This is a genomic window from Actinoplanes siamensis, assembly GCF_016862395.1.
GTDB classification, from domain to species: Bacteria; Actinomycetota; Actinomycetes; order Mycobacteriales; family Micromonosporaceae; genus Actinoplanes; species Actinoplanes siamensis.
The window spans coordinates 1-56797 of the sequence record NZ_BOMW01000009.1; the positions used below are offsets into that span (position 1 = coordinate 1).

Consider the following 56797-nt stretch of genomic DNA (forward strand, 5'->3'; position numbering starts at 1 on the left):
CGGTCTGCCCGGGAACCGGCTGGCCGGCTTGCGGGTCCGCCCACCGCGGAGCGGACGACACGGGTCCCGCGGACCCGGGCGCCGTCCGGCCTCCGCCGGGCTGGGCGGCTGTCCACTGTGCCAGCGATTCCGGCCGGCCGCTGGGTGAAACCGGACGGACGTCGGGCGTCTGCCCCTGACCGGGAACAGACTGGTCATCGCCCCGATGCGCGGGCGCGGAGACCGGCCGGGCCCCGGCGGCATGCGGTTGCCCGCCGTCCCACTGCGCGGCAGGGGAGACCGGGCCGGCGGCCGCTGCGGGCTGGGCGGCCGGAGCGATCGGCGCCGCGGGCGTGACCGGCTGGACCGGCTGCGGCGGAATGTACCCGGCGGGAGGGAGCGGTTGGCCGGGCCGCGGCGGGGCGTAGCCGGCAGGAACCACCGGTTGGCCGGGCTGCGGCGGGGCGTAGCCGGTCGGAGAGACCGGTTGGCCGGCTGGGGCAGTGGGCTGGACCGGCTGCGGGGGGACCGGGCCGGCGGGCGGAACGACCGGCGGCGGCGCGACCAGGCCCGGAGGCGGCGGAACCGGCTGGGCCGCCTTCGGGGGGACCGGGGCCGCCGGCTGGACCGGCGGCTGGACGGGGCCGGGCGTGGGCGCCGGCGGCCGGTTGACAGGCGCCGGAGCGCCCGGCCGGCCGGTGGCGTGCGGCGGCATCGGGGGCGCCTCGTCCGGGACGATCGCCCACGGCCCGTCGCCCTCGGGGAGGAAGACGTGCGCGGTACGCGGGCTGCGCCCGTTGCGCTGCTGCGGAACATTGGACCCGGGAGCCGGCGCCGGGATCGTGGGCCGGCCGGCAGCGTCCTGACCCGGCACACCGTCGTGGCGCGGGTCGGTCCCGCCCGGCGCGCCCTGCCAAGGGTTCCCGGCAGGCGCGGGCGTGCCGGGCTGCCAGGGGCCGTCGGTCGCCGGAAGCGTGCCGGCCTGCCAGGGGCCGCCTGCCGGTTCGGGCATGCCGTTCGGCACGGGGCCGGTGCTGGCCGAAGCCGCGCCCGAGTGATCCGGAACGGACATCGGCTCGGGTTGCGGGACGCCGTGGAACGGCTCGGCCGCCGCTGGGGCGCCCGCCGCGGGCGGACCGGACGGCGCCTGCGGTGCGACCACGCCGGGGGCCGGGGCGGACGGCGCCTGCCCGGGCTCGTTGCGCGCAGCTGTGGGCGTACCCGAATCGGGAGGAACGTCTCCCGCGGCTGCCGCGGGCGAAGGGACCGTCTGGGCCGGCACGGACGCCGCAGGCGTCGCCGGGACCTGGGGTGCGCCCGGGCCGATCACCCGCGCCGGGGGCGTCGGCTGCGGAGCGGCCACCACCCGCGGCGTGACCGGCGGCTCGCTCTTGATGACGCGCGGCGCGGGCGGCGGCGTGGCCCGGCTGACGACCTTCGGGGGTACGGGCGGGTCCGCGCGCCGCAGCACGCGGGGTTTGCCGTCGGCGCCCGCGGGCGGCTCGGGCGTCGGCCACGCGGCGGGCGGGGCCGGCTCCTCCGGCGTCTCGTAGTACTCCCCGTCCAGCACGAGCGGCTCGCCGCGGCCGGCGTCGACGCCATCGTCCGCCCAGTCCTCGCGCTCCTGCCGGACGAGGGAACGTCCGTCCCGGCCGGCGGCGCGGTCTTGCTGGGAACGGTCGTCCCAGCCGAGAGAACGGTGTTCCGGGGCGCGATCGCTCCGGCCGAGGGCCCGGTCGTCCGGGGAACGGTGTTCCGGGTCCCGGTCGTCCGTGGTCCGGGGATCGCGGCGGGCGGCCGGGCGGTCGCTCGCCGGCCAGCCTTCGTCCACCCGTTCGTGCGCCCGGTCCGCGTCCGTGCGCTCGTCGTCCCAGCCGTGCCCGCCGGTCGGCGCCAGTCCGTCGCCGCGGACCCGGCCGGCCCCGCGGACCGGCTCGTCGCCGTCGAACTCGTCGCGCGGCCGGCGGTCGTCGCGCCCGCGGCCGTCACCCCGGATCGCGTCGTCGTCGTGGCGGCGGCCGCCGTACCGCTCGTCGGCGCCGGCGGCCGGGACCTGCGCCCGCCCGGAAGCGGCCGGACGCTCGGGGCGCCGTGCCGGGCCGGGCCGCGGATCGTCGTCCTCGCGCCGCGGGCGGCGGCCACCCGGCGGCCGGATCGGGCCGAAATCCTCGTCCTCCCACGGCCGGGAGACCGTGCCACGCCCACGCTCGTCGGCGATGTTTCGCGGCATCGAGCCGGTCCCGCGGCGCTCGTCGAGCCGCTGCTCGGGGCGCTCGTCCGGCCGGGGGCGGCGGTCTCCGGGCCGTGGCACCGGGCCCGTGCCGCGCCGCTCGCCGACCGTGTCCCGGCTGTCGCGTCCCGGGCGGCCGCGCTCGTCGGCATCCCACCGGTCCGCCGGGCCGGACTCCGCGGCCCGCCGGCGTGACTCCACGGCGTCCCGCCGCTCGTCCTCGCGCCGGGCGCCGCGCCGGTCATCGTCCCAGCGTTCGTCGCGGCGCTCCGCCGGCCGCCGCCCGCGCGGGTCGGCCCAGGGCTCGTCCCGGTCACCGGCGCGGTCCTCGTCGTCGCGGCGGCGCGCGCCGTACCGGCCGGCCGGCCGGGCGTCGGCGGACTGCCGGCGGCGCTCCGGATTCTGCAGCGCCGCCGGGTCCACGATGGGGAAGTCCGGCTTGTCGAAGTCCACCCCGAGCTCGGGGCGGTTGAAGTCGATGTCGTCGAAGTAGTCCCCGGACAGGTTGTCGACGGACGTGTCGATCGGCACGAAGTCCGGATCGTCCAGCCAGCTCGGACGCTGGTCGTCGAACGGTGCGGCCGGTTTCTCCGCGTTACGGCGGGCACGCCGTGCGACCATTTCGTCACTCTCCGCAGAGCGGCGCGTGGGAATGACCGGATCGGGCACCGTTCGTTTCTCGAAATGGCGCTCCTGGGCCACGGCGTACTTCGGCATGAAGGAGTATTCGTTGTACTCCTCGTCCCAGTACTCGTCGTCCTCGAAGCTCATGACGCGGCTCCGTCACGGCTGGGGAACTTCCCGCCGCCCCGTCGCCGCATCTGTGCCACCGTCCTCACCTGGACCACCTCCGCGCCCCCGGTGCTCGCCCCTCGCGCCCCGGACCAACCAGCCGCCACGTGGTGGATGTGGAAGGTTAATCACGGATTTGCGTGCTGCGCCACCGCCCTGCGGGTCCCCCGGACCGGACACGCGAAGGCGCCGCGGCCGGTGACCGACCCGGCGCCGCAGCCCGCCGGGTGTGCTCGGTCGAACAGGGATACGTCCGCGACGTGCTCCCGGTTCAATGTTGTGAGCAGTGATGATGCCGGGTTTCCGGCGGCCGTCCAAGAGGCGCGCCGCAACGCGTTCCGATCAACTGCGGTGATTGGTTTCCGGATACCGGGCTACGATCGATTTAAGCGTTACTTAAGCTCCTTTTCAGGAAAGCTGCGAACGTGCGGGCGACCCTGAACAGGTGACGGAACGTGGTGAGCGACACGCCTGCGTTCCGCGGATCATGGGGGCCGGGCCTGGCACGGTTGTGGTGCGGCCGGGTCCACGAAGGACTCGGCGCCGGGAGAAGCGCCGCGCGAGTGCGGTGCTCCGGGAGCAGTGGTGCTCCAGGGCCCGCCCCGGGGTGCGGTGCTCCGGGGGTGCGGTGCTCCGGAGTGCGGTGCCCAGCGGCCGGGTCCGGTCCGGTGTGGACCGGAGCGCGTGCGGGGTCGGGAAGCTTCCCGGCCGAGCGGCTGCCGCCCCCCAGTTGTCGGCTGCCGCTTTCCGGTGCCCATGGGCGACGCGCCCGGGAGAGCCCCCGACTCCTCGGGCGCTTGGCGGATCAGGGCCCACCAGGCCGGGGCGAGAGGCGGCGGCGGGAGAGATCCCGCCGCCGTTCTTGTCGCCGCGTTGAGGGCGGTCGGGCGATCGGCCGGATGTCGCAGCACGGTGTGCGGGCGCCAGGAAAGGGTGCGATGCGGCGGCGCGGTGGCGGTGCCGGACGGCGTGGTGGTGATGCGGCGGCGCGGTGTGAAGGAGGCGGCCGATCGGGTCAGGCCGGAACGACCGCCCGCGCGACCTCCTCCGGCGTGGCGCGCACCGGCACCCGCAGCGGCACCACCGAGCGGCGGCCCGGCGAGTCGATCAGGAGCAGATACCAGCCCGACGCCGCGGACCAGCCCACCCCGGCCTGGTCGTGCACCCAGCTGACCACCGACACCCGGCTCAGGTCGAACGGGATCCAGCCCTCGTCGCCCTCGGCCCGCCAGTCCGCCACCGGCACTCCGGCGGCCTCCAGAGCCCCGGCCACCGCCCGCAGATAATCCATGCGTCCAGGCGACCACGCGGACCGCGCTGCTGGAAAGACCCGCTCGGCGGCGAGGGCCGCTCCCGCACGCCCACCTTCCTCGGCGCGCGGCACGGCGGCCAGTTCGCCCGGATCCACGCGAGCCCGGACGTGTTCGCGCACATCGGGCCGTTCGAGACGTTCGGGCGGACCGTGCAGGGGGCGATGGCCCGGCCGGCTGTTTCTCCGGGGCGCCCCGCGCCGCCGGGACGCTGCGGGCGCCGGCCGGGAGCGCCCCGGGTTGCGGCGCCGTGGCAGCCTCCGTCTACCGGGCTCGATCCGGGACGGGCCCGCTGACGGGGGTGTGAGGCCGGAGTGAACATCGACCGAACCGGATCTCCCGATCGCCTGTTCGACGTCTGCCGTTTCCCCGCGCTCGGCCTGCTGCTCACCCGCCGCCGCGACCATCTGCCGGTGTCGAGTTCCCGGGCCTCGCGCTGGGCCGGCGTGCTGGGCCCGGCGGCGGCCACGCTGGCCGGGATCACCGTGGCCGGCGGGCTGGATCTGGGCTGGATCGCCGGGATGCGGGACAGCGGCGAGCTGGTCCAGTTCAGCTCGATGCCGACAGCGGTCGGGATGACCCTCACGTACCTGGGGCGGCTGCTCGACCCGGGCTTCGACGCGGTCCCGGCGGTCCGCGCGGCCGCCTACGCCGTGCTCGCCGTGGCGCTGGTGGCGATCTGGCTGCGGGCGCTGCGGGAGCGGGCCGACCCGGCCCGTGCCGCGCTGTCCGGGGCGGCGGCCGCAGTGGTCGCCACGGTCGCCCTGGCCCCGGTGTTCCTGCCCTGGTACACGCTGTGGCCGCTGACGTTGCTGGCGGCGACCGGCTTCCGGACCAGGTTGGTCATGGTGGTCACGGTCATCGCGTCGTTCTCGGTGCTGCCGGACGGCTCCGGCCTGGTCGGCTCGCTGAAGTTCCCGGGCGCCCCGCTGGTCACCCTCTACCTGCTCCACCGGGGTGTGCGGTACCTGCGGCGGCGGTCCCGGGAGCGCGCGTTTCAGGCGATGGCGGCGGGGGAGGGCAGCAGCGAGGCCGAGCCCAGCACCCGGGAGACGGCCACCTCGATGACCACGCGGGCCGGGTTGGGTCGCGGCGTGCGGTAACGCCCGGCGTACCACCGCTCGGCCTCGGCCACCGACTCGGGGTCGTCGCGGATCACCGCGAGCCCCTCGACGGTGCTCCAGCGTGGTCCGTCGACCTGGCAGACGGCCACCCGCTGCTGGCCGCGGCGCACGTGGCGGACCTTGGCCGAGCCGCCGGAGGCGATGATCCGGGCGATCCCGGCGACCGGGTCGAGAGTGGCGCCGACCGCGACCACGTGCGGGGAGCCATCCGCGCGCAGGGTGGTCAGGGTGCACAGGTGCCGCTCGGTCCAGAATTCTCGCAGCGGTGCGGAGTCCAGGGGGATGGTGCCGCTCAAGCTCGTTCTCCCGTTCTCGTGCTTCTCATCCGGTCTCGGCCGCCAGTTCGCCGCGGCGGACCGCCGCCACCAGCGCCTCGTGGTCGCTCTCCACCTGGTCGGCGTAGAGCCGGGCGAACCGGGCCAGCGACTCGTCCAGCTTGCCGCTGCCGCCGCAGTACCCGGCGATCATCGACGCGCCACTGGTCCGGGCGTGTGACTTGGCCAGCAGATAGCCGCAGATCCCGGCGTAGTCGGCGAGCGCGCCGGCGTTGATGTCCTCGACGACTATCGCGCCCTTCATGTCGCGGAACTGCCGCACGTAGTACTGCTTGTCGCCGACGGTGGCCCAGCCGAGCAGCGGGTCGCTGACCGTCTGCAGCGCCTGCTGGTACTCCACCACACGCTGGCCCTGGTGGCGGTGCCAGGCCAGGGCGCCGTGCTGGTACTTCGCGACGACCGACCGGCGGGCCTGTTTCAGCTGCAGGAACACCACGTCGTCGGGATCCGAGCCCTCGCACAGGGCGACGTACGCCCGCAGGCCCACCGAACCCACGCCGACCACCTTGTGCGCCACGTCGACGATCCGGTACCCGCCGAGGATCCGCGCCCAGTGCGGCTTGAGCGTGTTGAGGTAGCCGTCCAGGGCCTCCTCGAGCAGCTCGCGGTCGCCGTCCGGGGGCCGGGTGATCACCGGCGGCTGCTCGACCAGCCGGCGGGAGCCGTCGCGGCGCTCGGTGAACCGGGGCAGCGCGCGGTCGCTGGTGCGCCGCCGGGCCCGGCGGGCGGCCCGCTCGATCTCGTCGCGGAAGCTGGCCCGGCTCGCGGCGCCGCGCATCGCATCCACGTCGAGCTGGTCGAACGAGCGGGCCAGCAGCGGCCGATCGGCCAGCTGGGCGATCTGCTCGCGGTACTCCTCGACGCAGTGCCGCACCGCGTCGGCGCAGGCGCTCTCCCGGAAGCCGTTGACCCGGCCGGCCACGTGCACGCTGACCACCAGGCGGCGCAGGTCCCACTCCCAGGGGCCGGGGTGCGCCTCGTCGAAGTCGTTGAGGTCGAAGACCAGTTCCCGTTCCGGGGAGGCGTAGAAGCCGAAGTTGCCCAGGTGGGCGTCGCCGCAGATGACCGGGGTGATGCCGGTGTGCGGCAGGGCGGCGAAGTCGTCGGCCATCAGGCCGGCGGTGCCGCGCAGGAACGCGTACGGGTTGGTGATCATGCGACCGATGCGCAGCGGCACCAGCCAGGGGAGGCGGCCCTCGTGCGAGGCGACCACCTGGCGCACCGGATCGGGCCGGCCGGTCGCCGGTCGCCAGTGCGCCATGTCCGACCGGGGGGACCGCTCGCGCAGCGACCGGCCGATCTCGTATCGTTCGGCGCGCGGCCGTGCGGGCCGGCGCAGGGAGGTGAAACCCTGGTCGCCGGCCGAGCCGATCGCGACGTGATTGCCGATCATGGGTGTCGCGTCCATCGCTGCCGAGAGTACGGGGCTTGAGGCAACCCTCGCCGTGGGGCTCGCGGCGCGGGCATTGTTATCGATAACATTCCCACACCGGGAGACGCGCGGCCTGCCGCTACGCTCCATCAGATCCGGACCTGGCGAGGTGCGCAAGTGGAGACCAAGGGACCCCGTTCCCCGGCGATGACTGATGTGGCGCGACTGGCCGGGGTCTCCCACCAGACCGTCTCGCGCGTCCTCAACGATCACCCGAACGTCAAGGAGCAGACCCGGCTGCGGGTCCGGGCCGCCATCGCCGAGCTCGGCTACCGCCCGAACCGGGCGGCCCGCGCCCTGGTCACCGGCCGGTCGCAGCTGATCGGCGTGGTCGCCCGCAACAGCATGCTGTACGGACCGGCCTCGATGCTCGCCGAGTTCGAGCAGGCCGCCGCGGACACCGGGTTCGCGGTGAGCGTGGGCAGCGTCCGTGAGCTGGACCGCGACTCGATCTCCGCGGTGGTCGACCGGCACCTGGACCAGCGGGTGGCCGGCCTGGTGGTGATCGCGCAGGTGGCGTCGGCCACCGAGGCGCTCGCCGAGATCCCGGCCGAGGTGCCCGTGGTCTTCATCGACGGCGACCCGGCGGCCGGCCGGTCGCTGGTCACCGTCGACCAGGTGGCCGGCGCCCGGGCGGCCGTGCGGCACCTGCTCGACCAGGGGCACGAGACGGTCTGGCACGTCTCCGGCCCGACCGAGTGGTTCGACTCGGCCGGCCGGATCAGCGGCTGGCGGCAGACCCTGCTGGAGGCCGGCCGAGAGGTCCCGCCACTGCTCAGCGCGGACTGGTCGGCCGCCGAGGGATACCGCGCCGGGCAGATGCTGGCGCGGATGCCCGAGGTCACCGCGGTCTTCGCGGCCAACGACCACCTGGCCCTGGGCGTGCTGCGGGCGCTGCACGAGCGCGGCCGCCGGGTGCCGCACGACGTCAGTGTGATCGGGTTCGACGACGTGCCCGAGGCGGCGTTCTTCATCCCGCCGCTGACCACCGTGCGGCAGTCCTTCGGCGACGTGGCGCGGGCTGCCCTGACGCTGCTGCTGGGCCAGATGAAGGAGGAGTCCGGGGCGGCGGACACGGTGATCGTCCCGGCACAATTGGTCAAGCGTGAGAGCGTGGCGCCGCCCGCCTGAACGGCTCGCGCGGGACGGTCAAGCGGCCGTTACCGCGTTGTTGCCAAGAGGCGTTGACACGAGAATTGTTAGCGATAACACTGTGATTCTCCCGCCGTGGTGTGGCCGCTGCCACTGCCCCGGCTCCCCCCGTGGAGGTTCCCATGCCCGTCGAGCCCGCCGTGCTGGCTGTCATCGGCGCCGGCCTCGCGACCCTGAGCGGTCCGCGGCGCCCGTCCGGCGGCGCCGGTGGCGCGCCGGCGCCGGGCCGGTCGCCTCGCCCACGCCGCACCGGCCCGACGGCACCCGGATTGCAACCAAGATGTACGTCTGGCTTTTTGCCGAGCGTTCGCTAGCTGACGATTACATTCAGTGATGTCTGACGGTACCGGCAGCCGCACCACCATCAACCTAAGGAACACGATGAAGCCGCAGATCTGGTTTCTGACCGGCAGCCAGCACCTGTACGGGGCGGAGACACTCCAGCAGGTCGCCGACCAGTCCGCTGAGATCCAGCGCACCCTGGCGGCCGGCCTGGGCGCCGAGCTCGTCACACGCCCGGTGCTCACCGACTCCGGCGCGATCAAGCAGGTGATGCTGGACGCGAACAGCGATCCCGACGTGATCGGTGTGATCGCGTGGATGCACACGTTCTCGCCGGCGAAGATGTGGATCTCCGGCCTGGACGCGCTGCGCAAACCGCTGCTGCACCTGCACACCCAGCACAACATCTCGCTGCCCTGGGAGTCCATCGACATGGACTTCATGAACCTCAACCAGGCCGCGCACGGCGACCGGGAGTTCGGGTTCATCCAGGCCCGGCTGGGCGTGCCGCGCAAGACGGTGGCCGGGCACGTGTCCGACCCGTCGGTGGCGGCCCGGATCGACGGCTGGGCCAAGGCCGCGGCCGGCCTGCAGCGCCTGCGCACCCTGCGGCTGGCCCGCTTCGGCGACAACATGCGCGACGTGGCCGTCACCGAGGGCGACAAGGTCGAGGCCGAGCTGCGGTTCGGCGTCTCGGTCAACACGTACGGGGTGAACGACCTGGTCGCCGTCGTCGACGCGGTCGGCGAGAAGGCGATCGACGACCTGATCGACGAGTACATCGAGCTCTACGACCTGGTCCCGGAGCTGGCCAAGGGCGGCGAGCGGCACGACTCGCTGCGCTACGGCGCGCGGATCGAAGCCGGTCTGCGGCAGTTCCTCACCGAGGGCGGCTTCGGCGCCTTCACCACGAACTTCGAGGACCTCGGCGGCCTGCGCCAGCTGCCCGGCCTGGCCGTGCAGCGGCTGATGGCCGACGGTTACGGCTTCGGCGGCGAGGGCGACTGGAAGACCTCCGCGCTGCTGGCCACGGTCAAGGCGATGGGCGCCGGCACCGGCCGCGGCACCTCCTTCATGGAGGACTACACCTACCACTTCGGTCCGGGCGAGCCGAAGATCCTCGGCGCGCACATGCTGGAGGTCTGCCCCACCATCGCCTCCGCGCGCCCGCGCGTGGAGATCCACCCGCTGGGCATCGGCGGCCGCGAGGACCCGGTCCGCCTGGTCTTCGACGCCGCGCCGGGCCCCGGCGTGGTGGTCGGCCTGGCCGACCTCGGCGACCGGTTCCGCCTGGTGGCGAACGTGATCGACGTGGTCGCGCCGGACGAGCCGCTGCCGAACTTGCCAGTCGCCCGCGCGGTGTGGAAGCCTGCGCCGTCGCTGTCGACATCTGCCGAGTGCTGGCTCACCGCGGGCGGACCGCACCACACCGTCCTCACCCAGGCCGTCGGCGCCGAGGTCCTGCGGGACTTCGCGACGATGGCCCAGACCGAGCTGCTGCTCATCGATGACCGCACCACGACCGACGACTTCGCCGATCGAGTGCGGTGGAACCAGGCGTACCACCGCCTGGCCCGCCCCCTGTAACACCGCTCTCTCAAAGAGGAGAACCACCGTGAAATACACCCGGCTCATGGCGGCCCTGGGCGCCGCCACGCTGGTCACGACCATGGCCGCCTGTGGCTCTTCGGAGAAGACCACGGAGAAGGAGGCTGGCAGCGGGAACAACTCCGGGGCGCTGATCGGCATCACCATGCCGACCAAGTCCTCGGAGCGCTGGATCCACGACGGCGACAACCTCAAGACGCAGCTCGAGGGCCTGGGCTACAAGGTCGACCTGCAGTACGCGGAGAACGACATCCCGACGCAGACCCAGCAGCTGGACAGCCAGATCACCAAGGGCGCCAAGCTGCTGATCATCGCGTCGATCGACGGCACCGCGCTCTCCACCCAGCTGGACAACGCCAAGGCCGCGAACATCCCGGTCATCGCGTACGACCGGCTGATCCGGGACAACGCGAACGTGGACTACTACACCACCTTCGACAACTTCAAGGTCGGTGTGCAGCAGGCCACCTCGCTGCTGACCGGGCTGGGCGTGCTCAAGGCGGACGGCAGCAAGGGCGACGCGAAGGGCCCGTTCAACGTCGAGCTGTTCGCCGGCTCGCCGGACGACAACAACGCGACCTTCTTCTTCAACGGCGCGAAGAGCATCCTCGACCCGTACATCAAGGACGGCACGCTGGTCGTGAAGTCCGGCCAGACCGACTTCAAGACGGTCGCCACCCTGCGCTGGGACCCGGAGACCGCCCAGAAGCGCATGGAGAACATCCTGACCTCCACCTACAAGGGCTCGGTCAAGGTCAACGGCGTGCTCTCCCCGTACGACGGCATCTCGATCGGCATCCTGTCGGCCCTGAAGTCCGGCGGTTACGGCACCGACGGCAAGTACCCGATCGTCACCGGCCAGGACGCCGAGCTCGCGTCGGTCAAGTCGATCATCAAGGGTGAGCAGTACTCCACCATCTACAAGGACACCCGTCAGCTGGCCAAGGTCACCGGCGAGATGGCCGACGCCATCCTGAAGGGCCAGACCCCGCAGACGAACAACACCACCGACTACGACAACGGCAAGAAGGTCGTCCCGGCCCAGCTGCTGCAGTCGGTCGTCGTCGACAAGGACAACTACCAGAAGGAAATCGTCGACAGCGGCTACTACACGGTCGACCAGCTGAAGTGATCTGGGTTCCGCGCCCCGCCCGCCGCCGGCGGGCGGGGCGCGGACTTCCTCGGCCCTTAGGAGGGTCTTCATGACCGACACGATCCTGCGGATGAGCGGTATCACCAAGACGTTCCCGGGCGTCAAGGCGTTGCAGGACGTCGACATCGAGGTTCGCAGGGGCGAGATCCACGCCATCTGCGGGGAGAACGGGGCCGGCAAGTCGACCCTGATGAAGGTGCTGTCCGGGGTCTACCCGCACGGCACCTACGAGGGCGAGATCCAGTTCGAGGGCGAACCCTGCCACTTCTCCGGCATCCGCGACAGCGAGCACCGGGGCATCGTCATCATCCACCAGGAACTGGCGCTCGCCTCGAACCTCTCCATCGCGGAGAACATCTTCCTCGGCAACGAGCGCAGCAAGCGCGGCTGGATCAACTGGAACGAGACGAACGCGGCGGCCGACGAGCTGCTGCGCCGTGTCGGCCTGGAGGAGAAGGCTGTCACGCCGGTGGTCGAGCTCGGCGTCGGCAAGCAACAGCTGGTGGAGATCGCCAAGGCGCTCTCCAAGGACGTGAAGCTGCTCATCCTCGACGAGCCGACCGCCGCGCTCAACGACGACGACTCGGCGCACCTGCTCAACCTGCTCCGAGGCCTGCGGGACCAGGGCATCACCTGCGTCATCATCTCGCACAAGCTCAACGAGGTGATGGGAATCTCCGATCGCGTCACCATTCTGCGGGACGGCAGGACGATCTGGACCGACGAGATCGAGAACCTCACCGAAGACAAGATCATCTCCGGCATGGTGGGCCGGGACCTCGAGCACCGGTACCCCGAGCACGAGCCGAAGGTCGGCGAGGAGGTGCTGCGGATCGAGGACTGGACGGTCCACAGTCCCACCCAGCCCGACCGGGCGCTGGTCCGCAAGGCCAACCTGACGCTGCGCCGCGGCGAGATCGTCGGGCTGGCCGGGCTGATGGGCGCGGGCCGCACCGAGCTGGCGATGAGCGTCTTCGGCCGCTCGTACGGGGTGAACATCTCCGGCCGCCTGATCAAGGACGGCAAGGAGATCCAGACCCGGACCGTACGCGAGGCGATCGACCACGGCATCGCCTACGCGACGGAGGACCGCAAGCGGTACGGCCTGAACCTGATCGAGGACATCAAGCGCAACATCTCGGCGGCCGCGCTGACCAAGCTGGCCAAGGGCGGCTGGGTCGACGGCAACGAGGAGTTCAAGGTCGCCAACGAGTACCGCGCCAGCATGAACATCAAGGCTCCGGACGTCGGGGCGGTGGTGGGCAAGCTCTCCGGCGGCAACCAGCAGAAGGTCGTACTGTCCAAGTGGATCTTCGCTGACCCGGACGTGCTGATCCTCGACGAGCCGACCCGGGGCATCGACGTCGGCGCCAAGTACGAGATCTACACGATCATCAACCGGCTCGCCGACGAGGGCAAGGCCATCCTCGTCATCTCGTCCGAGCTGCCCGAGCTGCTCGGGATCTGCGACCGCATCTACACCCTCTCGGCCGGCCGGATCACCGGCGAGGTGTCGCGCGCCGAGGCCACCCAGGAGAGCCTGATGACTCTCATGACGAAGGAAGAACAGGAGGTGGCGCCGTGACCGTCGCACCCACCAATGCCGAACTGTCCATGGACGAGGGACCGGCCGGTGCCCGGAACAAGGTGACGCGAAAGGTCAACTTCGACCTGAAGTCGAGCGGCATCTACATCGCGCTCGCCCTGCTGGTGCTGGGCTTCACCGTGGCGACCGGTGGCGACCTGCTGGCGCCGCAGAACCTCAGCAACATCATCGTGCAGTACTCGTACATCCTGGTGCTCGCGATCGGTATGGTGTTGATCATCATCGCCGGCCACATCGACCTCTCGGTCGGCTCGGTGGTCGCCGCGACCGGCGCGTTCGCCGCGGTCATGATGGTCGACTGGCACCTGTCCTGGCCGATCGCGGTGATCGTCACGCTGATCTTCGGCGCGGTGATCGGCGCCTGGCAGGGCTACTGGGTGGCGTACTTCGGCATCCCCGCCTTCATCGTCACCCTCGCGGGCATGCTGCTGTTCCGCGCGATCACCTACATGATCCTCGGCAACAAGGGCATCGGCCCGTTCCCGGACGAGATCCGCACCCTGGCCAACGGCTTCACCCCCGGCTTCCTCAACAACGTCGGGCTCGGCCCGCTGGGTGGCGCCGACCTGTTCAGCATCCTCGTCGGCATCCTGGTCGTGGTCGCGCTGGTCTTCGTGCAGTGGCGTGCCCGCGCCGGCCGGATCCGCTACAACCAGGCCGTCGACCCGATGTGGCTGTTCGTCCTCAAGGTCGCCGGCCCGGCCGTCCTGGTGATGTTCCTGGTCGTGCAGCTGGCCCGGTTCCGCAACCTGCCGTGGGTGCTCGTGCTGCTCGCGGCGCTGGTGGTGGGCTACACCTTCGTCACCAACCGGGCCGTGTTCGGCCGCCAGATCTACGCGGTCGGTGGCAACCTGCAGGCCGCGACGCTCTCCGGTGTCAAGGTCAAGTCGGTCGTCTTCTGGCTGTTCGTCAACATGGGCGTGCTGTCCGCGGTCGCCGGCATCATCTTCGCCGGCCGGCTGAACCTGGCCGGCCCGACCGCCGGCAACAGCTTCGAGCTCGACGCCATCGCCGCCGCCTTCATCGGCGGCGCGGCGGTGCAGGGCGGCGTCGGCAAGGTGGTCGGCGCGATCACCGGTGGCCTCATCATGGGTGTCATCAACAACGGCGCCGGCCTGCTGGGCTGGCAGACCGAGAAGGTCATGCTGGCGAAGGGCATCGTGCTGCTCGCCGCTGTCGCCTTCGACGTGTGGAGCAAGCGCCGCACCGCCGGCGCGAAGTGAGCGGTTCCCTCCGGTAACCGGACGAAGACGGCAGCCGCGCGGCACTCCCGCACGGCTGCCGTCGCTGTCTCTACCGCGCCGTGGCCAGCCCGAACGACGTGGGCCGCACACCCGGGAAGACGCCCTCCAGCGAGCCGAAGCCGCAGCGCTTCTGCAGCAGCTCGCCGATCACCGAGCGGTAGTCGCTGGTCGCGGCCAGATCACCGGCGACCAGCGCGCCGGGGGCGAGACCCGGCCAGTCGCCGTACACCCGCCCGCCCCGGATCCCGCCGCCGAGCAGCAGCATCGCGTTGCCGTGCCCGTGGTCGGCGCCCTTCGACGCGTTCTCCTGCACCCGCCTGCCGAACTCGCTGATGGTCAGCACTGTCACGTGGTCCATGGCGGCGCCCAGGTCGGTGCCGAACGCGGCCAGGGCCGCGGCCAGCTCGGCCAGGTTGTCGTACATCCGCTGGCCCTTGGTCGCCGGGCCCAGCCCCTGGTGCATATCCCAGTCGCCGCAGTCGACAGCCGCCGTGACCAGGCCGGCCTTCGCCTTGATCAGCCGCGCCACGTCGCGCAGCGCGGCACCCAGCTCGGTGTCCGGATAGGTGGCGGCCGGGGCGTACCCGGACTTGCGGATCACGTCCGTCGCGGACAGCGCGCGGTCCGCCGACCTCGCCGGAGCCGCCAGGGCGGCCGGCGCGTCCGCGTACATCGCCCGCAGCGCCGCGGCCATCGGCCGCTTCCCCTCGCCGGCCAGGGTGAACCCGTCGATGCTGGCCATCGGCACGTCGTCGGCCGCGCCCAGCAGGACCCGGGCCGGCATCGCCTGTCCCAGCGACACGCCGGCCAGCGGCACCGCCGCGCCGGTCAACCCGAGCATCCGGTCCAGCCAGCCGCTGCGGATCGACGTGCCGGGCGCGGCGTTCTCCAGCGCCTCCATCGCGGCGAAGTGCGAGCGCGTCGGGTTCGGCTGCCCCACGGCGTGCACGGCGGCCAGCCGGCCGCTCTGCCAGAACGGCAGGAGCGGCGCGAGCGCGGGGTGCAGGCCGAAGGTCCCGTCACCCGCGATGATCCTGTTCTTCGGTACGGCGATGGACGGCCGCGCCGCGTAGTAGCCCGGATCCCCGACCGGGGCGATCGCGGAAAGCCCGTCGAAGCCGCCGCGCAGCGACACCACGACCAGCGTGTCCCCGGTGTACCCGGCCGGCTCCGCGGCGAACGCCATCCGGGTGCTCAGCGCCGCCCCGGCCAGGCCGGCGAGCCCCGCGCCGAGCAGCTTGCGGCGGGAGGGCCCGCAACACGGTTCGGTCGTCGTCTTCATGATCACCTCAGCTGGAAGGACGGCGCGTCGAGGACGAGCGCGATCAGGTACGGAGCGTGCCCGGCGAGCGACTTGTCGAGAGAAGAGTTCGGCGACTTCCCGGCGACACTGAGCACCGCGGCGGTGTGCGCCGGCGGCAACGTCGTGCCGATCAGCCGGACGGCGAGCGCGTCGACCAGCCCGCCGTACGTCGCCGGCAGCGCCGGGACCAGCGAGCGCAGCAGATCCGCGGGACGGGTCAGCTGCTTCGGGTACCAGCCGGCCGCCAGGTTCAGGTGCAGGTTGCAGCGCAGCAGGAACGCCGACGGGGACGCCCAGGGCGCCGCGGTGTCCGGGTAGCCGTTCGGCGGCGTCCAGCGGAACGGCGCGTTCCCGGCCTGGACCAGGACCTCGTAGAGCGCGTCCAGGCCCTTCACGCCGCTCACCTCCGGGCGCAGGCCCAGCGCCCGCACCGCGGCGATCAGGTCCTCGAACGGGGTGCGGACCTTCCGGCCGGTCGACGCGGCGAACTCGGGTGAGGCGAACAGGGCGCGCAGCACCGGGACGATCGCGGTGTCGTTGTCCAGGTACACCTGGGCCAGGCGGGCGACGAGGGCGGCCGGGGGCTCGTCGGCGACGAAGCGGACACCGAGCTTGCGGGCGATGGTCTTCGCGGTGGCCGGGTGCCGGGCCAGGTGGTCCAGGAAGGCGAGCGCCGCCGACTCGCCGTCGCCCGCCGTGTTGGCGTGGCGGAAGCCGAGGATGTCGACGGCCCCCGTGGCGTGCGCCGACGCGTCGTACACGTAATTGCCCGCCTTGCTCACCGTCATGCCGGTCAGCAGCCGGGCGGCGTCCCGGACGTCGGACTCGTCGAAGACGAGGCCGACCGTGTGCAGCTCCATCAGCTCACGGGCGTAGTTCTCGTTCGGGTGCGCCCCGGAGGAGGAACGCTGGTCCAGGTAGGTCAGCATGGCCGGGTGCCGGGCGGCGTCCTTGAGCATGTCGGCGAAACGGCCGAAGGTGTGCCTGCGGATCACCCGGGCGTCGTAGTCGCACCGGCTGTCCCAGATGCCGCTGGACGGCGCGGCGACGTGCAGGTGGTTCGCCCAGAAGCCGGCGACCACCTCGAACAGCTGGCGCTCGCTCCACGCGGCCCGGGCGATCGCGGCCCGGCCCAGCTGGCGGAAGCCCTCGTAGGAGTTCTTCGGCAGGGCCGCGCGGACCTCGGCCGGGGTGGCGTCGGCCAGCGGGAGCCGCCGCAGCAGCCGGTCGCAGTCCGCGTCGGCGATCCGCTGGGGGGCCAGCTGGCGGTCCAGCCACGCGGTCGCGCCCAGCTGGCGGGCCTCGGCCAGCGACTGCGGGGTGAAACCGAAGGTGGCGCGGCGCAGCAGGTGGGCGATCGGGTCGCTGTCCAGCCTCAGCCCGGGCGCGGCGGCCGCCGCCGGCGCCGGCGCGTCGAGGACCAACCCGGCGGTCACGGCGGCGGTTCCGGCGATGAGGGTACGGCGCGTCGTCGTCACGAGAATTGCTTCGGCCCGCGCGGCCGGGCCCGTCGCGGCCGCAACCGTGACTAACGCGTCCGCAATCCACGAGCACCCGTGACCGGACACCGGTGACGGACGTAGGCTTCTGCTCGTGGATCAGGCTGAAGCGGTACGTACCCCGTCGTCCTGGGTCGTCGTCGGGCTCGACAACGGCGGCACCTGCAACAACGCCACAGTCCTCGACGCGACCGGGCAGTTCCTGGTGAACAACCTGGTGGAAAACCCGTCCCGGGTGCTGGACGGGCCGGAGTCGGCCGTCGAGTCGCTCGCCGAGGCGTTCGCCAACATCCTGGAGCTGACCAGCACGCCGCTGTCCCTGGTCCGCGCCGTCGGCCTGGACACCCCCGGCCCGGCCAGCGCCGACGGGGTGATCTCCTCCAAGGGCGCGACCAACTTCAACCAGATCTCCTGGCACGGGTTCGACATCCGCAGCGCCCTGCAGGCCCGCCTCGGCCTCCCGGTGATCTACAACAACGACGCCAACGCCGCGGCGCTCTACGCCCACCACCGGCACTTCGGCACCGCCGCGATGGAGACGTCGTCGGTCGCCGCGATCGTCGGCACCGGCCTCGGCGGTGGCGTGGTGGAGAACGGGCGGGTGGTGAAGGGCGCGGCCGGCATGGCGGGGGAGCTCGGCCACGTGCAGATCCCGCTGCACGGCGTGCTCGAGGAGGACCAGCCCGTGCCGGTCTGCAACTGCGGGTTCGAGGGTGACGTGGAGGCGATCGCGTCACTCACCGGGATCAAGAACAACCTGCTGCCGTACTGGGTGAAGCGTTTCCCGGACCACCCGCTCGCCGCCGAGCCGGTGGACAGGGCGGCCAAGCTGCTGCGCGGGTACGGGGAGAAGGATGATCCGCTCGCCACGGCGGTCTTCACGCAGCAGGCGCGGGCGATCGGCAAGCTGTTCACGATCGCCGCGAACTTCACCGATCCGGCGGCGTACTTCCTGGGCGGCGGTGTGGTGGAGGCGGCGCCGCACTTCCGGCAGTGGTTCCTGAACACGGTCCGGGAGAACACCCAGCTCCGTGACGAGCAGGCCAAGGCGGCTACGTTCGCCCTGGTCGCCGATCTGGACATGGCCGGCGCGCGGGGCGCCGCGGTCGCGGCCCTCGACGCCGTCTCCACAGGCGTCCGCTGATCCCCGCCCGCGGCCCGCAGCGACGCGCGCCGCGGCTCGACCCACGACGCGCGCCGCGTTTCTCCGTCCGCGCGAGGCGCTTGGTGGGCGCGAGTGCGGCGCGGCTCGTGGTTTCAGCTGGCAGTCATGGTTGTTCGAAGGGCGTCGGGAGAACCATGAGGGCCAGTCGGGGTGCGGGAGGCGCGGCAGGGCCGGAGTGGGGCGGCGGTCGCGTGGGTGGGCTGCCCGGGGAGTACGGGCAGCGGGGAACCGCGCGCCGCCCCCTGGAAGGGAGCGGCGCGACGGGGCTGGGCGGTGGATGTGCCGCTCAGTCTTCTTTCAACGCTGTGGCGACGTCGGGGAACATCGGCAGGTAGTCGGTCAGGCCGAGAGTGTCGAAGAGGCGGCGGAGGAAACCGGACGGCGCGGCGAGGCGGACCCAGCCGCCGCGTTCCATGGCGCGGCCGTGGGCGGTGACCAGGACACCGACGCCCATCGAGTCGCAGAAGTCGAGGCCGGCGACGTCCACCACGACACGCGGGGTGGGACGCTCGACCAGGCGGCCGAGGTTGGCCTTGAGAGCGGGCGCGGTATCGATGTCCAGGGAACCGCGCAGGACGAGGACGGCCGTGTTCGGTGGATGGTGCGCGACCGATACCTGCATTGTGCTGAGTTCTTCCGTTCGGGGGGCGAGCCCCAGTTCCGATCTCCTGGCCCATGCGGTACCGGCGGCGTCCGCGTGGCGAAGTACACGCCGGTATGCGACCTCTCCGCGGCCGACGCCGGCCACTGTGTGAAGTCTCGCTTCCCCGCGAGCCACGAGATCGAAACTGGGGGTGGAAGGTCAACCCTATGCGAGCCCACCCACACGCGCAGTGTTCAGATCGAGTTGCGCCACTTGCGGCCGTTGCGCCCGATCAGCCGGTCCGCGTCGGTGGGTCCCCAGGACGCGGCTTCGTACGTCGGGATCGGCGACCGGTCGTTCGCCCAGTGCTCGATGATCGGGTCGACGACCCGCCAGGACTGCTCCACCTCGTCGCTGCGGATGAACAGTGACGCGTCGCCGAGCAGCGCGTCCAGCAGCAGCCGCTCGTAGGCTTCCGGCGACTCCTCGACGAACGTCTGGTCGTAGGAGAACTCCATGCTGGCCGTGCGCACCCGGAACGAGTGGCCCGGCACTTTCGCGCCGAAGCGCAGCGAGATGCCCTCGTTCGGCTGGATGCGCAGGATCAGGGCGTCCGCGTCCAGCTCGGTGAGCTGGTTGGTCGGGATCGGCAGGTGCGGAGGGCGCTGGAACTGCAGCGCCACCTCGGTGACCCGGGCCGGCAGCCGCTTCCCGGTGCGCACGTAGAACGGCACGCCCGCCCAGCGCCAGTTGTCCACGTTCAGCCGCAGCGCCGCGTACGTCTCGGTGCGCGACAGCGGGTCGACGCCGACCTCCTCGCGGTAGCCGGCCATCAGCTCCTCGCGGGTGCCGCCGCGGGTGTACTGCCCGCGGACGGCGGCGTCGGCGATGTCACGGTCGGTGGGTAGCCGGATCGCCTGCAGCAGCTTCACCTTCTCGTTGCGCAGGCCCTCGGACTCGAACGAGGCGGGCGGCTCCATCAGCGCGAGCGCGAGCACCTGGAGCACGTGGTTCTGCACGATGTCGCGCATCGCGCCAGCCGACTCGTAGAAGCCGCCGCGGGTGCCGACGCCGAGGGTCTCGGCCACGGTGATCTGCACGTGGTCGACCCAGGAGCGGTCCCAGATCGGCTGGAAGATCGAGTTGGCGAAGCGCAGGGCCAGGACGTTCTGCACGGTGTCCTTGCCCAGGTAGTGGTCGATCCGGAAGACGCTGGGCTCGTCGAAGGCGGCGTGCACGACGCCGTCCAGCTCGCGCGCGGTGGCCAGGTCCCGCCCGTACGGCTTCTCGATCACCAGGCGCGAGAACGAGCCCTCGTTCGCCTGGTTGAGCCCGGCGCCGGCCAGCCCGCAGATCACCGGCTCGAACGCGTTGGCCGGGGTCGACAGGTAGAACAGGCGGTTGCCCGAGGTGCCGCGCTGGGCGTCCAGCTCGTCGAGCGTCTCGGCGAGGCGCTTGTAGGTGTCCGGGTCGTCGTAGCCGCCCGAGACGTAGCGGATGCCGCCGGTGAGCTGCCGCTTCTCGGAGAGGCTGCGGCCGCCGAGCGCGCTGTCCGCGAACTGCTCGTCGGACATCGGTGTGCGCGCGACGCCGACCAGCGCGAACTGGTCGGGCAGGCGGTTGTGGCGGGCCAGGCTCTCGACCGCCGGCAACAGCTTGCGGCGGGTGAGGTCACCGGAGGCGCCGAAGATCACCAGAGTGGCGGGTGGCGCGCTGCGCTCCTGGATGAGCTGTGGTTGGTCCATTACTCCGTGTCCTCCGACCGGTCGTTGCGTCCGTTTGAACCTTACGCAGCGGCCCCCGCCCATGGTTCATCCCGATGTGTGCCGCCGAGCACAATGCGGCCGCTTCCCTCGATGCGCCGAAGACCTAACCGATGAAAGTGGCAAAATGGGCGCAAAGGTCTGGCAACCGAGGGGGACCCCGTGAAGTACCGGCTCGTGACTCGCAGCGACTTCGACGGCTTGGTCTGCGCCGTGCTGCTACGGCACCTCGACATGATCGACGACATCATGTTCGTGCATCCCAAGGACGTGCAGGACGGCGTCGTCGACATCACCGACCGGGACATCCTCACCAACCTGCCCTACGACCCCCGCGCCTACCAGGTCTACGACCACCACCACTCGGAGACGCTGCGCAACGAGGGCGACCGGAGCAACCACATCATCGACGCGGACGCCCCGTCCGCGGCCCGGGTGATCTACGACCACTTCGGCGGGGTGGACCGGTTCCCCGAGGTCTCCGACGACCTGATGCGCGCTGTCGACCAGGCCGACTCCGCGGACTACTCGCTCACCGACATCCTCAGCCCGACCGGATGGACGCTGCTGAACTTCCTGATGGACAGCCGGACCGGCCTGGGCCGCTTCCGCAACTTCCGGATCTCCAACTACCAGCTGATGATGCAGCTCATCGACGCCTGCATCGAGCACCAGGACGTGCACGAGATCCTCGCCCTGCCGGACGTCTCCGAGCGGGCCACCCTCTTCCACGACTGCTCGGCCCGCTTCGTCGAGCAGTTGCACCGGGTCAGCCGGCTGGACGGCGACGTGGTCGTGGTCGACCTGCGCGACGAGGAGGTGATCGAGGCCGGGAACCGGTTCATGGTGTACGCGTTGTTCCCGGAGGCGCGCGTCTCGGTGCACATCCTCTGGGGCCGGCAGAAGCTCAACACCGTCTTCGCCTGCGGCAAGTCGATCCTGGACCGCACGTCGCCGGTGGACATCGGCGAGGTGATGCTGCGGTACGGCGGCGGCGGGCACATCGCGGCCGGCACCTGCCAGGTCCCGCACGACGAGTCGGACCGCGTCCAGCGTGAGATCATCGACGCGCTGCGCACCGAGCGGGTCGTGCCGGTCTAGACGGACGGGTGGGAAGTCGCCTTCCCACCCGCCCGCCGCGCGGATCACGGACCTTGCCCGGGGCCCCACCCGCCTGTCGTGGTGTGCGCCCCACGCGCATGCCCACGACTGCCTCACGCCCACCCGCGTGAGGGTTCCCGCTGCAGGACCCTGCCTGCGGGGGAGTCTTCGTCAGCTCTTCAGGCTCCAGCGGCCGGCCGCGACCGTCTCCTTCTCCTCGACCGGAGCGATGGCCTCCGGCGCGGTGGTCTCGTCGTCCTCGGGGGACGGGCCCTCGTCCGGTTCCTCCCGGGCCCGGTGTCGGCCGCGCAGCACCAGCCAGCCCGCACCGAGCAGCGCCAGCCCGGCCACCACCCAGCCCGCCAGCGAGAGCACCGCGGCGCCCCGGTCGTTGTCCTGCGCCTCCGCGACCGCCTGCCGGAACAGCGCGTCCTCGTCGGCGGCCGGGGCGCCGGTGGCGGCGTGCGCGTGCCCGGCCGCGGCGACGCTGCCGTCCGGGTCCGGGGTCAGCGCCAGGCTGGCGGTCATCCCGGGCGCGGCCTTGCCGTCGGCGTACTTCCCGGTCAGCGCGAAGGTGATCGAGCTGAGCGTGGGCAGCGGGCCGACCGCCACGCTCAGGTCCGCCGCGCCGCCCGGAGGGATCGAGGCGCCGCCCACCGCTACCCAGGTGATCGCCTTCGGCACCTGGGTGACCGGGCTGCCGTTGTGGATCGTCTTCAGCGGCTGGCTGAGGTTCTGCCACTCGATCCGCGGCGCCCAGTCGTCCACCGAGAGCGGGTACACCTCGGCGATCGGGCTGTCCGCCGGGATCTGGAGGGTGACCTGCGTCAACGGTCGGGCGCCGTCGTTGACCACGTGGTAGGTCAGGTTCTGCCCACTGCCCTGCGGCACGCTGGCCGGGCTGACCGTCACGTCGGCGAACGCCGGACCGGCGGTCGCGCCGAGCACCCCGACGGTCGTCACGAGAGTGAGCGCTGTTCCCAAATACCTCACGAGATTTAGTTCGGATCACGGGCCCCGAAGGTTCAACGGCCGCCGGAAACTTTTCCGACACTTTCCGAACGCCGCACCAACCCTGGTGACGGCCGGCGTCCCGGGGTGCCGGATGATGTCCCGATGCGCGACGTGCCGATCGACGGCGACATGATCCGGCTGGGCCAGTTCCTGAAGCTGGCCGACCTCATCGACACCGGGGGCGAGGGCAAGGTCCTGATCGCCTCCGGGGACGTCACGGTGAACGGTGAGGTCGACACCCGGCGGGGACGCCAGCTGCATCCCGGTGACGTGGTCTCGGTGCTCGGGAACAGTGCCCGGGTCGTACCGTAGATCGGTCTTCCGCACCAAGATCCATGCTTTCGGCGGGAATCCGCGCCGGGCGCGGAACCGGCGGCGGCGCCGCCTCGTCGTACCGGTCATGACCCGAACCCGCGGCCTGCTGACCGCCGCCGCTGTCCCCCTGATCCTGATGGCCGGGTGCGCCCGGTCGGGCGAAGCCGGATCCACCCCGGTCGCCGAGAGCGCCCCGGTCCCCGCCGAGGACGCCACAGTGCTGGTCCGGATCGCCCAGAAGGGCGGCTTCGTCCCCACCAATTACGCCCACGGCCGGCTGCCCGACGTCACGATCTACGCCGACGGCCGGGTGATCAGCAACGGTCCGGTGCCCGCCATCGCGCCCGGCCCGGCGCTGCCCAACCTCCAGATCCTGAAGATCACCCCGGAGCGGGCGCGGCAGTGGGCGGACGACGCCGTCCGGGCCGGCGTGCGGACCGGGGCGGACCTCGGCTCGCCCGGCGTCGCGGACGTCCCGGACACCGTGCTCACCGCCACCTCCGGTGGCCGGACCGAGGTGGTACGCGTCCGGGCCCTGCGCCAGGCGCGCGGCGACGACCCGAACCTGTCGGCGGCCCAGCAGGCGGCCCGCAAGAAGCTGGCCGGCTACCTGGACGCGGTGGACGAGCTGACCACCGGGGCCGGTTCGTCCGCCGCGGAAGCCTGGCAGCCGGCCACCGTGGCGGCGCTGGCCCAGCAGTACGTGGCGGCCGACGACGACCTCAACCCGCCGGCACAGGCCTGGCCCGGCCCGGCGCTGCCCGGCGCGGAGCTGTCCCCGGGCACCGGCCTGCACTGCGTGGCGGCCACCGGCGCGGAGAAGGACGAGATCTGGGCGGCCGCGGCCAAGGCCAACCTGCGCACCCCGTGGACCTCGGGCGGCAAGCGGTGGCAGGTCACCTTCCGGCCGCTGCTCCCGGACGAGACGGGCGGCTGCGCGGCCCTGAAGGACGCCGAGTGAAGCCGATCGACGGGCCCTGGGAGCCCGAGCCCGGACCCGATCCGGAACCGGAGCCTCCGGATGAGCCCCCGACGTGCGGGTGACTCACGTTTCCACTACCGTCGAGGGGCGTGAGTGGAACGGGGATCGAGGCAGCGCAGATCCTGGTGGCGCTGATCCTGCTCGCCGTGCTGGCCCTCGGCGGGATGGCCGTGTTCGCCGGCCGGCGCTCGCCGGCCGCGCCGGAGCCCGAGGTGGCGCCGGAGGTCGTGGAACTGGAGAGCGGCGCGGGCGAGGTCTGGGCCGCGGCGCAGCGGGCGGCGCAGGCCGCGGACGCGGCGCGGGAGCGGGCGACCGAGGCGGCCGACGAGCGCGACCAGGCCGAGCAGCATTACCAGCAGGCGAAGTGGGACGCCTGGACCGGCCCGAAGGACGAGGGCCGGACCCTGGTGGAGCGGGCGGCGCTGGAGGCGTACCGGCGGGGTGACATCTCGGTGGACCAGCTGAACCGGATCTGGGCGCACACCCGGCCCGGCGAGGCCGAGATCGAGCAGCTGGATCAGGAGATCGCCGAGGCCAAGCTGCGCTACGCGGAGGCGCTGGCCGGCGTGGTCGAGGAGCGGCGCGCGGCGCACGTGGCCGAGGTCGCCGCCGAGGTGCTGGCCGAGGAGGCCCGGATCGCCGAAAGCGAGGCGGTCGCCGCGCGGATCGAGGCGGAGGCGGCCGCCGGCCTCTCCGGCCTGCTGCACGGGCCCGGGGACGCCCCCGGGCCCTCCGCCCGGGTCTAGTGGACCTCGACGAGGTCGACCACGAAGATCAGCGTCTCGTTCGGCTTGATCACGCCGCCCGCGCCGGCCGAGCCGTAGCCCAGGTGCGGCGGGATGGTCAGCTTGCGGCGGCCGCCCACCTTCATCCCGGCCACGCCCTGGTCCCAGCCGGCGATGACCTGCTGGCCGCCGACCCGGAAACCGAGCGCCTGGCCGCGGTTGTAGGAGGCGTCGAACTCCTTGCCCGTGGACTGGGCCACGCCGACGTAGTGGACACTGACGTACTCGCCGGGCTTGGCCTCCGGGCCGGTGCCCTCGACGATGTCCTCGATCACGAGATCGGTGGGCGCTTCGTCGGGGATGGGACCGACGTCGGGCTTGTTCATGAATCCTCCCGAATGGTGTTACCGGACCCGGTCATGCAATCACAGCCGGGCGCCCGCTGAACGAGCGGTGCCGGATCTCCGTATCCCCGGGTGACCGGGAACGTCCCGGTCGTGTGATCCATCTGGGGGATTCCCGTGTCCGTCCGCCGCCTCCGTGCCGTCGTGCTCCTCGCCGCGGTCGCCTCCTCCGCCGTCCCGGCCGTGCCCGCGTCCGCGCACGGCGCGCCGATCACGCCGATCAGCCGGTCGGCCGCCTGTGCGGGCAACGGCACGAGGACCACGGCCGCCGCGTGCGCCGCGGCCAAGGCCGCCACCGGCGGATTCATCGGGGCGTTCGACAACCTGCGGATCGCGGACGTGAACGGCGACGACCGGAAGGCCGTGCCGGACGGCAAGCTGTGCAGCGGTGGGCTGGACAACTACCGCGGGCTGGACCTGGCGCGGACCGACTTCCCCTCGACACCGGTGCGATCCGGGCAGAAGCTCAAGATTGCGTACGAGGGCACGATCCCGCACCGGGGGGAGTTCCGGATCTTCCTGACCCGGCCCGGTTACGACGCCACGAAGAAGCTGACCTGGGCCGACCTGGGCAGCAAGCCGCTGGCGTCGTTCACCGACCCGCCGCTGACCGGGGGGTCGTACCGGATGACTGTGACGTTGCCGCAGCGCACCGGGCGGCAGATGCTGTACGTCGTCTGGGAGACGTCGAGCACTCCGGACACCTACTACTCGTGCTCCGATCTGGTCTTCCCGGCGGCGCCGGTGGTGAAGAGGACCACCGCGGCGCCGAAGCGGTCCAGCGCTCCGGTCGTGACCAGGAGCGCCTCAGCCGCCCCCGTGGTCACCGCCACCACCACCTCCGTCGCCGCGCCGCCGGCCCCGTCCGCCGACCCGGTGCTGGCCGCCGCGACGTCGCCGCGGGACGACTCCGCCACCGTGGGCCACCGGCTCATTCTCGGCGCGCTGGGCGGCGGCCTGATCGCCCTGATCGTCGCCCTGTTGGGCCGGCGCCGGCGGTCGTCCTGAGAGGTGCCTGGAAAAAAGTTTTGAACCCCTCGATCGCCGACCACGTAATCACCGGCGTCGACAATGCACCGCCCGTCCGGCCCCCAACAGACGAAAGGCCCAGCATGAGTCGAAGTCGCTACCGTGCCCAGGCGTTCCCGCGGTTCAACCGCCGCCGGATGCTCGCGCTCACCGCCGCAGGTGTCGGCGTGTCGGCCGCCTCGGTTGCCGGGCTCAGCCTCGCCGGTGAGAACGAGACCACGTCGTCGGCGGGCGGATCGCCGCTGGTCGTCTCCGTCCGCGACGCGGAGAAAGGCACGATCGACGTCTTCTCCGGCGCCTCGAAGAAGACGGTGACCGACAAGAAGCTCGTCGCCCAGCTGCTCAAGGCCGCTCGCTGACCCGGAGGAACGCAGAACAATGTCTTCTCACCGCGAAGCGCCGGAGATCAGCAAGGACCCGGTTGCCGACAGTTCCGACCTGTACGCGTTCGTCAGCCCCGACGATCCCGACACGGTCACCATCATCGCGAACTACGTCCCGCTGCAGATCCCGGCGAGCGGTCCGAACTTCTTCGAGTTCGGCGACGACGTGCTCTACGAGATCCACATCGACGCGAACGGCGACGCGCGCCCGGACGTCACGTACCAGTTCCGGTTCGTCACCGAACTGCGCAACGACCGGACCTTCCTCTACAACACCGGCCAGATCGAGTCGCTGGACAGCGAGAACTGGAACCGGCGGCAGTTCTTCTCGGTGACCAAGGTCGACCGGCACGGCAAGCAGACCGTACTGGCCAAGAAGCTGCCCTGCCCGCCGTGCAACGTCGGCAAGATCTCCATCCCGGACTACGAGGGCCTCGCCGCCGACGCCGTGCACAAGCTGAAGAGCGGCGAGAAGGTCTTCGCCGGGCAGCGCGCCGACGCGTTCTTCGTCGACCTGGGCGCCATCTTCGACCTCGGCACGCTGCGCCCGTTCCAGGACAAGCACCTGGTCGGCCAGAAGTTGTTCAACTACGCAGGCAAGGCCGTCAACGCCACCGACCAGACCAACGTGCACAGCATCGCGATCCAGATCCCGCTGCACATGGTCCGCCGGGACGGCAAGAAGCGGGTCAAGGCCAGCGACCCCGGCGCGGTGATCGGCGTGTGGACCTCGGCCAGCCGCCGCCAGGTCCAGGTCCGCAACGGCGACAGCAAGAACGCAGACGTGTACGTGGGCCCGCAGGTCCAGGTGTCGCGCCTGGGCAACCCGCTCTTCAACGAGGTCGTCGTCCCGATGGCGGAGAAGGACAGGTGGAACAGCCTGCCGCCGAGCGAGGACAAGAACTTCGCCGAGTTCGTCGCCAAGCCGGAGCTGGCGTCGCTGCTGCCGGTGCTCTACCCGGGCCTGTTCGACAACCTGGCCGCCCTGAACAAGGCCGGCAAGGACCGCGCCGACCTGCTCGCCATCCTGCTCACCGGCATCCCGGAGGGGATCGTCGACGGCTTCCAGAACAACACCGGCGAGCTGCAGGCCGACATGCTCCGGCTGAACACGGCGATCCCGCCGGCCGCCAAACCCAACGCGTTCGGCGTGGTCGGCGGTGACGTGGCGGGCTTCCCCAACGGCCGCCGGATCGCCGACGACGTGGTCTCCATCTCGCTGCGGGCCATCGCGGGCGTCACCGTGCCGCTGGTCGACAAGAAGTTCGAGCCGGACGCCGCCGCCGCTCTGGTCGAGCAGGGCCTGAGCATCAAGGACGTCAGCTCGCGCCTGCTCAAGAAGTTCCCCTACCTGGGTACCCCCTTCGACGGATTCTCGGTGCCGGCATGAGCCACTCCCATCACCACCACACGCTCGCCCCGTCGGGGCAGGGCACGGTCATGCTCAACATCGGCGGCACGATCGGCGCGCTGATCATCGACACCCCGGCCCGGTTCCACGGGCACGAGATCGAGATCAGCCCGGCGGACGCGCCGTCGCAGCGGCAGCACGCCGCGGTCCGGGCGCGGTACGTGCGCGGCGGCGTCACCTACTGCGTCGTGATCGACGGCCTGGCCGAGGGCCGGTACGCGATCTGGGCCGACGGCGCGGAGCCGCTGACCGAGGTCGACGTCCGCGGTGGCTCGGTGGCTCAGTTCACCTGGCCGGAACAAGCTGTCCCCGGGAGAACACTGCTGACGGTCTAGGGTGGAGCGATGGCGGGCCTCGTGGTCGACCTTCCGGTGCACCAATCCCTGCGCACCAGTGATCTGGAGCAGGCCCGCGCCTTCTGCCGCAAGCTGTACTACGCCGCGCCGCGCATCGAGCCGGTCGGTGACCCCGGCCGGTTCGACTTCCGCGCCGACGTGGTCGAGCTGGGGTCGATCACGGTCGGCGAGGTGGGGCACGGCACCGACATCCGGGTCTGGATCGAGGGCCTGGAGACCGCGTACCAGGTGCTGGTGCCGCTGACCGGCGAGCTGCTCTCCCGGCACCGGGGCGCCGTGGTGCTCGCCGACCGGACCCGGGCCGTGGTGTTCCGGCCGGCCGGCGACATCGAACTGGAGTGGCCGGGGTCGTGCCGGCTGCTCAGCGTGAAGGTGGAGCGCGGCGCCCTGGAACGTGAGCTGGACGCCGCGCTGGACCAGCAGGTGGTCTCGCCGCTGCCGCTGGGCGCCAGCTTCGACCTGGTCGACGGGCCGGGGCGGACCTGGGTGGCGCTGGTCCGGCTGCTGCTCAACGAGCTGCGCGGCCCCGACGGCCTGGCCAGCCAGCCACGGATGGCCGCTCGCTGGCGTGACATGGTGGTCAGCGGGCTGGCGTTGACGGTGGAGCATCCGTACGGGGAGGAGCCGGCCGGACTGCAGGGGCCGTACCGGCCGCGCACGGTGAAACGGGCCCTGGACGCCATGCACGCCGAGCCGTGGCGGCAGTACTCGGTCCGGGAGCTGGCGACGGTCGCCGGGGTGGGCGTGCGGGTCCTGCAGGACGCCTTCCGCCAGCACGTGGGTATGTCCCCGCTGACCTACCTGCGGCGGCTGCGCCTGGACGGGGTGCACGCCGATCTGAGCCGCGCGGATCCGGGTGCGGCGACTGTCAGCGAGGTGGCGTACAGCTGGGGGTTCACCCATCTGGGCCGGTTCGCGGGCGCCTACCGCGCCCGCTTCGGCGTCGCCCCCTCCACTACCCTCCGCGACCGCGGCTGATCAGTCCGGTCCCGCCCTCGCGCTTGTCCCGCCACTTTCCGCGTCGTCGCCCCTGACCGGCCGCCACTACTTGCTACTCCGGCCGCGTCCTTGCACCACCCCGCGTGACCGCGGCTGACCAGCCCGGCGGCGTACCCTTCGGCGGCCGCCGAGCCGTTCCGCCGGCCGGCGCCGGTGGCTGCCCGGCCGCGTGCGTCGCCGGGCGTGCCTCCCCGGGAAGGGCGGCGAGCACCCGGGAGCCTGTGCCCTCGACCAGGTCGAGAGGCAACCGCCGGCGGCGCGACCCCCCCGCCCGGATCACAGCTCGATCCGCTGACCCTTGCCGATCACCACCACGCCGTTGTCGCTCACCGTGTAGAACTTGCGGTCGCGGTCCAGATCGACCCCGATCTGCGCGCCCTCCGGGATCGACACGTTCTTGTCGATGATGGCGTTGCGGACGACCGCCCGCCGCCCCACCGAGACCCCCTCCATCAGCACCGCGCCGTCCACGTGCGCCCACGAGTTGACCCGGACGTTGGGCGAGATCACCGACCGCTCGACCAGGGCGCCGGACACCACGACACCGGGGGAGATCATCGAGTCGATGGCGCGGCCCTGGCGGTCGTCGTAGCCGTGCACGAACTTCGCCGGCGGCCAGGAGCCGTAGTTGGTGAAGATCGGCCACTCGTGGTTGTACAGGTTGAAGACCGGCAGGGTGGCGATCAGGTCCAGGTGGGCCTCGTAGAACGAGTCCAGCGTCCCCACGTCGCGCCAGTAGCCGCGGTCGCGATCGGTCGCGCCCGGCACGTCGTTGTCGCGGAAGTCGTAGACGTTCGCCTCGCCGCGCTCGACGAGCATCGGGATGATGTTGCCGCCCATGTCGTGCTTGCTGTCCGGGTTCTGCGCGTCGGCGGTGACCGCCTCGCAGAGCGCGCGGGTGGTGAACACGTAGTTGCCCATCGACGCGTACACCTCGTCGGGGGCGTCGGGCAGGCCGACGGCGTCGCGCGGCTTCTCCCGGAACGCGCGGATCCGCTTGCCGTCCGCGCCGACGTCGATCACGCCGAACTGGTCGGCGAGCGACAGCGGCTGGCGGATGCCGGCCACGGTGACCGAGGCGCCCGAGGCGATGTGGTCGTTGACCATCTGCTTCGGGTCCATCCGGTAGATGTGGTCGGCGCCGAAGACGATCACGTAATCGGGGGACTCGTCGTTGATCAGGTTGAGACTCTGGTAGATGGCGTCGGCCGAGCCGGCGAACCAGCGTGGGCCGAGCCGCTGCTGGGCCGGCACCGGGGTGACGTAGTTGCCGAGCAGCGTGGACATCCGCCAGGTCTTGGAGATGTGCCGGTCGAGCGAGTGCGACTTGTACTGGGTCAGCACCACGATCTTGAGGTAACCGGCATTGGCGAGATTGGAGAGGACGAAATCGATCATGCGGTAGATGCCGCCGAACGGCACACCGGGCTTGGCCCGGTCCGCGGTCAGGGGCATCAGGCGCTTGCCTTCTCCACCGGCCAGAACGATCGCAAGCACCTTGACAGCCATGGGAAGGACGCTAATATGCCGGCCTTCCGTTCGCCACCGGAAAGTGTCGCGAACTTTGGTCAAGCTGCCGTGGCGCCGCTCTCCCGGATCAGCGACGTGATGATCCCGGGGTCGGCGGGGCGCCCGTGATGATAGCCCGGCACGAGATCCAACGCAGCTCCCGGGACATCGCCGCCGCCCGCCGGTCCGCACCGCCTCGGGCGCGGTGGCCGGGGCCCGGTCACCGCGACATTCGTTCGGCCCGGTCGCCGGGCGGGTCGCCGGACCGGATCGGGCCCGGCCGGGGTGGGCTATCCTGCGGGACGTGGCTTCCGATCTCCGTGTGGACCTGCTGACCCGTGAGTACCCGCCGGAGGTGTACGGCGGCGCCGGCGTGCACCTGGAATACCTGACACGTGACCTGCGGCGGCTCGCCGACGTGCGGGTGCACTGCTTCGGGGCGCCGCGCTCGGAGGAGGGCGTCACGGCGTACCCGGAGCCGGCCGAGCTGGCCGGGGCGAACGCGGCGCTGCGCACGATGGGCGTCAACCTGGCGATGGCGTCCGGCACCGCCGGGTCCGACATCGTGCACAGCCACACGTGGTACGCGAACTTCGCCGGCCACACCGCGAAACTGCTGCACGGCATCCCGCACGTGATGACCACGCACAGCCTGGAGCCGCTGCGCCCGTGGAAGGCGGAGCAGCTCGGCGGCGGGTACGCGCTCTCCTCGTTCTGCGAGCGCACCGCCGTGGAGAACGCCGACGCGATCATCGCGGTCTCCGGCGGGATGCGGCGGGACGTGCTCAAGGCGTACCCGTCGGTCGACCCGGCCAAGGTGCACGTCGTCTACAACGGCATCGACACCTCGCTCTACGCCCCGGACCGTGGCACGGACGTCGTCGACCGGCTGGGCATCGACCGCAACCGCCCGAGCGTCGTCTTCGTCGGCCGGATCACCCGGCAGAAGGGCCTGCCGTACCTGATGCGGGCCTGCCGCGACCTGCCGGCCGACGCGCAGATCATCCTGCTCGCCGGCGCCCCGGACACCCCGGAGATCGCCGCCGAGGTCGCCGAGCTGGCCTCCGAGCTGCGCGACGTGCGGGATCCGCAGGGCGTGATCTGGGTGCAGGAGATGCTGCCCAAGCATGAGGTGGTCCAGGTCCTCACGCACGCCACGGTCTTCGTCTGCCCGTCGGTCTACGAGCCGATGGGCATCGTCAACCTGGAGGCGATGGCCTGCGAGACCGCTGTGGTCGCCACCGCCACCGGCGGCATCCCCGAGGTGGTCGCGGACGGTGAGACCGGCCTGCTGGTGCCGATCGAGCAGACCGACGACGGGACGGGCACGCCGGTGCACCCGGAGCGGTTCGTCGCCGACCTGGCCGCCACGCTCACCAAGGTGCTCGGTGACCCGCAACTCGCGGAGCGGATGGGCAAGGCCGGCCGGCGCCGCGCGGTCGAGCACTTCAGCTGGGCCCGCATCGCCGAGGACACGCTGGACGTCTACCGGTCGGTGCGGTGACCACGGCCCGGCGTCTGCGCCTCGGATTGCTGCTGGCGGTGGTGCTGGTCGCCGCCGTGGCGATCGGGGCCGGGCTGGTCCGGGCCGCGTTCTACCAGGCGTCCGCGGCCTCGCCGGCGCCCGGCCCGCGCGCCGCGGTCACCCCGGTGGTGGGCACCGTGGGGCAGTGCGCCGGGCAGCCCGCGCAGGCCGCGCGGGAGCTGCGCGGCATGTGGCTGACCACGGTCTACAACCTGGACTTCCCGAGCCGGCCGGGGCTGAGCGAGGCCAAGGTCAGGGCGGAGTACCTGGGCTGGCTGGACCTCGCGGTCGCGCAGCGGCACAACGCCATCTTCGTGCACGTGCGGCCGAGCGGCGACGCGTTCTGGCCGTCCGAGTACGCGCCCTGGTCGAACTGGCTCACCGGCCGCTTCGACGGGAAGTCGCCGGGCTGGGACCCGATGGAGTTCATGGTCGCCGAGGCGCACGCGCGCGGGCTCGAGTTCCACGCGTGGTTCAACCCGTACCGTGGCACCCAACCGGCCCCGAGCGGTGTCGGCACCGACGCCGCCAAGCTGGCGCCGAACCATCCGCTGCGACTGCATCCGGAGTGGCGGATCGCCTACCCGAAGGGCCGGACCGGCCGTTTCTACTTCGACCCGGGCATCCCGGAGGCCCGCCGGTTCGTCGAGGACTCGATGCTCGAGGCGGTGCGCAGGTACGACGTCGACGGCGTGCACTTCGACGACTTCTTCTACCCCTACCCGGAGCAGGACGAGGACTTCCCGGACGCCGCGTCGTACCAGAGGTACGGCGCCGGCCGGTCGAAGGCGGACTGGCGCCGGGACAACGTGAACACTCTGGTCCGGGAGATGCACGAGCGGCTGCAGCAGCTCAAGCCGTGGGTCAGGTTCGGGATCAGCCCGTTCGGCATCTGGCGTAACCGGGCGACCGACGCGAAGGGTTCCGCGTCCAGCGGCCTGGAGAGCTACGACGCCATCTACGCCGACACCCGCACGTGGGTGCGGTCCGGCTGGCTGGACTACATCGCGCCGCAGCTTTACTGGACGATCGGGTTCGACAAGGCCGACTACACCACGATGCTGAAGTGGTGGGCGGCGCTGACGGAGGGCACGAAGGTGCAGCTCTACATCGGGATGGCGGACTACCGGGTGGGGGAGAAGAACGACTGGAGCAAGCCCGCCATGCTGGACCGGGAGATGACCCTGAACCGGAAGTACGGCGTGCAGGGCGAGATCCATTACAGCGCCAGCCAGGTCCGCGACGACAAGCTCGGCGCGGTCACCCGGTACCGCGAGGCGCACTACGCGGCCCCGGCCCTGCCGCCCGGACCGGCCCGCCTCGGCGCCGCCGCGCCGGCCACCCCGCAGCTCACCGCGGCCCGCCGCGACCCGTCCGGCCGGCTGGTGCTGAACGCGACCGCGTTGAGCGCCACGAACTGGGCCCTCTACCGCACCACCGGCGGCCCGGCCACGCTGGTCGCCACCGGCCGCGCCGGCGCCGACATCGCCGACCCGCGGCCGGCGGCGAACGCCACCTACTGCCTGAGCGCGGTGGACCGCAACGGCAACGAGAGCCCGCTCAGCCCGGGGCTGGCGGCGGCTCAGTAGCCGGGCCGCAGGGGACCGCGGTGGCGCTGGCGGCCCCGGGCCCGGATCAGGAGACCGAGCAAAAGACGGGCCGCCGGGAGCGGGCCAGCCCGGCCAGGCCGGTCAGGATCCGCCGGGCCACCGCCGGGTCGATCTTCTCGCCCTCCGCGGAGCGGACCGCGACCCAACTGCGCGCCAGGGCGTCGATGTCGGCCCTGGCCAGCGCCCGGGTCAGCGCCGGCAGCAGGGCCAGGATCAGCGGCGACTCCTCGTCGTTGACCTGTTCCGGGCCGTCCACGTCGTCGAGCGGGCGATCGAGCAGCAGGCTCTCCCACTCCTCCAGGGACGCGAAGACGTCGAAGTCGCCGAAGTCGACAGCGTCCCGGCCGGGGCCCTGCTCGGCCACGTCGTCGTTCGGCGCGGTGTAGAACTTGATGATCGTGCTCACCGCGCCAACCTAGCCGGTCACCTTGCCGTCCGAGACCTCGAGGTGGCGGTTGGTCCGGACCGCGGCGAGCATCCGGCGGTCGTGCGTGACCAGCAGAAGAGTTCCGGTGTACGACGACAGCGCCGACTCCAGCTGCTCGATCGCCGGCAGGTCGAGGTGGTTCGTCGGCTCGTCGAGCACCAGCAGGTTCACTCCGCGGGCCTGGAGCAGCGCCAGGGCCGCCCGGGTGCGCTCGCCCGGGGACAGCGAGCCGGCCGGCCGCAGCACGTGCGCCGCGCGCAGGCCGAACTTGGCGAGCAGCGTCCGGACCTCGGCGTCGCTGAACGTGGGCACCGCCGCGCCGAACGCCTGGGCCAGCGGCAGATCGCCGAGGAACAGCCCGCGCGCCTGGTCCACCTCGCCCACCACGACCCCCGGCCCGAGATGCCGCGCGCCCGAGTTCAGGCCGACCCGGCCGAGCAGGGCGGCCAGCAGCGTCGACTTCCCGGAGCCGTTCGCGCCGGTGATCGCCACCCGGTCGGCCCAGTCGATCTGCAGCGTGACCGGTCCCAGCGTGAACGAGCCACGCCGCACCACGGCGTCGCGCAGCGTCGCCACCACGGCGCCGGCCCGCGGCGCCGCGGCGATCTCCATCCGCAGCTCCCACTCCTTGCGGGGCTCCTCGACCACCTCGAGCCGCTCGATCATCTTCTCCGTCTGGCGGGCCTTGGCGGCCTGCTTCTCGCTGGTCTCGCCGCGGAGGTTCTTGCCGATCTTGTCGTTGTCCGGGGCCTTGCGCCGGGCGTTGCGGACCCCCTTCTCCATCCAGGCGCGCTGGATCCGGGCGCGTTCGAGCAGTTCGTCCTTCTTGTCGGCATACTCCTCGTACTGTTCGCGCGCGTGCGCCCGGGCCCGCTCACGCTCGGCGAGGTAGGACGCGTAGCCACCGCCGTACACCCGGGTCTGTTGCTGGTGGAGATCGAGTTCGAGGACCTTGGTGACGGTCCGGGTGAGGAACTCCCGGTCGTGGCTGACCAGCACGACGCCGGCCCGCAGCCCGGCCACGAACTGCTCCAGGAGGGCCAGCCCGGCCAGGTCCAGGTCGTTCGTCGGCTCGTCGAGCAGGTACGTGTCGTAGCGGCTGAGCAGCAGCGACGCCATGCCGGCCCGGGCCGCCTGGCCGCCGGAGAGCGCGGTCATCGGCAGCTCCAGGTCGATCCGCAGGTCGCCGGCGGCCAGCGTGGCCGCCCGCTCGTCGAGGTCCGCGCCGCCCAGGTCGAGCCAGCGTTCCAGGGCCGCCGCGTACCGGTCGTCGGCGCCGGTCGCGCCCGCCGCCAGCTCGTCGGCGGCCGCGTCCATCGCGGCCTGGGCGGCGGCGACGCCGGTGCGCCGGCCCAGGAAGGCGCGCACGGTCTCGCCGGCCCGCCGCTCGCGTTCCTGCGGGAGATAACCGACGTTGGCGGTGGGCGGGCCGAGCGTGACGCTGCCGGACTCCGGTGGCAGCAGGCCCGCGAGGGTACGCAGGAGCGTGGTCTTCCCGGCGCCGTTGGCGCCCACCAGGCCGATCACGTCACCGGGCGCGACAACCAGGTCGAGGGCGGTGAACAGGCTGCGGTCGCCGTGCCCAGCGGCGAGGTCCCGGGCGATCAATGTGGCGCTCATCAGGCAGCCATCCTAAGCAGTCCGGTCCGGAAAGCTTCATGGCGGGCAGTCACCAGTCGATCACCGTTGCGTGATGAGGCTGGAGGGCGCGCAGAAATCGGGTGCGGTGCTGCGCCGTGACCCGGCGACTCTCACCGCCATCGCCGGGAATGTCCAGTCCACCTGCTTCGCCATCGGCCTCGGGCTGATCATCGTGGCCATGCTGATCCACCCGCTCCCGGGCCGCACCGGCCGGGAGTCGCTGGCGTTCTGGCTGGACTCGGCCACGGTGATGGTCGGCGGGGTGGTGGTGGCCTGGTGCTTCGCGGTCAGCCCCGGCCACCAGGACGCGGGCTCCAACCTGATCGCCACCCTGGCGGCCGGCGCGGTCGTGCTGACCTCGGCGTTCGCCGCGGTGAAGATGATCCTCAGCGGGAACGCGCCGATGCACAAGGCGTCCGCGGTCCCGATGATCGTCGCGGCCGTGGTGAACGCGATCGGCCTGTTCGTCGCCCCGCACGGAGGGAACGGCGAATTGCCGGCCTACGTCTACGTGATCCGCCTGCTGCCCTCGCTGCTGATCGCGATGGGGCCGCGGGCCCAGGAGATCATCGCCCGCTTCGACGAGACCGCGTTCGGCGCGAGGCGCCGCAAACCCTACAGCCTGCTGCCGTACGGATCGATCCTGGTGGTCTTCGTGACCAGTGCTGCTGCGCGACTGCGCGGAGCAGACCGCGCGGCGGATCCTGCGGTCGATGGCCGAGCCGATCGAGGTGGGCGGGGTCGCGGTGCGGGCCGGGGCCAGCATCGGCATCGCCTGCGCCGAGGAGCGCGACGACGTGCGGACCCTGCTGCACGACGCGGACATGGCCATGTACGCCTCCAAGCACCAGGGCAAGGGCACCTGGAACCGCTACCGCGACGGCATGGCGCTCAGCGACAGCGGCTGAGCCGCCGGCTGTCCGGGCGGGTCACTCGTCGCGGGACGGCCCGGACAGCCGGTCGGCGCCGTCCCTAGGCGATCGGCACGGCCCGGCCGCTGACCCGGACGCCGGGCTCGCCGGCCACCAGGCGGACCGTGATCCGGCTCGGGCGGCCCAGGTCGTCGCCCTGTCGCAGGTGCAGCGTGGCGTCCTCGCCGGCCAGGCCCAGCTCGCGCAGGTAGCCGCCGAGGGCGGCGGCCGCGGCGCCGGTGGCCGGGTCCTCGTAGACGCCACCGACCGGGAACGGGTCCCGGACGTCGAACGTGTCCGGGCCGTCGCGGTGGACCAGTTGCACGGTGGTCCACTCCCGCTCGGTCATCAGAGCCCGTAACGCCGGCACGTCGTAGTCCAGGTCCGCCAGGCGCTCACGGCTGGTCACGGCCAGGATCGGGTGGTACGCCCCGGCGTACGCCACCCGGGGCGGCAGCTCCGGGTCGAGATCGCCGGCGGACCAGCGCAACGCGCCGAGCAGCGTCCCCAGGTCGGCGCCGGACAGCGCGGCGACCGTCGGCGGAACGCTGGTGAGGGTGGCCGTCCCGGTGGTGTCGACGGTCACCGCGACCTCGCCGGCGTTCGTCACGAACAGGTGCTCGCCCGGGCCCAGCGCCACCGCCGTCGCGACCGTCGCGTGCCCGCAGAACGGCACCTCGGCGAGCGGGCTGAAATACCGCACCCGGTACCGGTCACCGGTCCGTTCGGTGACGAACGCGGTCTCCGAGTAGCCCAGCTCAGCCGCGATCTCCAGCATGCCGGCGTCGTCCAGGGCGGAGGCGTCGAGAACCACCCCGGCCGGGTTGCCGCCGGACGGGGAATCGGTGAATGCCGCGTACCTCTCAATCATGGAACGAAGCTTGCCGCGCGCCGCCGCGGCGGGCAAAAGCCAATCCCGCGCCGCTGGCCGCGTGCGCGATCACAGTCGCCGGTTGTCACCTGTGCGGAGTAGCGTTCCTGCGGTGACAGAGGGTCCTACCGCGATCATCTCCGAACCCCCCGCCGATCTGCCGCGCACTCTGGGCGAGCTGCGTGCCACCGGGCACGAGTTCCGCACCGTCAAGGAGGAGCTGCGCGACAACCTGCTCCGCCTGCTGGGCTCGGGCGAGCCGCGCTTCCCCGGCATCGTCGGCTACGACGACACCGTGCTGCCCGAGGTCGAGCGGGCCCTGCTCGCCGGCCACGACATGGTCCTGCTCGGGGAGCGGGGCCAGGGCAAGACCCGCCTGATCCGGGCCCTGGCCGGGCTCCTGGACGAGTGGACGCCCTACATCACCGGCTCCGAGCTGCACGAACATCCCTACCACCCGCTCACCCCGGCGAGCCGCCGGCTGGCCGCCGAGACCGGCGACCTGCTGCCGATCTCCTGGCTGCACCGCTCGCAGCGGTACGGCGAGAAGCTCGCCACCCCGGACACCAGCGTCGGCGACCTGATCGGCGACGTCGACCCGATCAAGGTGGCCGAGGGCCGCGCCCTGGGCGACCCGGAGACCATCCACTTCGGCCTGGTGCCGCGCACCAACCGGGGCATCTTCGCCGTCAACGAGCTGCCCGACCTCGCCGAGCGCATCCAGGTGTCGCTGCTCAACGTGCTGGAGGAGCGCGACATCCAGGTCCGTGGCTACCAGCTGCGCCTGCCGCTGGACCTGCTGCTGGTCGCGTCGGCCAACCCGGAGGACTACACCAACCGGGGCCGCATCATCACCCCGCTCAAGGACCGGTTCGGCGCCGAGATCCGCACCCACTACCCGGTCGACCTGGAGCTGGAGACCGCCCTGATCCGCCAGGAGGCGGCGCTGGTGGCGGCCGTTCCGGAGCACCTCGTCGACGTGCTCGCGCGGTACACGCGGGCGGTCCGCGAGTCGTCGTCGGTGGACTCCCGCTCGGGCGTCTCGGCGCGGTTCTCGATCGCCGCGGCCGAGACCGTGGCGGCGTCCGCGCTGCGCCGGGCCGGGCTGCGCGGCGAGCCGGAGGCGGTGGCGCGGATCTGCGACACCGTCTCGGTCACCTCCACGCTGCGCGGCAAGGTGGAGTTCGAGAGCGGGGAGGAGGGCCGGGAGACCGAGATCCTGGCGCACCTGCTGCGGGTGGCCACCGCCGAGACGTTCCGGGCCCGGCTGGCCGGGCTCGACCTCTCCGGGTTCACCGACCTGGTCGCCGAGGGCGCGATCATCCAGACCGGCGACCTGGTCAGCGCCGAGGAACTGCTCGCCCAGATCGGCACGGTGCCGGGGCTGGCCAAGGTGCTCGACCGGCTCGGGCTCGGGGACGCGCCGAGCCCCGGGCAGGCCGCCTCGGGCATCGAGTTCGTCCTGGAGGGCCTGCATCTGACCCGGCGGCTGGCGAAGGAGCTCACCGACGACGGCCGCACCCTCTACGGGAGCTGACGATGGCACGCAATGTTTTCCGCTACGGGGCGTGGCGGGACGGGCCTGACCCGCTCGCTCCGCCCTACGACGTGCGCGCCGCCGTCGACGAGATGGGCGAGCGGGTCATGCAGGGCGACAGCCTGCGTGACGCGTTGCGTGACCTGATCCGGCGGGGACCGCGGGACGGGCGCGGGCTCGACGCGCTGCGGGACCGGGCGCGCCGGATGCGGCGGGACGCGCTGCGCCGGGGCAACCTGGACGGCGCGGTCACCCGGGCCCGGCAGATGCTCGACCAGGCGCTGGCCACCGAGCGGGACACGCTGCGGGCTCGCGACGACGTGGACGCCCGGTTCAACGAGGCGGTGCTGGACAACCTGCCGCGGTCCACCTCGCAGGCCATTGCCGAGTTGTCCGAATACCGGTGGGCCTCGCCCGAGGCTCGCGACATCTACCAGCAGATCCTCGACGGCTTGCGGCGCGAGGTCGTCGAGCAGCGCTTCGCGGGCATGCGCGACGCGCTGCGGGACGGGGATCTCTCCGCCGTCTCCGAGATGGTGGGTGAGCTCAACGACCTGCTGGCCAAGCAGGCCCGGGGCGAGGACACCGACGATGCGTTCCGGGAGTTCATGGCCAGGCACGGCCAGTTCTTCCCGGACCACCCGCGCAACATCGACGAGCTGATCGACTCGCTGGCCCGTCAGGCCGCCGCGGCCGAGCGGCTGATGCGGTCGCTGAGCCCGCAGCAGCGCGAGGAACTGCAGAGCCTGATGGACCAGGCGCTCGGCGACGGCCCGCTGCGCGGGCAGCTCGCCGAGCTGACCGACAACCTCAAGGCGTTGCGGCCCGGGATGAACTGGGGCCGGGGCGAGCGGATGCGCGGCGGTGAGGACCTCGGCTACGGCGACGCCGCCGCGGCCCTCGGCGAGATCGGTGATCTGGACGAGCTGATCGACCAGCTCGGCCAGGAGCATCCCGGGGCGACCCTGGACGACGTCGACGTCGACGCGGTGGAGCGCCAGCTCGGCCGGTCCGCCGCCGACGACCTGCGCCGGCTGCGTGAGCTGGAGCGGGAGCTGCGCCGGCAGGGCTGGGTGCAGCGCGACGGCGACGGGCTCACCCTGTCGCCGAAGGCGCTGCGCCGGCTCGGCCGCACCGCGCTGTCGAAGATCTTCCAGGACGTCGCGGGCCGGCGCGGCGAGCACGACATGCGCGACGCGGGCGCGGCCGGCGACCTGATCGGCTCCTCCCGGCGCTGGGAGTTCGGCGACGACCAGCCGCTCGACGTGGTCCGCACGATCGGCAACGCGGTCCGCCGCCGCGCCGCCGCGCGGGGCACCGCCACCCTCCCGGTGCGGCTGGACCCGGAGGACTTCGAGGTCGCCGAGACGGAGCGGCGCAGCTCCGCGGTGGTGGCGCTGTGCGTCGACCTGTCGTACTCGATGTTCGCCGACGGCCGCTGGGGGCCGATGAAGCAGACCGCCCTGGCCCTGTCGCACCTGGTCGCGACGAAGTACCCGCAGGACGCCCTGCAGATCATCGGCTTCGGGAAGTACGCGGTGTCGCTGTCGGAGGGTGAACTGGCCGCGGTCGAGCCGACCATGGAGAAGGGCACGAATCTGCAGCACGCCCTGAAACTGGCCGGCCGGCATCTGCGGCGGCACCCCGGCTCCGAGCCGGTGGTGCTGGTGGTCACCGACGGTGAGCCGACGGCGCATCTGGAGGACGGCGGCGAGGCGATGTTCTGGTGGCCGCCGCTGCCGGAGACGGTCCGGGCCACCGTCGGCGAGGTCGACCTGCTCACCCGGTACGGCGCCACGATGAACGTGTTCATGCTCGGCGACGACCCCGGGCTGCAGCGGTTCATGGACGCGGTGGCCCGGCGCAACGGCGGCCGGGTGTTCAGCCCGGACGCCGCGGAACTGGGGCGTTACGTGATCGACGACTACGTGCGGGCGCGGCGCGGGCGACGGTGAGAACACGTCACCCGCGCCGCGTCCCGGACGGCGCGACGCCGTACCGCCCCCGGTAGGCGGCGGAGAGAAGACCCAGGTGGCGAACCCGTCGGTACGCCACCTGGGTCAGCGCTTGGAGGTCTCCAGCACGTCGCGGCGGGTCCGGCGGCGGGGCGAGACCTAGCCTCCTAGGATGCCCTAGGGGGTGTGGTAAGCGTGACTGCCCGGCGGCGCCCGGTAGACAGGTGGTTATAGTGCTCGGCGAGCGGGGTCGGGCACACCAGCCCGGACACGAGTGCCGCAGCGGGGGCTCAACGGCACAGGGGGAGAGGTAACCGTGGCGATGTCGCAGCGGCCTGCGCCGTCGATCGAGACCTCCAACCGGATCTTCACGATCCCCAACGTGATCAGCTTCATCCGGCTGCTCGGGGTCCCGCTCTTCCTCTACCTGCTGCTCGGCCCGCACCACGATGTGGCCGCGGTGATCGTGCTGGCGGTCGGCGGCACCACCGACTGGGTGGACGGCTACGTGGCCCGCCGGATGAACTCGGTGTCGCGGCTCGGCGAGCTGCTCGACCCGTTCGCCGACCGGCTCTATATCCTGGCGACGCTGATCGGCTTCACCGTGCGCGACGTCGTGCCCTGGTGGCTGACCGGCGCGCTGCTGCTGCGCGAGGCGGTCCTCGGGGTGGCGCTGCTGGTGCTGCGCAGGCACGGCTACGGCCCGCCGCCGGTGCACTACGTCGGCAAGACCGGCACGTTCGTGCTGCTCGCCGCGTTCCCGGTGATCCTGCTGGCGAGCGCGGTGCCGTCGGTCGACGGCTGGGCGCAGCCGGTCGGCTGGGGGCTGGCCTGGTGGGCGCTCGGCTTGTACTGGGCGGCCGGCGTGCTCTACCTCGCCCAGGCCGCGCGGCTGCTGCGCGCCGACCGGGCCGGTCCGGGCGCGCCTCGGACGGTCGTGCCGTGAGCACTGCGGCGACTCCCGGACAGCGGCCGCCGGACCCGGACGGCACGGCCGCGGGCAAGCGGACCTACGGCCCGGACTTCCTCACCGCGCTCTTCCAGAACCCGCTGGACCCGGGGTACGCCGACGCGGCCGCCCGCCGCGCCGAGGGCCACCTGCGCACCGGCAACCGGAGACTGGCTACCCGGGGCCTGGCCACGCTCACGCTTGTCGCGATCGGCTTCCTGCTGGTGATCGGGTACCAGCAGACGGTCGAGGACGAGCCGGGCCGCACGCAGGCCAAGGACACGCTCGTCAAGCAGGTGGAGAGCCGCCGGGAGCAGACCGAGCAGCTGCAGGCGAAGGCGGATGTGCTCGCCGATCAGGTCGCCAGGCTGCGCGAGCGGGAACTGGGCGGCGCCGCCGTGGCCGGGATCGGCAACCTGGAGGCGGCGACCGGGCTGGCCCCGGTGCACGGTTCGGGCGCGCGGGTCCGGCTGGCCGACGGTCCCACGTCGGTGGACGCGGTGACCGGCGAGCGCAGCACGGTGGGCCAGGTGAAGGACACCGACCTGCAGCTCGCGGCGAACGCGCTGTGGGCGGCCGGGGCCGAGGCGATCACGATCAACGGGCAGCGGCTGACCGCGACGTCGACGATCCGGCAGGCCGGGGAGGCGATCCTGGTCGACACCCGGCCGGTGACCACGCCGTACGAGGTGGTCGCGCTGGGCCCGGACGATCTCGCCACCGGTTTCCGGGACGGGTACGCCGGCAAGTTCTTCCAGACGCTCGCGCAGAGTTACGGCATGTCGTTCGAGGCGGTCAAGGTCCGCAACGTCACGCTGGCCGCGGCGCCGGAGCTGAAGCTGCGGTCCGCGTCGCCGAGCACCCCTGCGCCCGCACCGTCGGGCGCCCCGTCCGTGGCCGGAACCGGCGCGCCCGCGGGCTCGCCGTCGCCGGCCGGCTCACCGTCGGAAGGCGGCCGATGATCGCCGTACTCGCTCTGATCGCCGGTGTCCTGCTGGGCATCGTCTTCCATCCCTCGGTGCCGCCGGAGCTCGTGCCGTACCTGCCGATCGCGGTGATCGCGGCGCTGGACGCGGTGTTCGGCGGGCTGCGCGCGAAGCTGGACGGCATCTTCGACGACAAGCAGTTCGTGGTCTCGTTCATCTCGAACGTGCTGGTGTCCGGCCTGATCGTGTACGTCGGCGACCAGCTCGGGGTGGGCGGTCAGCTCTCCATCGGCGTCGTGGTCGTGCTCGGGGTGCGGATCTTCGGTAACGTCGCGGCGATTCGCCGGCATCTTTTCCGGGCGTAGTGGGCCGGGAGACAACGTGGGGACTCGATGACCGATCGCGACGACAACGGCCGCGACCAGACGCCGCCGGATCTCGGCCTGCCCACGGCGGGGCGGAAACCGCCGGCCGCCGACGTATCCGAATCGATCGGCGGCGATCCGGTGGCGGATCGTCCGCGTCTCGACCCGCAGGCGCCCGCGCCCGCCGCGCCGGCCGGCGGCGATCCTGCGGCGGACCGTGCGCGCCTCGACGGGCCGGCGCCCGTCGCGCCGGCCGGCGGCGATGGAGCCGATCCGGCGGCCACCCGGGAGAGTGAGCCGGACGCCGGGGAGACATCGCCCACGTCACCCGTTACGTCGATGCCCGAAACGCCCGGGTCTGCCAACCCGGAACGTGATCTTGATCGCGGCGGGGCGAAGCCCGGACGGGGCGGCCTGAAGCGGCCGGCGCCGGCCGGCACGCTGATCTGGGTGCTGCTGGCGCTGCTCGGGTTCACCCTGGTGGTGCAGCTGCGCAGCAACGACGCGGACAGCGGGCTGTCCACCATGCGCCAGGAGGACCTGGTGCAGATCCTGAGCGACCTGGAGGCCCGGGACAGCCGCCTGAACACCGACATCGAGGCGCTGGAGCGCAACCGGCAGCAGCTGACCTCGGGCGTCCAGGGGCGCGAGGCGGCCCTGGAGGAGGCGAACAAGCGCAGTCAGGAGCTGGGGCTGCTGGCCGGCACGATCCCCGGTCGGGGCCCGGGCCTGGAGATCGTGATGGACCGGGTGAAGGCGTCCGACGTGTTGAACACGGTGCAGGAGCTGCGCGGCTCCGGCGGCGAGGTGATGCAGATCAGCGGGGCGAACGGGGCTTCCGTGCGGATCGTCGCGTCCACCTACTTCGTCGATGCGACAGGTGGGGGCATCATCGCCGACGGTGGCCGCCTGGCCGGGCCGTTCCGCCTGCTCGTGATCGGTTCTCCGGAGACGATGAGAACGGCGCTGCAGATCCCGGGCGGGGTGGTGGCGTCGGTGAAGAGCGACGGCGGTAGCGTGACCATGGACTCGGCGGCCATGGTCGAGGTGACCGCGGTGCGCAAGGCGACTGCCCTGCAGTACGCACGTCCGGTTTCGTGACTACGGAGGAAGTGTTGATTCCTGAGGATCTGCGGTACACCGCGGAGCACGAGTGGGTCGCCGGTGACGGCAGCGGCCCCGTGCGGGTGGGGATCACCCACTTCGCGCAGGACGCGCTCGGTGACATCGTCTACGTCCAGCTGCCCGAGGAGGGCACCGCGCTCGCCGCCGGCGACTCGATGGGCGAGGTGGAGTCGACCAAGAGCGTGTCGGAGATCTACGCGCCGATCGCCGGCACCGTGGTGGCCCGCAACGACACGCTGGGCGACGAGCCGGAGCTGATCAACGCCGAGCCGTACGCGGCGGGCTGGCTGGTCGAGATCGCGCCGGCCGACCCGGCGGCTCTGGCGGGTCTCCTGGACGCCGCGGCGTACCAGGCGCTCACCGAGAGCTGAGCCGCATCGACCCGGATCTTCCGGCTTGCCCGCGAGTCTGGTTGCCCTGCCATATTTGGGCTGACTAGGCTCGCGGGGCACATGTAGAACTGTTATTCCTTTGAAACCGTCCTGCCCAAACCAACATAGTCGTGCGTCGGGCCTTGATGGCCTCGGCGAGGTCGCACCATCGGACCTGGCCGGTCGAGGCGACGACCAACTGATCCGTGAGGTGGTCCGATGACGCGCCCAGACGACGAGTTCCCCCCACTCGACGTCACGTCCACGCTGAACCTTGGCGCCCTTGACGAGGTGCTCGAGGGGCCCGAGACAGACGTGGTGCCCAGCCGCGTGTCCGGCTCTCTGCCGCCCGGCATGGCGCTGCTGGTGGTCCGGCGTGGCCCGAACGCCGGTGCCCGGTTCCTGCTCGATCACGACGTGACGACCAGTGGGCGGCACCCGGACAGTGACATCTTCCTGGACGACGTGACGGTTTCCCGCCGCCACGCCGAGTTCCACCGTGACGGGGGCGTGTTCACCGTTCGCGACGTGGGCTCGCTCAACGGCACGTACGTGAACCGCGAGCGGGTCGAGGCGGCGACGCTGAGCAACGGCGACGAGGTCCAGATCGGCAAGTTCCGTCTGGTGTTCATCGCCGGCCCGCGGCCGGAGGGCGAGGGCGGCCGGGCGTGAACCCGTCGGGGGCGGCCGCACGGGACCCGGGGGCGTCGCGTCCCCAGGGCGGACGCGACGGTGCGCTGATGAGCATCGGGGAGGTGCTGGCCCAGCTGCGCACCGAGTTCCCCGACACCACGATCTCGAAGTTGCGGTTCCTGGAGGCGGAGGGTCTGGTCGACCCGCAACGCACCGCCTCCGGGTACCGCAAGTACTCCTGGAACGACGTGGCCCGGCTGCGTTTCGTGCTGACCGCCCAGCGCGATCAGTACCTCCCCCTGCGGGTGATCCGGGAGCAGCTGGACCGGATGGAGCAGGAACCGGTGGTGCCGCAGCGCCCGACGCTGGTCGCGGTCGGCACCCAGCGCGCCGCCGATCCGGCCGACGCCCGGATCCCGAAGGACGAACTGGTCGAGCGGACCGGGATCGATGAGGCGCTGCTGGCCGAGCTGGAGCAGATCGGCCTGGTGGTGGCACGTCCGCCCGGCTGGTACGACCCCGACGCAGTGATCATCGTCGAAGCCGTGGTGGGTCTCACCCAGTTCGGTCTGGAGGTGCGTCACCTGCGCGCTTTCAAGAACGCGGCGGACCGGGAGGTGGGACTGTTCACGCAGTTGCTCGCTCCGCTGGTGCGCCAGCAGGACCCGGCGGCCCGGGCGCGGGCCGGCGACACCGCCCGTGAGCTGCAGGCACTCTCGCAGCGGCTGCACGCGGCGCTGGTGCGCACCGGACTGCGCGGCGAATTGGGTCGCTGACCGCGTTCCGGCCTACCCTGTGCGGGGTATCCCGCGCGGCGCAGATCAGGTCCGCGTGCGTGTACCGTGCAGGGTAAGGGGCGGCCGTGCGGGGGCGGCGACAACGACGAACACGGAGGCGGGCGGTGCGCGAGCTGAGCGTGGTCGGGGTCCGGGTGGAGCTGCCCAGCAACCAGCCGATCGTGTTGCTGCGGGAGAACGACGGGGACCGGTACCTGCCGATCTGGATCGGTGCGGTGGAGGCGACCGCGATCGCCTACGAGCAGCAGGGCGTGAAGCCGGCCCGGCCGTTGACCCACGATCTCCTGCGCGACATTCTGGCGGCGGTGCAGCAGCCGCTGAAGGCGGTGGAGATCACCGAGCTGAAGGACAACGTCTTCTACGCGGATCTGCTGATCGGCGACAACCTGCGGGTGTCCGCGCGGCCGAGCGACTCGATCGCGCTGGCGCTGCGGGTGGGCGCGCCGATCCGGTGCGCCGACCAGGTGCTCACCGAGGCCGGCATCGTGATCCCGGATGAGCAGGAAGACGAAGTGGAGAAGTTCCGGGAGTTCCTGGACCAGGTGCGGCCCGAGGATTTTGCGGGCTAAAACCCCCGGACGCGCCGGAGAGTAACGGCATATCGGCGTGTCGCTCGTCCGAACGCGGCGTGTCGTGCGGTTACCTCCATCTTTCACCCGTGACTGAGATATACGCTCGTGAAGTCCAGGTGAACCGGCACCGCCCAGATTCGTTGATGACGGGCAGCGGGGAGGTAGTCGCGTGCACGAGCAGCCTCTTGAAGGCCCACTCGTCGGCGAGGACGGCTCGGTCGGCTATCGCGGAGTGACGGCTTGCCAGGCGGTCGGCATCAGCTACCGCCAACTCGACTACTGGGCGCGCACCACGCTGGTGGTGCCGAGCGTGCGGGACGCCTCCGGCTCCGGCACGTCGCGCCTCTACTCGTTCCGTGACCTGGTCGTCCTGAAGGTGGTCAAGCGCCTGCTGGACGCCGGTGTCTCGCTGCAGAACATCCGGCGCGCGATCGACACGCTGCGCTCGCACGGCGTCGAGGACCTGGCCGGGATCACGTTGATCTCGGACGGCACGACGGTGTACGAGTGCCGCTCCCCGGAGGAGGTCGTCGATCTGCTCCAGGGCGGCCAGGGCGTGTTTGGCATCGCCATCGGCGGGGCGTTCAAGGAGATCCAGGGCTCGCTGTCGCATCTGCCCGCCGAACCGGCGGCGCCGCAGCCGGCCGGGGAGCGGCCCGAGGAGCCTGCGGCCGGTGACGAACTGGCGGCCCGGCGGGCCCGCCGCCGTGCCGGCTGATCCCGACCGGCACGGCGTGATCCCGGCCCGGTCGCGCCACGGCGGCGTACTCGGGAACGGCTCGTTTCGGGTTCGCTGAGCCGACCGTGGGGCCGGCTGGTGGGGAACGTGTGCGGATCCTGCCGGCTTCGGTTCCAACACCAGATCCCGGGGAGCGCTTCGCGCGTCCGTCACATCTCCTGGATCACCTTGTGCACGTGCAGAGACCATTCGAGATCGGCGGCGTACGCGTCCGGCTGCCGCTCCATCAGCCCGTGCCGGATCGTGAGCGCCTCGTCGATCGCGGCCTGCGCCTGCGCCCGCTCGCCGAGCACCACGTGCCGGACGGCGAGATCGGTCAGCGCGGTGGCCAGACCCGGCCAGAACATGTCCGGCCGCCTCGCCGTCAGCCCCCGGCGGATCGCCACCGCCTCCTCGGCCACGGCGCGGCTCTGCTCGTCCCGGTCGAGCAGGCCCAGAGTGATGCCGAGCACGCTCAGCGACGTGGCCAGCTCGGGCCCGGACTCGTCCGGCCATGCCGCGGCGAGCTGCCGGTAGAGGGTGACCGACTGCTCGATCGCGGTGAGCGCCTGCGGGTGCCGCTCCAGCGCGCCGAGCCCGAGGGCCAGGTTGCGCAGCGCCAGCGCCAGCTCGGGCAGGAACGTCTCCGGCTGCCGCCCGGCCAGCCGCCGGTAGATCTCGGTGGCCTCGGCGACCGCGGCCAGCGCCGGTTCCGGCTGGTCCAGCTCACCGAGGCGGACGGCCAGGCCGCTCAGCGAGCGGGCCAGGCCGGCCTCGTAGGTGGTGGCCTCCTGCGCGGCGAGCCGGCGGTGCAGCAGGACGGCTTCCTCGATCGCCGCCAACGCCGGGCCGTGGCGGCCGAGATCACCGAGCCGGACCGACAGGTTGTACAGCGCGGTGGCCAGCTCCGGCAACCGCCCGGTCCGCCGGTGCCGCTCGGCGATGCGCTGGGCGACCTCGGCCGCCGCGGGGCTGGACCGGGGCAGCCGCTCGCCGATTCGGGCCAGGCGTTCCGGCGGGACGTCCGGGCCGGCGGCGATCAGCCGCAGCGCGGCGATCAGCGGCTCCGGCTCGGCCACGCGGGTGACCGCGTCGAGCGCGGCGTCGGTGAGGTGCTCGGCGTGCCTGACACACAGGTCGGTCAGGGCGGCCGGCTGCCCGGCACGGGCACAGACCACGAGCAGACGGCGCAGCTGGCTTCGGTCGGCGACCGGGAGGAACGGCTCGGGCAGGGTGGGGGAGGCGGCCAGGCGGCGGCCGGCGAAACGCTCGGCGAGCCGGTCCGGCCGCGGGCCGTCCCAGAACCGGCCGTCCGGGCCGGGATAGAGCTCGGCCAGCCAGTCCAGGACCGGGCCCGGTTCGGCCAGGACGGCGCTCAGGAGGCGCGCGGCCTGGTCCCGGTCGGCCGCGCCGAACAGGATCATCACCGCCAGCAGGTCGTGCAGCTCCGATTCCGGCAGGTCCAGGCCCTGCCAGGCCGCGGTGAACGCCCAGTGGCGCTGCTCGTGGGCGAGCACCCGGTCCGGTGGCGTCTTGCGCCCGTCGGCTGCCGGGCCGGGCCACATCGCGTCCAGCAGATCGGCGAGGGCCTCGGTCTGCACGGTCAGCGCCTGCCCACCGGCGTCCCGCGCCGTCCCGGCGAGGCGCGCCGCGGTGCCCGGCCAGTCGTGCGTGGCGTACCCGGGGATCCGCGGCAGCGCCGCGCCCAGGTCGTGGACCGCCCGCCGGTACGCGTCCCGGCGGTCCGGCTCGTCGTCGTCCAGCGCCACCACCGGGGCGCCGCCCAGCAGCGGCTCGGACCGCAGCGTGGTGTCACGGGCCAGCAGCAGCACCCGCAGCGGCTGCCGGCCGTCGTGCCGCCCGCACGCCTCCAGCAGCGCCCGGACCTGCCCGGGACGGCTCTCGGCGTCGTCCACCACGATCAGCAGCGGCACCACCACGTCGCCGATCGGCCCGAGCGTCTCGCCGCCCACGTCCTCGCGTAGCCACAGCGTCGCCCAGCCGACAGCGGTCAGCCGCCGCACCAGCTCGTGGCCCACCCGGGACTTGCCCTGCCCGGCCGGACCGTGCAGCAGCATCGCCGCGAAGCCATTCCCGGAACACCAGGCGCCCAACTCGTCCATCAGCCGGTGCCGCCCGCGGAACCCGACGACCTGCGCCCCGGCCCGCAACAGCGCCGACGGCGAGCGCGGTCGGCCGGGGTCGCCCCGCTGCGCCCCGGCCAGTTCCACAGGCCACAGTCGCAACTGGTCGCGCCCGGCGGCGGCGAGGAAGTCCGGCTCCCGGCACAGCGCGCTGACCGGGACCGTCTCCAGCGCCCCGGCGTGGCCGCCGGTGACCACCCCGGTCAGCAGGCCGTGGCAGAAGACGGCGGCCCCCACCGCGCCGGCCGGCAACGGTCCGGTCTCCGCCGGCCCACCGCTCACCCGGAGCACGAACCGGTCCCCGGCGCCCGGATCCACCGAGCCGGCGACCTGCCACGCCTCGGCGGCCCACTGCGGCCGGTGGAATCCCCACGCCGCACCGGGCAGGCCGGGCCGGCTCGTCGCCACCCGCCCGAGAGCCGGGTCCGGCCCGCCGGCCCCGGCCCAGCCCGGATCGTCCACCCGGACCAGCGCGGCGTCGTCCGGCCCGCCCGGAGTCCCGCGCCAGGCGACGACGCCGTCGAAGGCCCGCCCGGACACCGCCGGGTAGACGGTGACCGCCGCACCGGCCTCCGGCACCGCGCGGGCCGAGGTCAGCACGAGCCGCCCGGCGATCAGAAACCCGGACCCCCGCAGGCCCGGCGCCTCCACGCCCACCACACGCCCCGCCCGCACGCCGTCAGCCCGCCCGCTGCCCGGCGGCGCGACCACGACCCAGCTCGATCTGCACCCGACCACCCTTGCACGCCGGCCGCGCGCCCGCACCGTCCTACCGGACGACCTTTCCCGGTACGACCCAGCGCGGCTCGGGTCGTCGGCGCACCAGAGGGCCGATCTGTGGCGTTCCGACGAATCGGGCATTGACGAAGCCGGGTGGCGTTCGAGGGGGCCGGCGGCATTGCGGCGATATCGGCGGACACGATCGGGCGGGTCGGTCGCGCCGGGACCCGGGCTCGCACCGCCCGGTGAACGGGCGCGGTCGACCCAACTAACCGCGGCTGAAGCGGTCGAGCAGCAGGGCCAGCCGGCGCTCCTGGGCCTCCCGGGGCAGCCGCCCGCCCCGGGTCAGCGTCGTCAGCCCGTGCAGGCTGGCCCAGAACAGCTCGGTGTACGTGTCCAGGTCGGCGTCGCCGGCCGAGGGCCGCACCGCCTCGCGCAGCTCGGCGAACCCGGCCCGCAGCGGCGCCGGGGTCTCCGGGCTGGCGAACGTCAGGTCGACGGCGCTGGTGAACATGGTCTCGTACAGGACCGGCCGGGTCTCGGCGAAACGCGTGTACGCGGCGGCCACCTCGGCCAGCGCGGTGTTCGCGTCGGCGGCGCCGGCCCGGGCCGCCCGCAGCGTGGCGGCCAGCTCGGCGAAGCCGTCGAGCGCCACGGCGGCCATGATGGCGTCCTTGCCCTTGAAGTGGCTGTAGAGCACCGGCTGGCTGTACTCGATCCGCTCGGCGAGCCGGCGGGTCGTGACGGCGTCCCAGCCCTCGGCCTCGGCCAGTTCCCGGGCGGCGTCGACGATCAACCGCTCCCGTTCCGCACGCTCGCGCTCGCGACGCTCCTGAATCGGCATGACAGAGATTCTAGCGCCACTAGGCGAGCTGTCGATGCTCTGCTAGTGTCGCTTCAAAACCTAGCGATGCTAGCGAGGAGTTCTCATGATCACCACACTGGCGTACGGCCTGGCCGTCGTGCTCAACCTCTTCATCGTCTTCATCGGCGCCCGGTTCCTGCTGGTACCGCAGGCATCCGCGGCGGGTTACGGTGTGCCGGCCACCGCCGGGCAGGGCGACGCCTACCTGTCGGTCAAGGGTGTCCGCGACATCGCGTACGGCCTGATCGGCCTGGCCCTGCTCGCCTTCGCCGGGGCGCGCCCGGAGGCGTGGTTCATGCTGGTGGTCGCCCTCGTGCCGGTGGGCGACACCGTGATCGTCCTGCGGCACGGCGGCACCCGGGCGGTCGCCTTCGGCGTCCACTTCGCCACGGCGGTCGTCGTGCTCATCGACGCCGCGCTGCTGTTCGCCGCCTGAACCGGACCGGCGGCAACCGCGGCGCGGCGGCGGAGCCGGCGAGGTGGATCAGCGGCGGGCGCACCGCGGCGCGGCGGCGGAGCCGGCGAGGTGATCCGTGGCCGAGCGCGGCGCGCCGCCGCCGCGGGAATTCTCCCGGGCCCTGCTGGAGGATCCGGATCGCGTTCCCGGACGGGTCGCGCGGGCCCAGGTCGGCGCCGTAGAGGTGGTCGGTCGGCTCCTGCGTGATACTCAGGCCAGGGGAGCCGTCTCGGCGCGGGCTTCTCGAGAGCTGACCGGTTCCGCGTACTCGCCGCCGCGCACCCGCGTCGCCAGCACGTAGACCAGCAGCGCCGCCACGGTGACCGCCGCGCCCGCCCACAGCGGCGAGGTGTAGCCGAGCCCCGCGGTGATGGTCAGCCCGCCCAGGTAGGCGCCGAAGGCGTTGCCGATGTTGAACGCGGCGATGTTCGCGCCCGAGGCCAGCGTCGGAGCCTGCCCGGCGTGCCGGAGAACGCGCATCTGCAGGCCCGGCACCGTGGCGAAGCCCAAGCCGCCCATCAGCAGCAGCCCGGCGACCGCGGCGACCTGGTTGCCCGCGGTCAGCGCGAATCCGGCGAGGATCACCGCGAGGCCGGTCAGCAGGACGACCAGGGTGCGCGGCAGGTTCCGGTCGGCGGCGCGGCCGCCGAGGATGTTGCCGGCGAACAGGCCGGCACCGAAGACGATCAGAAGCCACGGTACGGCGGCGGCGGTGAACCCGGATACTCCGGTCAGCGTGTACGCCAGGTAGCTGAACGCGCCGAACATTCCGCCGAAGCCGAGGATCGTCACCAGGATCGAGAGCCACACCTGCGCGCTGGTGAAGACACGGAACTCGCGGAGCGGGCCGGCGCCGGCGGCCGCGGGGGTGGCCGGCGTCAGGGCGGCGATCCCGGCGAAGGCCAGCACGCCGACCGCGGCGATGGCCCAGAACGTCGAACGCCAGCCGGCGGCCTGGCCGAGGAACGTCCCCAGGGGAACGCCGAGCACGTTGGCCACCGTCAGGCCGGTGAACATGGTGGAGATGGCCGCGGCCTTCTTCGCGGCCGGGACCAGGTCGGTGGCGACCACCGAGCCGATGCCGAAGAACGCGCCGTGGCACAGCGCCGCCAGGACGCGGCCCAGCAGCATCAGCGGATACGTCGGGGCGAGTGCCGAGAGCACGTTCCCGGCGATGAACAGAATCATCAGGGCGAGCAGCGCCCGGCGCCTGTCGATTCGGGTCAGGGCCGCTGTCAGCAGGATCGCGCCGACCGCGACAGCCAGGGCGTATCCGGAGATCAGGCCGCCGGCGACGGCCTCGGTGACGCGGAAGTCGGCGGCCACCTCGGGCAGCAGGCCGGCGATGACGAATTCGGTCAGGCCGATCCCGAAGCCGCCGATGGCCAGCGCGTACAGAGCGATGGGCACGGAATTTCCTCCAGCGTATGCAATATCAGGCGCAGACAATAGTTGCAGGCGCGCTATATCTGCGCAAGCCGGTGTAAGGTGAGCGACATGGGGATCGGGAACGACGCGGTGGAGATCCGCGCCCAGGGCTGGCGCCGGCTCGCCGCCCTGCACGGGCTGATCGAGACGGCGCTGGAGAGGGAGCTGCAGGCGGCCCACAAGCTGTCGGTGGTCGAGTTCACCGTGCTGGACGCCCTCAGCCGCCAGGACGGCTGGCACATGCGGATGCAGCAACTGGCCCGTGCCGCCGCGCTCTCCAGCAGCGCGACCACCCGGCTGGTCACCCGCCTGGAGGACCGCGGGCTGCTCACCCGCATCCTCTGCGCCGACGACCGCCGTGGTATCTACACCGAGCTCACCCCAGCCGGCCAGCAGCTGCTCGGCCAGGCCCGGCCGATCCACGACCGGGTGCTGGAGGAATCGCTCGCCGAGGCCCAGCGGATCCCCGAGCTGGAGACCCTGGTCGTGGCGCTGACCTGACGGAACGGGCCGCCGCCGGACAGGAACCGCACATTCGTCGGGGCGCCGGAGTACGGAAACGTCCGCAGCGAGCTGACCGCGAAGGAACCGCACATTCGTCGGGGCGCCGGACCCGCCGAGCCGGAAACGCGAGCCGTGACCGCCGGTATCCTCCGGGGGTCAGATGCGGCCGTAGCGCCTGGTGCCGTCCGGGTCGCGGCGGGCGATCCCGGCCAGCTCGTCGGCCATCATCACGCGCAGGGCCACCGAGGCGGACGGGCCGAAGGGGTCGAACCGCGGCGGGTCGCCCTGCCTGCCGGACGCCTCCCACGCCAGCCAGGCCTGCTCCGTACCATCGGATCGGGTTCTCCGGAATTCCGCCTATGTCCAGGTCCCAGAGCTCGCGGTGCAGCCGCTCGGCGCCGTCGTGCATGCCGGGGTCGGCGAAGGCGATCCGCAGCGCGCCGTAACCACCCATCGAACTGCCCAGCAGCGAGATGTCGCCGGCGCGTTGTGCGGGGGCCGCTGCCAGCGAATAAACTCCGCCGGATGCGGCTGAAGCGGTTATGGCGGAGACATCACGAGGCGGCCAAGTTCCTCGTCGTCGGCGGGATCTGCTTCCTCGCCACCACCGCGGTGAATTACCTGCTCAAGCTCACCGTGCTGCGCGACAAGCCGGTCACCGCGCTGGCCTTCGCCACGGTGCTCGCCACCATCCTGTCGTACGTGCTGAACCGCGAGTGGTCGTTCCGCACCCGGGGCGGCCGGGAACAGCATCACGAGGCGGCGCTGTTCTTCGCGGTCAGCGCGATCGGCATCGGTCTCAACCTGATCCCGCTCGCGGTGTCCCGCTATGTTCTGGACCTGCGCGTGCCGGACGTGGGCCGGCCGGCCCAGGAGATCGCCGACTTCGTCAGCGGCATCGTGCTGGGCACGCTGGTGGCGATGGTGTTCCGGCTGTGGGCCGTCAAGCGCTTCGTGTTCCCGCATGCGGACGCCCGGGCGGCCCGTTCCCGGCCGGGTGCCGGCCCCCGGTTGCGGAGCAAGCTGCTCCGTCACGAACCACGACCCTCGGTACGCGACCGCCGCGGGTGACCAACGCCCGTCCGCGCCGGCTTCCGGCAGACGGGAAAGCAAGTGACCCGCCCGCGGTGACCACCATGAGAGCCGGCGTCGCTCGCCGGGCTGGGGCTCAGCGTCGCCGCCGGCGGCTTTTGACCACCATGAGGACCAGCCTCGCTCGCCGGGCTGGGGCTGAGGGTGGTCGTCGGCGGCTCGTTCGCCGGGGAGTCCTTCCGGGGGTGCTGCGGGACCAGTCCGACTTCGATCGGCTGAGCCGGTGCATTTCCGCCGTCCCCGGGTACCTCCCCGGCATGAGCCATGCACAGAACGATCCCGACCGGGCACGGGGCCTGATCAGTGACGCGCAGGGCGAGTTCGTCCAGCAGCAGCCCGGCGGCCCGTTCGATCCCCGCGCCTTCCGCTCCGGCGCGACGGCCGGGCCCGCCACCGAGGCCACCGAAGCGGCCGAGGCCGGCGAGGCCACCGAGGCCCACCCGGCCGGCGCACCGCCGATGGCCGGAGATCGCATGACCCCGCCCGGCCGGGAGATCGACAAGGCCAGGCCGGCGGGGGCGCGGTAGAGGAGGCCGCCCGGGACGCGGTCGGGTTTGCCGGCTGTCCGGCTGCCACCGGAGGGCGCCGAGTGTCGTATCGTCGGACGGTGCCCGATTCCGTAACAAGCCGCACCAGGGGCGGCGGGCAGCCGCTCAAGACCAAGGCCGAGAAGCGGGCCGAGGCCAAGGCCGCCAAGGCCCGCGCCCGGGCGATCCGCAAGCGCCGCCGGGTGCTGGCCGTGGCCGGCGCCGCGGTGGTCGTGCTGGCGCTCCTCGTCGGGCTGATCGTCTGGGTCGGCGATGCGTCGCAGTCGGGCCCGCCCGCCCGGAGCGCGAGCACGGATGCCGGCGCCACCCCCGGCACGCCCGCGCCGAGCGCCGCGTTCCCGCCGCTGCCGGCGGGCGCCGATCCCGCGCTGGGCAGGAAGCCGTCCGCCGCCGCGGGCAGCGGCGCCGTCACGAAGCTCAGGGCGACGACCCTGATCGAGGGCACGGGCGCGACGGTCCAGTCGGGCCAGACCATCGACGTGAACTATGTCGGCGTGACCTACGCCGACGGCAAGGAGTTCGACTCGTCCTGGAGCCGCTCCGAGCCGTTCAGCTTCCGGATCGGGGCCGGCAACGTCATCCCGGGCTGGGACCGCGGGCTGATCGGGGTGAAGGTGGGCAGCCGCGTCCAGCTCGACATCCCCGCCGACCTGGCGTACGGGGAGAAGCCGAGCGATGGGCGACCGGCCGGCGCGCTGCGGTTCGTCGTCGACGTCCTGTCCGCGTCCTGACCGCGCCGTCGGCCGGTCAATCCGGCAGCTCCTCCGGCCGCAGGTCGACGGAGCTGCGGATCTCGGACATGTTCCGGTAGGCCGCCAGCGGCATGCCGCGCAGGGCCCGGACCGCCGGTGAGTCCTCCTGGGCGCCGTGTCCGGTGGCATGCCGCACGATGGCGTCCTTGTCCGCCGGGAAGTCGAGGTCTTCCAGCAGTTCCCGTACTTCGGCGAAGGTGTCCGCGCTCATGCCGGGCCGGGTAGCCGCGGGCCGGGATCCCTACCGTCCCGGGGCCGGCGGGACGGGACCGATGCCGCAGGCGGTGATGCCGTGTTCGAGCAGGATGCGGTGGCTGCGGGCGACCGCGCGGCGGCTGCCGACCGCGATCGGGTAACCGCCGACCCGGCCGGCATGCAGCATCAGCAGCACGGCGTGGGCCAGGGCGATGCCGGGCAGGGCGGACCAGACAGCTGTCACCGCGGAGTCCAGCGAGTGGGCGCGGTCGGCGCCCAGGTAGACCGCGGCGGCGGGGGAGCGGTCCAGGCGGTGCGGGGCCGGCGGCGGAGGATCGGCCGACTGCACGGCAGGCCACAGGGAGTCCACC

General features: G+C 72.4%; 54 protein-coding genes and 1 pseudogene (1 of these 55 cut by a window edge). 35 read left to right on the forward strand and 20 right to left on the reverse strand.

What is annotated here, in order from left to right; translation table 11 throughout:
* Together Asi03nite_RS38420 and Asi03nite_RS04245 are read right to left on the reverse strand one after the other, a co-directional pair.
* A pseudogene (locus Asi03nite_RS38420) lies at window positions 1-2980 on the reverse strand (hypothetical protein); the annotation flags it as partial.
* A gap of 1036 nt (window positions 2981-4016) precedes the next feature.
* On the reverse strand, window positions 4017-4292 hold the full coding sequence (locus tag Asi03nite_RS04245; protein WP_203677074.1) for a DUF6292 family protein: 276 nt from the start codon (window positions 4290-4292) through the stop codon (window positions 4017-4019).
* Between the two features lie 333 nt (window positions 4293-4625).
* Here Asi03nite_RS04245 and mptB point away from each other — a divergent pair, with 333 nt between their 5' ends.
* Window positions 4626-5414, forward strand: coding sequence for a polyprenol phosphomannose-dependent alpha 1,6 mannosyltransferase MptB (gene mptB / locus Asi03nite_RS04250; protein WP_203677075.1), 789 nt, complete (start codon window positions 4626-4628; stop codon window positions 5412-5414).
* Here the strand turns inward: mptB and Asi03nite_RS04255 are convergent.
* Window positions 5309-5731: a TIGR03618 family F420-dependent PPOX class oxidoreductase gene (locus Asi03nite_RS04255; protein ID WP_203677076.1), complete on the reverse strand. Its 423-nt coding sequence runs from the start codon at window positions 5729-5731 to the stop codon at window positions 5309-5311. The genes mptB and Asi03nite_RS04255 overlap by 106 nt on opposite strands.
* A 25-nt stretch (window positions 5732-5756) precedes the next feature.
* A complete protein-coding gene (locus tag Asi03nite_RS04260; RefSeq protein WP_203677077.1) occupies window positions 5757-7178 on the reverse strand; it encodes a DUF2252 domain-containing protein in 1422 nt (473 codons plus the stop codon).
* 171 nt (window positions 7179-7349) lie between these two features.
* Here Asi03nite_RS04260 and Asi03nite_RS04265 point away from each other — a divergent pair, with 171 nt between their 5' ends.
* From Asi03nite_RS04265 to mmsB, 5 genes are all read left to right on the forward strand, one after another.
* Window positions 7350-8333, forward strand: coding sequence for a LacI family DNA-binding transcriptional regulator (locus tag Asi03nite_RS04265; RefSeq protein ID WP_203677130.1), 984 nt, complete (start codon window positions 7350-7352; stop codon window positions 8331-8333).
* A gap of 402 nt (window positions 8334-8735) precedes the next feature.
* Window positions 8736-10223, forward strand: a complete 1488-nt coding sequence (gene araA / locus Asi03nite_RS04270; RefSeq protein ID WP_203677131.1) for an L-arabinose isomerase — start codon at window positions 8736-8738, stop codon at window positions 10221-10223.
* Between the two features lie 28 nt (window positions 10224-10251).
* Complete coding sequence (gene chvE, locus Asi03nite_RS04275) at window positions 10252-11376, forward strand: multiple monosaccharide ABC transporter substrate-binding protein (protein WP_239102373.1); 1125 nt, start codon at window positions 10252-10254, stop codon at window positions 11374-11376.
* 70 nt (window positions 11377-11446) lie between these two features.
* The gene (mmsA, locus tag Asi03nite_RS04280) at window positions 11447-12982 is read left to right on the forward strand and encodes a multiple monosaccharide ABC transporter ATP-binding protein (protein WP_203677078.1); all 1536 of its coding nucleotides are present in this window, start codon (window positions 11447-11449) and stop codon (window positions 12980-12982) included.
* Window positions 12979-14226 (forward strand): multiple monosaccharide ABC transporter permease, encoded by a 1248-nt coding sequence (gene mmsB / locus Asi03nite_RS04285; RefSeq protein ID WP_203677079.1) that lies wholly within the window; start codon window positions 12979-12981, stop codon window positions 14224-14226. Before mmsA ends, mmsB begins: the two co-directional genes overlap by 4 nt.
* A gap of 70 nt (window positions 14227-14296) precedes the next feature.
* Here the strand turns inward: mmsB and Asi03nite_RS04290 are convergent, their stop codons facing one another.
* Entirely contained in the window at window positions 14297-15529 is a 1233-nt protein-coding gene (locus Asi03nite_RS04290) for a DUF1501 domain-containing protein (RefSeq protein WP_203677080.1), read from the reverse strand.
* 2 nt (window positions 15530-15531) lie between these two features.
* Window positions 15532-17028, reverse strand: coding sequence for a DUF1800 domain-containing protein (locus Asi03nite_RS04295; protein ID WP_203677081.1), 1497 nt, complete (start codon window positions 17026-17028; stop codon window positions 15532-15534).
* Window positions 17029-17143: 115 nt separating this feature from the next.
* On the opposite strand from Asi03nite_RS04295, the gene Asi03nite_RS04300 reads away from it, so the two are divergent.
* Window positions 17144-18193 carry an ROK family protein gene (locus tag Asi03nite_RS04300; protein ID WP_203677082.1) on the forward strand — a complete coding sequence of 350 codons (1050 nt, stop codon included), beginning with the start codon at window positions 17144-17146 and terminating at the stop codon, window positions 18191-18193.
* 307 nt (window positions 18194-18500) lie between these two features.
* Here the strand turns inward: Asi03nite_RS04300 and Asi03nite_RS04305 are convergent, their stop codons facing one another.
* The gene (locus Asi03nite_RS04305; RefSeq protein ID WP_203677083.1) at window positions 18501-18836 is read right to left on the reverse strand and encodes an STAS domain-containing protein; all 336 of its coding nucleotides are present in this window, start codon (window positions 18834-18836) and stop codon (window positions 18501-18503) included.
* 215 nt (window positions 18837-19051) lie between these two features.
* A complete protein-coding gene (gene zwf / locus Asi03nite_RS04310; protein WP_203677084.1) occupies window positions 19052-20542 on the reverse strand; it encodes a glucose-6-phosphate dehydrogenase in 1491 nt (496 codons plus the stop codon).
* A 180-nt stretch (window positions 20543-20722) separates the two neighbouring features.
* Between zwf and Asi03nite_RS04315 the strand changes: the two genes are divergently transcribed.
* Window positions 20723-21661 carry a DHH family phosphoesterase gene (locus tag Asi03nite_RS04315; protein WP_203677085.1) on the forward strand — a complete coding sequence of 313 codons (939 nt, stop codon included), beginning with the start codon at window positions 20723-20725 and terminating at the stop codon, window positions 21659-21661.
* A 171-nt stretch (window positions 21662-21832) separates the two neighbouring features.
* Here the strand turns inward: Asi03nite_RS04315 and Asi03nite_RS04320 are convergent, their stop codons facing one another.
* The gene (locus Asi03nite_RS04320; protein ID WP_203677086.1) at window positions 21833-22624 is read right to left on the reverse strand and encodes a DUF1775 domain-containing protein; all 792 of its coding nucleotides are present in this window, start codon (window positions 22622-22624) and stop codon (window positions 21833-21835) included.
* Window positions 22625-22777: 153 nt separating this feature from the next.
* Here Asi03nite_RS04320 and Asi03nite_RS04325 point away from each other — a divergent pair, with 153 nt between their 5' ends.
* From Asi03nite_RS04325 to Asi03nite_RS04335, 3 genes are all read left to right on the forward strand, one after another.
* A complete protein-coding gene (locus Asi03nite_RS04325) occupies window positions 22778-22987 on the forward strand; it encodes an RNA-binding S4 domain-containing protein (protein WP_203677087.1) in 210 nt (69 codons plus the stop codon).
* A gap of 88 nt (window positions 22988-23075) precedes the next feature.
* Window positions 23076-23951, forward strand: a complete 876-nt coding sequence (locus tag Asi03nite_RS04330) for a hypothetical protein (protein ID WP_203677088.1) — start codon at window positions 23076-23078, stop codon at window positions 23949-23951.
* Window positions 23952-24061: 110 nt separating this feature from the next.
* Window positions 24062-24718, forward strand: coding sequence for a hypothetical protein (locus Asi03nite_RS04335; RefSeq protein WP_203677089.1), 657 nt, complete (start codon window positions 24062-24064; stop codon window positions 24716-24718).
* On the opposite strand, the gene Asi03nite_RS04340 is transcribed toward Asi03nite_RS04335, so the two are convergent.
* Window positions 24715-25083, reverse strand: coding sequence for an FKBP-type peptidyl-prolyl cis-trans isomerase (locus tag Asi03nite_RS04340; protein WP_203677090.1), 369 nt, complete (start codon window positions 25081-25083; stop codon window positions 24715-24717). The genes Asi03nite_RS04335 and Asi03nite_RS04340 overlap by 4 nt on opposite strands.
* A 135-nt stretch (window positions 25084-25218) precedes the next feature.
* Here Asi03nite_RS04340 and Asi03nite_RS04345 point away from each other — a divergent pair, with 135 nt between their 5' ends.
* From Asi03nite_RS04345 to Asi03nite_RS04365, 5 genes are all read left to right on the forward strand, one after another.
* Window positions 25219-26109, forward strand: a complete 891-nt coding sequence (locus Asi03nite_RS04345) for a lytic polysaccharide monooxygenase (protein WP_203677091.1) — start codon at window positions 25219-25221, stop codon at window positions 26107-26109.
* Window positions 26110-26213: 104 nt separating this feature from the next.
* Entirely contained in the window at window positions 26214-26489 is a 276-nt protein-coding gene (locus Asi03nite_RS04350; protein ID WP_203677092.1) for a hypothetical protein, read from the forward strand.
* A 19-nt stretch (window positions 26490-26508) separates the two neighbouring features.
* Window positions 26509-27903: a DUF4331 domain-containing protein gene (locus Asi03nite_RS04355; RefSeq protein ID WP_203677093.1), complete on the forward strand. Its 1395-nt coding sequence runs from the start codon at window positions 26509-26511 to the stop codon at window positions 27901-27903.
* On the forward strand, window positions 27900-28259 hold the full coding sequence (locus Asi03nite_RS04360; RefSeq protein WP_203677094.1) for a phospholipase: 360 nt from the start codon (window positions 27900-27902) through the stop codon (window positions 28257-28259). The genes Asi03nite_RS04355 and Asi03nite_RS04360 overlap by 4 nt, the downstream gene beginning before the upstream one ends.
* Before the next feature lie 9 nt (window positions 28260-28268).
* Complete coding sequence (locus Asi03nite_RS04365; RefSeq protein WP_203677095.1) at window positions 28269-29258, forward strand: AraC family transcriptional regulator; 990 nt, start codon at window positions 28269-28271, stop codon at window positions 29256-29258.
* 297 nt (window positions 29259-29555) lie between these two features.
* On the opposite strand, the gene glgC is transcribed toward Asi03nite_RS04365, so the two are convergent.
* On the reverse strand, window positions 29556-30788 hold the full coding sequence (gene glgC / locus Asi03nite_RS04370; protein ID WP_203677096.1) for a glucose-1-phosphate adenylyltransferase: 1233 nt from the start codon (window positions 30786-30788) through the stop codon (window positions 29556-29558).
* A gap of 304 nt (window positions 30789-31092) precedes the next feature.
* Here glgC and glgA point away from each other — a divergent pair, with 304 nt between their 5' ends.
* Window positions 31093-32292, forward strand: coding sequence for a glycogen synthase (gene glgA, locus Asi03nite_RS04375; protein ID WP_203677097.1), 1200 nt, complete (start codon window positions 31093-31095; stop codon window positions 32290-32292).
* The gene (locus tag Asi03nite_RS04380; RefSeq protein WP_203677098.1) at window positions 32289-33902 is read left to right on the forward strand and encodes a glycoside hydrolase family 10-like protein; all 1614 of its coding nucleotides are present in this window, start codon (window positions 32289-32291) and stop codon (window positions 33900-33902) included. Before glgA ends, Asi03nite_RS04380 begins: the two co-directional genes overlap by 4 nt.
* Window positions 33903-33948: 46 nt before the next feature.
* On the opposite strand, the gene Asi03nite_RS04385 is transcribed toward Asi03nite_RS04380, so the two are convergent.
* The 3 genes from Asi03nite_RS04385 to Asi03nite_RS37650 are packed head-to-tail and all read right to left on the reverse strand — an operon-like array spanning window position 33949 to window position 36402.
* Complete coding sequence (locus Asi03nite_RS04385; protein ID WP_203677099.1) at window positions 33949-34329, reverse strand: hypothetical protein; 381 nt, start codon at window positions 34327-34329, stop codon at window positions 33949-33951.
* A 9-nt stretch (window positions 34330-34338) separates the two neighbouring features.
* Window positions 34339-35970: an ABC-F family ATP-binding cassette domain-containing protein gene (locus Asi03nite_RS04390; protein ID WP_203677100.1), complete on the reverse strand. Its 1632-nt coding sequence runs from the start codon at window positions 35968-35970 to the stop codon at window positions 34339-34341.
* A 60-nt stretch (window positions 35971-36030) separates the two neighbouring features.
* Window positions 36031-36402, reverse strand: coding sequence for a hypothetical protein (locus Asi03nite_RS37650; RefSeq protein ID WP_239102374.1), 372 nt, complete (start codon window positions 36400-36402; stop codon window positions 36031-36033).
* A 251-nt stretch (window positions 36403-36653) separates the two neighbouring features.
* Here Asi03nite_RS37650 and Asi03nite_RS37655 point away from each other — a divergent pair, with 251 nt between their 5' ends.
* The gene (locus Asi03nite_RS37655; protein WP_239102375.1) at window positions 36654-36899 is read left to right on the forward strand and encodes a diguanylate cyclase domain-containing protein; all 246 of its coding nucleotides are present in this window, start codon (window positions 36654-36656) and stop codon (window positions 36897-36899) included.
* A 64-nt stretch (window positions 36900-36963) separates the two neighbouring features.
* Here Asi03nite_RS37655 and Asi03nite_RS04400 read toward each other — a convergent pair whose 3' ends face one another.
* On the reverse strand, window positions 36964-37773 hold the full coding sequence (locus tag Asi03nite_RS04400; RefSeq protein ID WP_203677101.1) for a PhzF family phenazine biosynthesis protein: 810 nt from the start codon (window positions 37771-37773) through the stop codon (window positions 36964-36966).
* Between the two features lie 112 nt (window positions 37774-37885).
* On the opposite strand from Asi03nite_RS04400, the gene Asi03nite_RS04405 reads away from it, so the two are divergent.
* From Asi03nite_RS04405 to Asi03nite_RS04455, 11 genes are all read left to right on the forward strand, one after another.
* Complete coding sequence (locus Asi03nite_RS04405; protein ID WP_203677102.1) at window positions 37886-39310, forward strand: sigma 54-interacting transcriptional regulator; 1425 nt, start codon at window positions 37886-37888, stop codon at window positions 39308-39310.
* 2 nt (window positions 39311-39312) lie between these two features.
* The gene (locus Asi03nite_RS04410; protein WP_203677103.1) at window positions 39313-41265 is read left to right on the forward strand and encodes a vWA domain-containing protein; all 1953 of its coding nucleotides are present in this window, start codon (window positions 39313-39315) and stop codon (window positions 41263-41265) included.
* Window positions 41266-41587: 322 nt separating this feature from the next.
* Window positions 41588-42211 carry a cardiolipin synthase ClsA gene (gene clsA, locus Asi03nite_RS04415; RefSeq protein WP_203677104.1) on the forward strand — a complete coding sequence of 208 codons (624 nt, stop codon included), beginning with the start codon at window positions 41588-41590 and terminating at the stop codon, window positions 42209-42211.
* Window positions 42208-43176 carry a DUF881 domain-containing protein gene (locus Asi03nite_RS04420; protein WP_203677105.1) on the forward strand — a complete coding sequence of 323 codons (969 nt, stop codon included), beginning with the start codon at window positions 42208-42210 and terminating at the stop codon, window positions 43174-43176. Before clsA ends, Asi03nite_RS04420 begins: the two co-directional genes overlap by 4 nt.
* The gene (locus Asi03nite_RS04425; protein ID WP_203677106.1) at window positions 43173-43505 is read left to right on the forward strand and encodes a small basic family protein; all 333 of its coding nucleotides are present in this window, start codon (window positions 43173-43175) and stop codon (window positions 43503-43505) included. Before Asi03nite_RS04420 ends, Asi03nite_RS04425 begins: the two co-directional genes overlap by 4 nt.
* A gap of 27 nt (window positions 43506-43532) precedes the next feature.
* Window positions 43533-44606: a DUF881 domain-containing protein gene (locus Asi03nite_RS37660; RefSeq protein WP_239102376.1), complete on the forward strand. Its 1074-nt coding sequence runs from the start codon at window positions 43533-43535 to the stop codon at window positions 44604-44606.
* A gap of 14 nt (window positions 44607-44620) precedes the next feature.
* The gene (gene gcvH / locus Asi03nite_RS04435) at window positions 44621-45001 is read left to right on the forward strand and encodes a glycine cleavage system protein GcvH (RefSeq protein WP_203677107.1); all 381 of its coding nucleotides are present in this window, start codon (window positions 44621-44623) and stop codon (window positions 44999-45001) included.
* 219 nt (window positions 45002-45220) lie between these two features.
* Window positions 45221-45673 carry an oxoglutarate dehydrogenase inhibitor Odhl gene (odhI, locus tag Asi03nite_RS04440; RefSeq protein WP_203677108.1) on the forward strand — a complete coding sequence of 151 codons (453 nt, stop codon included), beginning with the start codon at window positions 45221-45223 and terminating at the stop codon, window positions 45671-45673.
* A 68-nt stretch (window positions 45674-45741) separates the two neighbouring features.
* Entirely contained in the window at window positions 45742-46410 is a 669-nt protein-coding gene (ftsR, locus tag Asi03nite_RS04445; protein ID WP_239102377.1) for a transcriptional regulator FtsR, read from the forward strand.
* Window positions 46411-46535: 125 nt separating this feature from the next.
* On the forward strand, window positions 46536-47000 hold the full coding sequence (locus Asi03nite_RS04450; protein WP_203677110.1) for a bifunctional nuclease family protein: 465 nt from the start codon (window positions 46536-46538) through the stop codon (window positions 46998-47000).
* A gap of 172 nt (window positions 47001-47172) precedes the next feature.
* Entirely contained in the window at window positions 47173-47721 is a 549-nt protein-coding gene (locus Asi03nite_RS04455; RefSeq protein ID WP_203677111.1) for a MerR family transcriptional regulator, read from the forward strand.
* A 170-nt stretch (window positions 47722-47891) separates the two neighbouring features.
* Here Asi03nite_RS04455 and Asi03nite_RS04460 read toward each other — a convergent pair whose 3' ends face one another.
* Both Asi03nite_RS04460 and Asi03nite_RS04465 read right to left on the reverse strand, forming a co-directional pair.
* Window positions 47892-50540, reverse strand: a complete 2649-nt coding sequence (locus Asi03nite_RS04460; RefSeq protein ID WP_203677112.1) for a tetratricopeptide repeat protein — start codon at window positions 50538-50540, stop codon at window positions 47892-47894.
* Between the two features lie 313 nt (window positions 50541-50853).
* Window positions 50854-51429: a TetR/AcrR family transcriptional regulator gene (locus Asi03nite_RS04465; protein ID WP_203677113.1), complete on the reverse strand. Its 576-nt coding sequence runs from the start codon at window positions 51427-51429 to the stop codon at window positions 50854-50856.
* 85 nt (window positions 51430-51514) lie between these two features.
* On the opposite strand from Asi03nite_RS04465, the gene Asi03nite_RS04470 reads away from it, so the two are divergent.
* Window positions 51515-51886 (forward strand): DUF4267 domain-containing protein, encoded by a 372-nt coding sequence (locus Asi03nite_RS04470; protein WP_203677114.1) that lies wholly within the window; start codon window positions 51515-51517, stop codon window positions 51884-51886.
* A gap of 231 nt (window positions 51887-52117) precedes the next feature.
* Here Asi03nite_RS04470 and Asi03nite_RS04475 read toward each other — a convergent pair whose 3' ends face one another.
* Window positions 52118-53317 (reverse strand): MFS transporter, encoded by a 1200-nt coding sequence (locus tag Asi03nite_RS04475; RefSeq protein WP_203677115.1) that lies wholly within the window; start codon window positions 53315-53317, stop codon window positions 52118-52120.
* 87 nt (window positions 53318-53404) lie between these two features.
* Between Asi03nite_RS04475 and Asi03nite_RS04480 the strand changes: the two genes are divergently transcribed.
* The 4 genes from Asi03nite_RS04480 (at window position 53405) to Asi03nite_RS04495 (ending at window position 56210) form a co-directional block, all read left to right on the forward strand.
* Window positions 53405-53836 (forward strand): MarR family winged helix-turn-helix transcriptional regulator, encoded by a 432-nt coding sequence (locus Asi03nite_RS04480; RefSeq protein WP_203677116.1) that lies wholly within the window; start codon window positions 53405-53407, stop codon window positions 53834-53836.
* 528 nt (window positions 53837-54364) lie between these two features.
* Window positions 54365-54910 carry a GtrA family protein gene (locus Asi03nite_RS04485; RefSeq protein WP_239102378.1) on the forward strand — a complete coding sequence of 182 codons (546 nt, stop codon included), beginning with the start codon at window positions 54365-54367 and terminating at the stop codon, window positions 54908-54910.
* Window positions 54911-55188: 278 nt separating this feature from the next.
* Complete coding sequence (locus Asi03nite_RS04490) at window positions 55189-55458, forward strand: hypothetical protein (RefSeq protein ID WP_203677117.1); 270 nt, start codon at window positions 55189-55191, stop codon at window positions 55456-55458.
* Window positions 55459-55538: 80 nt separating this feature from the next.
* A complete protein-coding gene (locus Asi03nite_RS04495; RefSeq protein WP_239102379.1) occupies window positions 55539-56210 on the forward strand; it encodes an FKBP-type peptidyl-prolyl cis-trans isomerase in 672 nt (223 codons plus the stop codon).
* 16 nt (window positions 56211-56226) lie between these two features.
* Here the strand turns inward: Asi03nite_RS04495 and Asi03nite_RS04500 are convergent, their stop codons facing one another.
* Window positions 56227-56442 (reverse strand): DUF2795 domain-containing protein, encoded by a 216-nt coding sequence (locus Asi03nite_RS04500; RefSeq protein ID WP_203677119.1) that lies wholly within the window; start codon window positions 56440-56442, stop codon window positions 56227-56229.
* A gap of 30 nt (window positions 56443-56472) precedes the next feature.
* A protein-coding gene (locus tag Asi03nite_RS04505; protein WP_203677120.1) for a hypothetical protein crosses the window boundary here: on the reverse strand, window positions 56473-56797 show its 3' end. 479 nt of this gene lie beyond the right edge of the window; only the last 325 of its 804 coding nucleotides appear in the window; the start codon falls outside the window, past its right edge — the gene reads right to left on this strand; the stop codon is at window positions 56473-56475.

Coding starts and splice junctions, on each gene's coding strand:
- Asi03nite_RS04245 (WP_203677074.1), bottom strand. CDS start 4,292: ATGGATTATCTGCGGGCGGTGGCCGGGGCTCTGGAGGCCGCCGGAGTG.
- Asi03nite_RS04260 (WP_203677077.1), bottom strand. CDS start 7,178: ATGGACGCGACACCCATGATCGGCAATCACGTCGCGATCGGCTCGGCC.
- Asi03nite_RS04265 (WP_203677130.1), top strand. CDS start 7,350: ATGACTGATGTGGCGCGACTGGCCGGGGTCTCCCACCAGACCGTCTCG.
- araA (WP_203677131.1), top strand. CDS start 8,736: ATGAAGCCGCAGATCTGGTTTCTGACCGGCAGCCAGCACCTGTACGGG.
- mmsA (WP_203677078.1), top strand. CDS start 11,447: ATGACCGACACGATCCTGCGGATGAGCGGTATCACCAAGACGTTCCCG.
- Asi03nite_RS04290 (WP_203677080.1), bottom strand. CDS start 15,529: ATGAAGACGACGACCGAACCGTGTTGCGGGCCCTCCCGCCGCAAGCTG.
- Asi03nite_RS04305 (WP_203677083.1), bottom strand. CDS start 18,836: ATGCAGGTATCGGTCGCGCACCATCCACCGAACACGGCCGTCCTCGTC.
- zwf (WP_203677084.1), bottom strand. CDS start 20,542: ATGGACCAACCACAGCTCATCCAGGAGCGCAGCGCGCCACCCGCCACT.
- Asi03nite_RS04325 (WP_203677087.1), top strand. CDS start 22,778: ATGCGCGACGTGCCGATCGACGGCGACATGATCCGGCTGGGCCAGTTC.
- Asi03nite_RS04330 (WP_203677088.1), top strand. CDS start 23,076: ATGACCCGAACCCGCGGCCTGCTGACCGCCGCCGCTGTCCCCCTGATC.
- Asi03nite_RS04340 (WP_203677090.1), bottom strand. CDS start 25,083: ATGAACAAGCCCGACGTCGGTCCCATCCCCGACGAAGCGCCCACCGAT.
- Asi03nite_RS04350 (WP_203677092.1), top strand. CDS start 26,214: ATGAGTCGAAGTCGCTACCGTGCCCAGGCGTTCCCGCGGTTCAACCGC.
- Asi03nite_RS04355 (WP_203677093.1), top strand. CDS start 26,509: ATGTCTTCTCACCGCGAAGCGCCGGAGATCAGCAAGGACCCGGTTGCC.
- Asi03nite_RS04360 (WP_203677094.1), top strand. CDS start 27,900: ATGAGCCACTCCCATCACCACCACACGCTCGCCCCGTCGGGGCAGGGC.
- Asi03nite_RS04365 (WP_203677095.1), top strand. CDS start 28,269: ATGGCGGGCCTCGTGGTCGACCTTCCGGTGCACCAATCCCTGCGCACC.
- glgC (WP_203677096.1), bottom strand. CDS start 30,788: ATGGCTGTCAAGGTGCTTGCGATCGTTCTGGCCGGTGGAGAAGGCAAG.
- Asi03nite_RS04390 (WP_203677100.1), bottom strand. CDS start 35,970: ATGAGCGCCACATTGATCGCCCGGGACCTCGCCGCTGGGCACGGCGAC.
- Asi03nite_RS04400 (WP_203677101.1), bottom strand. CDS start 37,773: ATGATTGAGAGGTACGCGGCATTCACCGATTCCCCGTCCGGCGGCAAC.
- Asi03nite_RS04410 (WP_203677103.1), top strand. CDS start 39,313: ATGGCACGCAATGTTTTCCGCTACGGGGCGTGGCGGGACGGGCCTGAC.
- clsA (WP_203677104.1), top strand. CDS start 41,588: ATGTCGCAGCGGCCTGCGCCGTCGATCGAGACCTCCAACCGGATCTTC.
- Asi03nite_RS04425 (WP_203677106.1), top strand. CDS start 43,173: ATGATCGCCGTACTCGCTCTGATCGCCGGTGTCCTGCTGGGCATCGTC.
- Asi03nite_RS37660 (WP_239102376.1), top strand. CDS start 43,533: ATGACCGATCGCGACGACAACGGCCGCGACCAGACGCCGCCGGATCTC.
- odhI (WP_203677108.1), top strand. CDS start 45,221: ATGACGCGCCCAGACGACGAGTTCCCCCCACTCGACGTCACGTCCACG.
- ftsR (WP_239102377.1), top strand. CDS start 45,742: ATGAGCATCGGGGAGGTGCTGGCCCAGCTGCGCACCGAGTTCCCCGAC.
- Asi03nite_RS04465 (WP_203677113.1), bottom strand. CDS start 51,429: ATGCCGATTCAGGAGCGTCGCGAGCGCGAGCGTGCGGAACGGGAGCGG.
- Asi03nite_RS04470 (WP_203677114.1), top strand. CDS start 51,515: ATGATCACCACACTGGCGTACGGCCTGGCCGTCGTGCTCAACCTCTTC.
- Asi03nite_RS04480 (WP_203677116.1), top strand. CDS start 53,405: ATGGGGATCGGGAACGACGCGGTGGAGATCCGCGCCCAGGGCTGGCGC.
- Asi03nite_RS04485 (WP_239102378.1), top strand. CDS start 54,365: ATGCGGCTGAAGCGGTTATGGCGGAGACATCACGAGGCGGCCAAGTTC.
- Asi03nite_RS04490 (WP_203677117.1), top strand. CDS start 55,189: ATGAGCCATGCACAGAACGATCCCGACCGGGCACGGGGCCTGATCAGT.
- Asi03nite_RS04500 (WP_203677119.1), bottom strand. CDS start 56,442: ATGAGCGCGGACACCTTCGCCGAAGTACGGGAACTGCTGGAAGACCTC.